The 57,671-nt window shown below is 38.8% G+C and carries 54 protein-coding genes, 2 tRNA genes and 1 other RNA gene (2 of these 57 cut by a window edge); 51 read left to right on the plus strand and 6 right to left on the minus strand.

Translation table 11 applies throughout. The features are described 5' to 3' along the window. The 15 genes from HMPREF2963_RS07425 to HMPREF2963_RS07495 form a co-directional block, all read left to right on the plus strand. Positions 1 to 350 carry the final stretch of a peptide ABC transporter substrate-binding protein gene (locus HMPREF2963_RS07425; RefSeq protein WP_070669307.1) on the plus strand. 1,609 nt of this gene lie to the left of the window's left edge, so 350 of the gene's 1,959 nt are visible here — the last part of the coding sequence; its start codon lies beyond the left edge, outside the window; the stop codon is at positions 348 to 350. 186 nt (positions 351 to 536) lie between these two features. Then, positions 537 to 622, plus strand: a tRNA-Leu gene (locus tag HMPREF2963_RS07430). Between the two features lie 183 nt (positions 623 to 805). Beyond that, a complete protein-coding gene (locus HMPREF2963_RS07435) occupies positions 806 to 1,687 on the plus strand; it encodes a class II fructose-bisphosphate aldolase (RefSeq protein WP_003070319.1) in 882 nt (293 codons plus the stop codon). 150 nt (positions 1,688 to 1,837) lie between these two features. Beyond that, positions 1,838 to 1,910, plus strand: a tRNA-Thr gene (locus tag HMPREF2963_RS07440). A 208-nt stretch (positions 1,911 to 2,118) separates the two neighbouring features. After that, a complete protein-coding gene (locus HMPREF2963_RS07445; protein WP_070669308.1) occupies positions 2,119 to 2,565 on the plus strand; it encodes a LytTR family DNA-binding domain-containing protein in 447 nt (148 codons plus the stop codon). Between the two features lie 5 nt (positions 2,566 to 2,570). Next, on the plus strand, positions 2,571 to 3,233 hold the full coding sequence (locus tag HMPREF2963_RS07450; RefSeq protein ID WP_003070318.1) for a LiaF transmembrane domain-containing protein: 663 nt from the start codon (positions 2,571 to 2,573) through the stop codon (positions 3,231 to 3,233). Positions 3,234 to 3,367: 134 nt separating this feature from the next. Beyond that, positions 3,368 to 3,556 carry a 50S ribosomal protein L28 gene (gene rpmB / locus HMPREF2963_RS07455; RefSeq protein ID WP_003025909.1) on the plus strand — a complete coding sequence of 63 codons (189 nt, stop codon included), beginning with the start codon at positions 3,368 to 3,370 and terminating at the stop codon, positions 3,554 to 3,556. A 193-nt stretch (positions 3,557 to 3,749) separates the two neighbouring features. Beyond that, complete coding sequence (locus HMPREF2963_RS07460; protein ID WP_003025907.1) at positions 3,750 to 4,115, plus strand: Asp23/Gls24 family envelope stress response protein; 366 nt, start codon at positions 3,750 to 3,752, stop codon at positions 4,113 to 4,115. 2 nt (positions 4,116 to 4,117) lie between these two features. Then, the gene (locus HMPREF2963_RS07465; protein WP_006270062.1) at positions 4,118 to 5,785 is read left to right on the plus strand and encodes a DAK2 domain-containing protein; all 1,668 of its coding nucleotides are present in this window, start codon (positions 4,118 to 4,120) and stop codon (positions 5,783 to 5,785) included. Positions 5,786 to 6,175: 390 nt separating this feature from the next. After that, complete coding sequence (locus HMPREF2963_RS07470) at positions 6,176 to 7,051, plus strand: ABC transporter ATP-binding protein (RefSeq protein ID WP_049493555.1); 876 nt, start codon at positions 6,176 to 6,178, stop codon at positions 7,049 to 7,051. Positions 7,052 to 7,064: 13 nt separating this feature from the next. Beyond that, complete coding sequence (locus HMPREF2963_RS07475) at positions 7,065 to 7,796, plus strand: ABC transporter permease (RefSeq protein ID WP_070669309.1); 732 nt, start codon at positions 7,065 to 7,067, stop codon at positions 7,794 to 7,796. A gap of 4 nt (positions 7,797 to 7,800) precedes the next feature. Then, complete coding sequence (locus HMPREF2963_RS07480; protein ID WP_070669310.1) at positions 7,801 to 8,898, plus strand: sensor histidine kinase; 1,098 nt, start codon at positions 7,801 to 7,803, stop codon at positions 8,896 to 8,898. Further along, on the plus strand, positions 8,895 to 9,494 hold the full coding sequence (locus tag HMPREF2963_RS07485) for a response regulator transcription factor (RefSeq protein WP_006270048.1): 600 nt from the start codon (positions 8,895 to 8,897) through the stop codon (positions 9,492 to 9,494). Before HMPREF2963_RS07480 ends, HMPREF2963_RS07485 begins: the two co-directional genes overlap by 4 nt. 128 nt (positions 9,495 to 9,622) lie before the next feature. Next, positions 9,623 to 10,510 carry an SPFH domain-containing protein gene (locus HMPREF2963_RS07490; protein WP_006267612.1) on the plus strand — a complete coding sequence of 296 codons (888 nt, stop codon included), beginning with the start codon at positions 9,623 to 9,625 and terminating at the stop codon, positions 10,508 to 10,510. 108 nt (positions 10,511 to 10,618) lie between these two features. Next, positions 10,619 to 10,834 carry a capsule biosynthesis transcriptional regulator gene (locus tag HMPREF2963_RS07495; RefSeq protein WP_003025899.1) on the plus strand — a complete coding sequence of 72 codons (216 nt, stop codon included), beginning with the start codon at positions 10,619 to 10,621 and terminating at the stop codon, positions 10,832 to 10,834. 358 nt (positions 10,835 to 11,192) lie between these two features. Here the strand turns inward: HMPREF2963_RS07495 and HMPREF2963_RS07500 are convergent, their stop codons facing one another. Next, complete coding sequence (locus HMPREF2963_RS07500) at positions 11,193 to 11,933, minus strand: amino acid ABC transporter ATP-binding protein (RefSeq protein WP_003070309.1); 741 nt, start codon at positions 11,931 to 11,933, stop codon at positions 11,193 to 11,195. Beyond that, a complete protein-coding gene (locus HMPREF2963_RS07505; protein ID WP_070669311.1) occupies positions 11,930 to 13,495 on the minus strand; it encodes an ABC transporter substrate-binding protein/permease in 1,566 nt (521 codons plus the stop codon). Before HMPREF2963_RS07505 ends, HMPREF2963_RS07500 begins: the two co-directional genes overlap by 4 nt. Positions 13,496 to 13,622: 127 nt before the next feature. On the opposite strand from HMPREF2963_RS07505, the gene HMPREF2963_RS07510 reads away from it, so the two are divergent. From HMPREF2963_RS07510 to sufU, 8 genes are all read left to right on the plus strand, one after another. Continuing rightward, entirely contained in the window at positions 13,623 to 15,512 is a 1,890-nt protein-coding gene (locus tag HMPREF2963_RS07510) for a DUF2207 domain-containing protein (protein ID WP_070669312.1), read from the plus strand. A gap of 66 nt (positions 15,513 to 15,578) precedes the next feature. Beyond that, complete coding sequence (locus HMPREF2963_RS07515; RefSeq protein WP_037597777.1) at positions 15,579 to 16,421, plus strand: undecaprenyl-diphosphate phosphatase; 843 nt, start codon at positions 15,579 to 15,581, stop codon at positions 16,419 to 16,421. Between the two features lie 123 nt (positions 16,422 to 16,544). After that, the gene (gene mecA / locus HMPREF2963_RS07520; protein WP_003070299.1) at positions 16,545 to 17,300 is read left to right on the plus strand and encodes an adaptor protein MecA; all 756 of its coding nucleotides are present in this window, start codon (positions 16,545 to 16,547) and stop codon (positions 17,298 to 17,300) included. Next, positions 17,291 to 18,457 carry a glycosyltransferase family 4 protein gene (locus HMPREF2963_RS07525; RefSeq protein WP_070669313.1) on the plus strand — a complete coding sequence of 389 codons (1,167 nt, stop codon included), beginning with the start codon at positions 17,291 to 17,293 and terminating at the stop codon, positions 18,455 to 18,457. Before mecA ends, HMPREF2963_RS07525 begins: the two co-directional genes overlap by 10 nt. A 90-nt stretch (positions 18,458 to 18,547) precedes the next feature. After that, positions 18,548 to 19,318, plus strand: coding sequence for a Fe-S cluster assembly ATPase SufC (gene sufC, locus HMPREF2963_RS07530; RefSeq protein WP_070669314.1), 771 nt, complete (start codon positions 18,548 to 18,550; stop codon positions 19,316 to 19,318). 39 nt (positions 19,319 to 19,357) lie between these two features. After that, positions 19,358 to 20,626, plus strand: a complete 1,269-nt coding sequence (gene sufD / locus HMPREF2963_RS07535; RefSeq protein ID WP_070669315.1) for a Fe-S cluster assembly protein SufD — start codon at positions 19,358 to 19,360, stop codon at positions 20,624 to 20,626. 8 nt (positions 20,627 to 20,634) lie between these two features. Continuing rightward, complete coding sequence (locus tag HMPREF2963_RS07540) at positions 20,635 to 21,867, plus strand: cysteine desulfurase (protein ID WP_037597770.1); 1,233 nt, start codon at positions 20,635 to 20,637, stop codon at positions 21,865 to 21,867. Further along, positions 21,854 to 22,303 (plus strand): Fe-S cluster assembly sulfur transfer protein SufU, encoded by a 450-nt coding sequence (gene sufU / locus HMPREF2963_RS07545; RefSeq protein ID WP_048800819.1) that lies wholly within the window; start codon positions 21,854 to 21,856, stop codon positions 22,301 to 22,303. Before HMPREF2963_RS07540 ends, sufU begins: the two co-directional genes overlap by 14 nt. 89 nt (positions 22,304 to 22,392) lie before the next feature. Here the strand turns inward: sufU and pbp3 are convergent, their stop codons facing one another. Beyond that, complete coding sequence (gene pbp3 / locus HMPREF2963_RS07550) at positions 22,393 to 23,634, minus strand: D-alanyl-D-alanine carboxypeptidase PBP3 (RefSeq protein ID WP_070669316.1); 1,242 nt, start codon at positions 23,632 to 23,634, stop codon at positions 22,393 to 22,395. 152 nt (positions 23,635 to 23,786) lie between these two features. Between pbp3 and HMPREF2963_RS07555 the strand changes: the two genes are divergently transcribed. The 9 genes from HMPREF2963_RS07555 to pepC all read left to right on the plus strand — a co-directional run bounded on the left by HMPREF2963_RS07555 (position 23,787) and on the right by pepC (position 33,716). Next, complete coding sequence (locus HMPREF2963_RS07555; protein ID WP_070669317.1) at positions 23,787 to 25,130, plus strand: DEAD/DEAH box helicase; 1,344 nt, start codon at positions 23,787 to 23,789, stop codon at positions 25,128 to 25,130. A 162-nt stretch (positions 25,131 to 25,292) separates the two neighbouring features. After that, positions 25,293 to 26,099 (plus strand): amino acid ABC transporter permease, encoded by an 807-nt coding sequence (locus tag HMPREF2963_RS07560; protein WP_148132072.1) that lies wholly within the window; start codon positions 25,293 to 25,295, stop codon positions 26,097 to 26,099. Beyond that, complete coding sequence (locus HMPREF2963_RS07565; protein WP_070669319.1) at positions 26,099 to 26,842, plus strand: amino acid ABC transporter ATP-binding protein; 744 nt, start codon at positions 26,099 to 26,101, stop codon at positions 26,840 to 26,842. The genes HMPREF2963_RS07560 and HMPREF2963_RS07565 overlap by 1 nt, the downstream gene beginning before the upstream one ends. 89 nt (positions 26,843 to 26,931) lie before the next feature. After that, positions 26,932 to 27,156, plus strand: coding sequence for a DUF4059 family protein (locus HMPREF2963_RS07570; protein WP_003070280.1), 225 nt, complete (start codon positions 26,932 to 26,934; stop codon positions 27,154 to 27,156). Positions 27,157 to 27,218: 62 nt separating this feature from the next. Further along, positions 27,219 to 28,130, plus strand: a complete 912-nt coding sequence (trxB, locus tag HMPREF2963_RS07575) for a thioredoxin-disulfide reductase (RefSeq protein WP_070669320.1) — start codon at positions 27,219 to 27,221, stop codon at positions 28,128 to 28,130. A gap of 172 nt (positions 28,131 to 28,302) precedes the next feature. Next, positions 28,303 to 29,679 carry an amino acid permease gene (locus HMPREF2963_RS07580; protein WP_006270063.1) on the plus strand — a complete coding sequence of 459 codons (1,377 nt, stop codon included), beginning with the start codon at positions 28,303 to 28,305 and terminating at the stop codon, positions 29,677 to 29,679. 270 nt (positions 29,680 to 29,949) lie between these two features. Further along, entirely contained in the window at positions 29,950 to 31,410 is a 1,461-nt protein-coding gene (locus tag HMPREF2963_RS07585) for a nicotinate phosphoribosyltransferase (RefSeq protein ID WP_070669321.1), read from the plus strand. Beyond that, a complete protein-coding gene (gene nadE / locus HMPREF2963_RS07590) occupies positions 31,407 to 32,231 on the plus strand; it encodes an ammonia-dependent NAD(+) synthetase (protein WP_070669322.1) in 825 nt (274 codons plus the stop codon). Before HMPREF2963_RS07585 ends, nadE begins: the two co-directional genes overlap by 4 nt. Positions 32,232 to 32,378: 147 nt before the next feature. Beyond that, positions 32,379 to 33,716, plus strand: coding sequence for an aminopeptidase C (pepC, locus tag HMPREF2963_RS07595; RefSeq protein WP_070669323.1), 1,338 nt, complete (start codon positions 32,379 to 32,381; stop codon positions 33,714 to 33,716). Between the two features lie 189 nt (positions 33,717 to 33,905). Here the strand turns inward: pepC and pbp1a are convergent, their stop codons facing one another. Further along, positions 33,906 to 36,086 carry a penicillin-binding protein PBP1A gene (pbp1a, locus tag HMPREF2963_RS07600; RefSeq protein ID WP_003070267.1) on the minus strand — a complete coding sequence of 727 codons (2,181 nt, stop codon included), beginning with the start codon at positions 36,084 to 36,086 and terminating at the stop codon, positions 33,906 to 33,908. Then, positions 36,079 to 36,681, minus strand: coding sequence for a Holliday junction resolvase RecU (gene recU, locus HMPREF2963_RS07605; protein ID WP_003070265.1), 603 nt, complete (start codon positions 36,679 to 36,681; stop codon positions 36,079 to 36,081). Before recU ends, pbp1a begins: the two co-directional genes overlap by 8 nt. Before the next feature lie 69 nt (positions 36,682 to 36,750). Between recU and HMPREF2963_RS07610 the strand changes: the two genes are divergently transcribed. From HMPREF2963_RS07610 to ahpF, 7 genes are all read left to right on the plus strand, one after another. Then, positions 36,751 to 37,278 carry an SLOG family protein gene (locus HMPREF2963_RS07610; RefSeq protein ID WP_003070263.1) on the plus strand — a complete coding sequence of 176 codons (528 nt, stop codon included), beginning with the start codon at positions 36,751 to 36,753 and terminating at the stop codon, positions 37,276 to 37,278. Between the two features lie 69 nt (positions 37,279 to 37,347). Continuing rightward, positions 37,348 to 37,689: a cell division regulator GpsB gene (gene gpsB / locus HMPREF2963_RS07615; RefSeq protein ID WP_003070262.1), complete on the plus strand. Its 342-nt coding sequence runs from the start codon at positions 37,348 to 37,350 to the stop codon at positions 37,687 to 37,689. 13 nt (positions 37,690 to 37,702) lie between these two features. Continuing rightward, positions 37,703 to 38,067, plus strand: an RNA gene (gene rnpB / locus HMPREF2963_RS07620) — RNase P RNA component class B. 55 nt (positions 38,068 to 38,122) lie between these two features. Then, positions 38,123 to 39,277: a THUMP domain-containing class I SAM-dependent RNA methyltransferase gene (locus HMPREF2963_RS07625; protein WP_070669324.1), complete on the plus strand. Its 1,155-nt coding sequence runs from the start codon at positions 38,123 to 38,125 to the stop codon at positions 39,275 to 39,277. Positions 39,278 to 39,289: 12 nt separating this feature from the next. Then, positions 39,290 to 40,774, plus strand: a complete 1,485-nt coding sequence (locus tag HMPREF2963_RS07630) for a cell division site-positioning protein MapZ family protein (RefSeq protein ID WP_070669325.1) — start codon at positions 39,290 to 39,292, stop codon at positions 40,772 to 40,774. A 104-nt stretch (positions 40,775 to 40,878) separates the two neighbouring features. After that, the gene (gene ahpC / locus HMPREF2963_RS07635) at positions 40,879 to 41,445 is read left to right on the plus strand and encodes an alkyl hydroperoxide reductase subunit C (RefSeq protein ID WP_003070257.1); all 567 of its coding nucleotides are present in this window, start codon (positions 40,879 to 40,881) and stop codon (positions 41,443 to 41,445) included. Positions 41,446 to 41,456: 11 nt separating this feature from the next. Continuing rightward, positions 41,457 to 42,989 (plus strand): alkyl hydroperoxide reductase subunit F, encoded by a 1,533-nt coding sequence (gene ahpF, locus HMPREF2963_RS07640; protein ID WP_006270071.1) that lies wholly within the window; start codon positions 41,457 to 41,459, stop codon positions 42,987 to 42,989. Between the two features lie 48 nt (positions 42,990 to 43,037). Here ahpF and HMPREF2963_RS07645 read toward each other — a convergent pair whose 3' ends face one another. Further along, entirely contained in the window at positions 43,038 to 43,520 is a 483-nt protein-coding gene (locus HMPREF2963_RS07645; protein ID WP_003070253.1) for an S-ribosylhomocysteine lyase, read from the minus strand. Positions 43,521 to 43,736: 216 nt separating this feature from the next. Between HMPREF2963_RS07645 and HMPREF2963_RS07650 the strand changes: the two genes are divergently transcribed. From HMPREF2963_RS07650 to HMPREF2963_RS07705, 12 genes are all read left to right on the plus strand, one after another. Then, a complete protein-coding gene (locus HMPREF2963_RS07650) occupies positions 43,737 to 45,344 on the plus strand; it encodes a ribonuclease Y (RefSeq protein WP_070669326.1) in 1,608 nt (535 codons plus the stop codon). A gap of 161 nt (positions 45,345 to 45,505) precedes the next feature. Beyond that, a complete protein-coding gene (gene gmk / locus HMPREF2963_RS07655) occupies positions 45,506 to 46,132 on the plus strand; it encodes a guanylate kinase (protein WP_003043430.1) in 627 nt (208 codons plus the stop codon). A 25-nt stretch (positions 46,133 to 46,157) separates the two neighbouring features. Next, positions 46,158 to 46,472, plus strand: a complete 315-nt coding sequence (gene rpoZ, locus HMPREF2963_RS07660; protein ID WP_003031464.1) for a DNA-directed RNA polymerase subunit omega — start codon at positions 46,158 to 46,160, stop codon at positions 46,470 to 46,472. A 58-nt stretch (positions 46,473 to 46,530) separates the two neighbouring features. Then, on the plus strand, positions 46,531 to 48,912 hold the full coding sequence (locus tag HMPREF2963_RS07665) for a primosomal protein N' (protein ID WP_070669327.1): 2,382 nt from the start codon (positions 46,531 to 46,533) through the stop codon (positions 48,910 to 48,912). 73 nt (positions 48,913 to 48,985) lie between these two features. Next, positions 48,986 to 49,921: a methionyl-tRNA formyltransferase gene (gene fmt / locus HMPREF2963_RS07670; protein WP_070669328.1), complete on the plus strand. Its 936-nt coding sequence runs from the start codon at positions 48,986 to 48,988 to the stop codon at positions 49,919 to 49,921. Continuing rightward, positions 49,911 to 51,224, plus strand: a complete 1,314-nt coding sequence (gene rsmB, locus HMPREF2963_RS07675; protein ID WP_003070239.1) for a 16S rRNA (cytosine(967)-C(5))-methyltransferase RsmB — start codon at positions 49,911 to 49,913, stop codon at positions 51,222 to 51,224. Before fmt ends, rsmB begins: the two co-directional genes overlap by 11 nt. Before the next feature lie 18 nt (positions 51,225 to 51,242). After that, on the plus strand, positions 51,243 to 51,983 hold the full coding sequence (locus HMPREF2963_RS07680; RefSeq protein WP_003028411.1) for a Stp1/IreP family PP2C-type Ser/Thr phosphatase: 741 nt from the start codon (positions 51,243 to 51,245) through the stop codon (positions 51,981 to 51,983). Continuing rightward, positions 51,980 to 53,863 (plus strand): Stk1 family PASTA domain-containing Ser/Thr kinase, encoded by a 1,884-nt coding sequence (gene pknB / locus HMPREF2963_RS07685; protein WP_003070235.1) that lies wholly within the window; start codon positions 51,980 to 51,982, stop codon positions 53,861 to 53,863. Before HMPREF2963_RS07680 ends, pknB begins: the two co-directional genes overlap by 4 nt. Before the next feature lie 255 nt (positions 53,864 to 54,118). Then, positions 54,119 to 54,817 carry a cell wall-active antibiotics response protein LiaF gene (liaF, locus tag HMPREF2963_RS07690; protein WP_003070232.1) on the plus strand — a complete coding sequence of 233 codons (699 nt, stop codon included), beginning with the start codon at positions 54,119 to 54,121 and terminating at the stop codon, positions 54,815 to 54,817. Beyond that, positions 54,814 to 55,809, plus strand: a complete 996-nt coding sequence (locus HMPREF2963_RS07695; protein ID WP_048800478.1) for an envelope stress sensor histidine kinase LiaS — start codon at positions 54,814 to 54,816, stop codon at positions 55,807 to 55,809. Before liaF ends, HMPREF2963_RS07695 begins: the two co-directional genes overlap by 4 nt. Position 55,810: 1 nt before the next feature. Further along, complete coding sequence (locus HMPREF2963_RS07700) at positions 55,811 to 56,443, plus strand: response regulator transcription factor (RefSeq protein WP_003070225.1); 633 nt, start codon at positions 55,811 to 55,813, stop codon at positions 56,441 to 56,443. Positions 56,444 to 56,489: 46 nt separating this feature from the next. Continuing rightward, positions 56,490 to 57,671, plus strand: partial view of a bifunctional Cof-type HAD-IIB family hydrolase/peptidylprolyl isomerase gene (locus HMPREF2963_RS07705; protein ID WP_070669329.1) — the 5' portion only. 219 nt of this gene lie beyond the right edge of the window; 1,182 of the gene's 1,401 nt are visible here — the first part of the coding sequence; its start codon is at positions 56,490 to 56,492; its stop codon lies off the right edge, out of view.

The raw sequence follows: 57,671 nt of genomic DNA on the forward strand, positions 1-57,671 counted from the left end.
TTGGTTTGGATACCTATACTACAATGCTTGAGGAAGCAAATGCTGAAACCAATGAGACGAAACGTTATGAAAAATATGCTGAAGCACAAGCGTGGTTGATTGATAGTGCTTTGACAATGCCTAATCTCTCTCTTGGAGGGACTCCGTCTGTGACAAAGACTGTTCCGTTTAGTCGTTCTTACTCTCTGGTAGGGATTAAAGGTGGTTCAAGTAACTACTTTAAATATGTTAAATTACAAGATAAAATTGTGACGACTAAAGAATACGAAAGTGCTAAAAAGAAATGGCTGAAAGAAAAAGAAGCGTCTAATCAAAAAGCACAAGATGATTATGAAAATCATGTAAAATAAAACGGGTACAAGAAATTTCTATGAACGATAAGTTTCATAGAAGTTTCTTTTTTGTACGAAAAGAGCTGTTTTAAAACGATACTGCTTAAAATGCATGTTTCGGATTGTTTACTGACAGTTCCATTTTTTCAAAAAAATTTCTTGACAAGGTGGTTCTATCTTGTTATACTAATAAAGTACTCAATCGCGGGGATGGCGGAATTGGCAGACGCGCAGGACTAAGGATCCTGTGACCGCTTTAGGTCGTGAGGGTTCAAGTCCCTCTCTCCGCATCAGATAGGCTGGCTTCGGTCAGTTTTTTTGTTTTGCCATTTTGAAATATGAGAATGAGAAAATTGTTTTATATGAGAAAACGCTTAAAAGATTAGGAAATGCTGGTATTTTTTCCTGAAAAGTGATAAAATAAACAATGTAAGTGGGGAAACCCATAAAAATAAATAGGAGGCCTAATACTAATGGCAATCGTTTCAGCAGAAAAATTTGTCCAAGCAGCTCGTGACAATGGTTATGCAGTTGGTGGATTTAATACAAACAACCTTGAGTGGACTCAAGCTATCTTGCGTGCAGCAGAAGCTAAAAAAGCTCCAGTTCTTATCCAAACTTCTATGGGTGCTGCTAAATATATGGGTGGTTATAAAGTATGTAAACTCCTCATTGAAAGCCTTGTAGAATCAATGGGAATTACTGTACCAGTTGCTATTCACCTTGACCATGGTCATTATGAAGATGCACTTGAATGTATCAAAGTTGGTTATACTTCAGTTATGTTTGATGGTTCTCATCTTCCAGTTGAAGAAAACCTTGAAAAAGCTCGTAAAGTGGTTGAATTTGCGCATGCAAATGGAGTATCAGTGGAAGCTGAAGTTGGCACAATCGGTGGCGAAGAAGACGGTATCATCGGTGACGGTGAATTGGCTCCAATCGAAGATGCAAAAGCAATGGTTGAAACTGGAATTGACTTCCTTGCAGCAGGTATTGGGAACATTCACGGACCATATCCAGCTAACTGGAAAGGTCTTCACCTTGATCACTTGCAAAAATTGACAGAAGCTGTTCCTGGCTTCCCAATCGTATTGCATGGTGGTTCAGGTATTCCTGATGACCAAATCCAAGCAGCTATCAAATTGGGTGTGGCAAAAGTTAACGTAAATACTGAATGTCAAATTGCTTTTGCTAAAGCTACTCGTAAATTTGCTGCTGAATACGAAGCAAACGAAGCAGAATACGATAAGAAGAAACTCTTTGACCCACGTAAATTCTTGAAACCAGGTTTCGAAGCAATTACAGAAGCTGTTGAAGAACGTATCGACGTATTCGGTTCAGAAGGTAAAGCTTAATTAAGCTTACCAAATAAAAAAGAAAATCTCGCTTTGGCGGGATTTTCTTTTGACTTGAGTTGTTTGTGATGTAGTATAGGATTCATTATTTTTTCGTTTCCTCTTGACAAATCAAATTTGCATGCTAGAATAGATTTATACGTTTATTTCGCCGATTTAGCTCAGTTGGTAGAGCAACGCACTCGTAACGCGTAGGTCGTAGGTTCAAGCCCTATAATCGGCATCATTGAAGGTCTTCATTGAATTGAAGGCTTTTTTGTTGTTTATACAGTACGTAAAAAGGGGCTATAATCTGGTCAGCTCATGAAAAACAAGTAAGTTATTCAGATTTCACGACCACTTACCTATCCAAATGAACCACTTATTGAAAATCGCTTGAATTTCATGTGACAATTGTTATAATAAAATAAAGAAAAGCGAGGGGAGCGTTTATGAAAATTCGAGTAGAGTTAGATTCGAATCTGGAAGAAGCAGAAATTGTCATTAAGGCACCTTGCTTTGATGAACAGATAGAGCGCATTCAACGTTCTCTGGAAGAAGTTGCCAAGCCATCTATACTTTTTTACAAAGATACGAGTGAATATTATGTTGATTTAGCAGATATCCTCTTCTTTGAAACGGATGGAAATAAAATTTTTGCGCATGCTCGAAATAATGCTTATGAAGTCAAACTGAAATTGTATGAGCTAGAAGAATGTTTGCCGCGGTATTTCTGTCGTATTTCTAAATCAACGATTACGAATATTAAAGCAATTTATTCATTAGAAAAGTCTTTTTCAGGAACGAGCAGTATTCGCTTTTATGATACCCATAAGCAAGTGCATGTGTCTAGGCATTATTTTCAATTCCTAAAAGAAAAATTAAGTGAAATGAGGTAAATATTATGAGAAAAACATTGTTTGGAGTGGGGCTTTTGGTATTAGCCGGCTGGGTGCTGCTACAAGGAAATTTTGGTATTCCGCTTATTGATTTCAATTTTTGGCCAATGCTTGTTGTGCTTGGATTTGCTTACTTTGCAATTGAAAATTTTTGGAGAGGAAATTTATCTGGCGGGATTATTTTAGCCATTATTTCCTTAATCGTTGCAAATAGCAGCTATCACTTTTTGCCCATCTCATCTGGAACGATTTTCCTAGCAGGGATTTTGGCTTCTATTGGTATTGGATTGATTTTCAAACCAAAACGAATTTGGGGTATTTATCATGGTCAAAATGCTCGTCGTGTCATAAATGGAGACATCAATTTTGGAAGTGGTACACGCTATATCCATTCGGATGATTTTACTTATGAAACACTAGATTGTGCTTTTGGGAATGCTACGGTTTATTTTGACAATGCTATCATTAAAGGAGACTCTGCAACTTTTGATATTGATGTATCTTTTGGGAATGCTACATTATATGTACCAAGTAATTGGCGTGTAGAGTTAGATGTGGATAATGCTTTTGGTACAGTGACGAATCCCCGTAATATCAATGAGAAAGATAAGACTCTTTATGTAAAAGGAGATGTATCTTTTGGTCGCTTAGGAATTATTTATGTTTAAAATTTAAGAAAGTCATTGATCTACTTGAATTTTGAAATATAAGAAAAATAGTCTTGCAAAATCTTAAAAATTGTGATAAAATTTTACGGTATGTGGTATAAAGCCCGTAAAACTAATCAGGAGGACAAGTATAAATGGCAAAAGTATGTTACTTTACAGGTCGTAAAACTGTATCAGGAAACAACCGCTCTCACGCAATGAACCAAACAAAACGTACTGTGAAACCAAATCTTCAAAAGGTGACAATCTTAGTTGATGGTAAACCTAAGAAAGTTTGGGCTTCAGCACGCGCCCTTAAATCTGGCAAAGTTGAACGCGTTTAATTAACGAAAGGATGGACCTTTGAGAGGTTCATTTTCTTTTGCATAAGAAAGCGGATTACGGATATGTTTGTTTTAAGATAAGTAAAAGAAACATTCCATATTGATTGAATCCTTTTTAATGATGTACTCTCTCTTGTACAGTCCGCGTAAAATATGGTAAAATAAACTATAAAATACTTTTGAGGTAGAAATTATGACTGTAAAAATCAATACAAAAGATGGTCAAATCGAGCTGACAGATGATGTTATTGCGACAATCGTTGGCGGAGCGGCAACTGAAATTTTTGGTGTAGTCGGAATGGCCAGTAAAAATGCCATTAAGGATAATTTCCAAGCTTTGTTGGGCAAAGAAAATTATGCAAAAGGTGTTGTAGTAAAAACAACGGAAGAAGGAAGCATTGCTGTTGATGTGTATACAGTTTTGAGCTATGGTACTAAGATAAGTGAAGTGTCTAAAAATATTCAAGAGCGTGTGAAATTCAGTCTTGAGAATCAGCTTGGAATTACTGCTGAAACAGTAAATGTCTATATCCAAAATATTAAAGTTGTAGGAGAATAATCGTGTCAAATATTACTACTAGTTTATTTCAAGAAATGGTGCAGTCTGCATCTACTCGTTTGAATAAACAGGCTGAATATGTCAATTCTTTAAATGTTTTTCCTGTGCCGGATGGTGACACAGGTACCAATATGGGAATGACCATTGAAAATGGAGCAAAGGAAGTTGCAGATAAATCTGCTTCTACTGTTGGTGAAGTGGCTGGAATTTTTGCTAAAGGTCTCTTGATGGGGGCGCGTGGGAATTCTGGTGTTATTACTTCACAGCTTTTCCGTGGTTTCTCTCAGAGTGTGAAAGAAAAGGAAGAATTAACAGGACAAGATTTAGCTCTTGCCTTTCAGTCTGGAGTTGAAGTGGCCTACAAAGCTGTGATGAAGCCTGTTGAAGGAACGATTTTAACTGTTTCTCGCGGGGCTGCAATCGGTGCTAGAAAAAAAGCAGAAGAAACAGACGATGCTGTTGAGGTGATGAAGGCTGCTCTTGAGAGTGCTAAGATAGCTCTTGCGAAGACACCAGATATGCTTCCGGTCTTAAAGGAAGTGGGAGTTGTGGACTCTGGTGGTCAAGGTTTGGTGTTCATCTATGAAGGCTTTTTGGCAGCGTTGACAGGTGAATACATTGCATCCGAAGAGTTTCAGGCAACGCCTGCAACAATGACGGAAATGATTAATGCAGAGCATCATAAGTCAGTAGCGAGTCATGTGGCAACAGAAGACATCAAATTCGGTTATTGTACTGAAATCATGGTGGCTTTGAAAAAAGGTCCAACGTATGTAAAAGAATTTGATTATGATGAATTTCGCAATTATTTGAATGAATTGGGGGACTCACTCCTTGTCGTCAATGATGACGAAATTGTAAAGGTTCATGTCCACACGGAAGATCCAGGTTTAGTCATGCAGGAAGGCTTGAAATATGGAAGCCTTGTCAAAGTCAAAGTAGATAATATGCGCAATCAACATGATGCACAAGTTGAAAAGGAAGAGCGTGAGAACAAGCAAACTGCTGAAGAAAAGGAGTATGCTGTTATTGCAGTTGTGGCTGGTGAAGGTTTGGCAGAAATCTTTAAGGCACAAGGAGTAGACTACATCATCTCCGGTGGTCAAACGATGAATCCTTCAACAGAAGATTTTATTAAGGCAGTTGAACAGGTCAATGCTCGCCATATCATTATCTTGCCAAACAATAAGAATATTTTCATGGCGGCACAATCGGCAGCTGAGGTAATTGAACAACCTGCTGCAGTAATAGAAACAAGAACGATTCCGCAAGGTTTAACAAGCCTATTGGCTTTTGATTCAAGTAAATCTATTGAGGAAAATCATGACCGAATGACGGCTGCTCTTACGGATGTGATAAGTGGTAGTGTGACAACAGCTGTTCGCGATACAACGATTGATGGATTGGAAATTCATGAAAACGATAATCTTGGTATGGTAGATGGAAAAATTGTTGTGTCTAATCCGGATATGTTGACAACATTGAATGAAACATTCAGTAAAATGTTAGATATAGACAGCGAAATTGTGACGATTTACATCGGTGAAGATGGAAGTGAAGATTTGGCCAATGAATTGGCTCAAGATATTACTGAAAAATTTGAAGATGTAGAAGTGGAAATCCATAAAGGTGGACAACCAGTTTATCCATATCTTTTTAGTGTTGAATAAAATCAAAGAATCATTGAAAGGCGACTCAACCGAGTCGCCTTTTTTGTGACATTTGTCATGTGAAACGATGACAAAATCATCTAGTTGGAATTTTTGACAAAATATATAATAGAATTATCAAAAGGAAAGGCAACTGGTTTATGAAAAAGATGTTTGATTCTTTTGTTGCTTATGATAATGATGTTCAGCTCTCTATATTTTAGTGATTCAGCAATCAATGAGAATTGGTCATTATAATGTAATATCTTGATGAAGATTGATAACGAGTATTCTGTACGCTTGTTCTTTGGAAGTAGGATTAAGACCACTGGTATTTTACACTATTTTTGGAGTGTCTTTGCAATCTTGGTTGCTCAGTCTTTATGTATGTACTTATCAAGGAGGAAAAAGATGAATTTGATTGAAGTAAAGGATTTGTCCAAAGAGATTCGTGGGAAAGAAATTTTGAAAAATATTTCTTTTACAATTAACGATGGAGAATGTGTGGCGTTGATTGGTCCAAATGGGGCTGGGAAAACGACACTAATGGATTGCTTGTTGGGTGATAAGTTTCTTACAGGTGGACAGGTCAGGATTCAGAGTTTGCAGCCGACAAATAATCAATTGAAACAGGTAGTTGCTATTTTGCCACAAGAAAACACAGTCGTGGCAGATTTGAAGGTAAATGAACTATTAAACTTTTTCCAAAGTGTTTACCCAAATAGTCTGAGCAATCAGGAAATTGATGTTCTGTTGAAATTTACGGATAAGCAAAAAGAACAGTTGGCCAGTAAATTGTCTGGTGGACAAAAACGGTTACTTTCTTTTGTTTTAGCTCTTATCGGGCGTCCGAAGATACTCTTTTTAGATGAACCAACTTCTGCTATGGATACTTCTACAAGACAGCATTTTTGGGAAGTTGTGGATGAACTAAAGAAAAATGGTGTGACTATTGTTTATTCTTCTCACTATATCGAAGAAGTGGAGCATACAGCGGATCGTATTTTGGTGCTACATAAGGGAGAACTAATCCGAGATACGACGCCGTATGCCATGCGTAGTGAAGAACAGGAAAAACACTTCACTATTCCGCTTTCTTACCAAGCTATTGTAGAAAACTTACCTGAAGCAACCGAAATCGAAATCAAGCAAAGTGCTCTGTCCTTTGCAACTAAAGAGGCCAGTAAAGTATGGCAAGTCTTGATCCATAATGGCTGTACGATTGAGGAAATTGAAGTACGCAACCGAACGTTGTTGGATAGTATTTTTGAGACAACGCAAGAGTAAAAGGAGATCTATCATGAAATATATGACTAGTTTAATGAAGATTGAGTTAATTTTGATGAAGCGACAAGCAGCTTATTATTTACTGTCTATCGGCTTACCCAGTGTTTTTTACTTAATATTTTCTGGTATGATGTCGGGGAATGCACCAGCTAGTGTACTTCAGGCATATCTCTTTTCAATGACTGTTTTTAGTATCATGTCTAGCGCCTTCTTTAGTATTCCAAGCACTTTGCAGTCTGATAAAAATAATAACTGGCAAAAAATGATTCAGCACTCGCCGATTTCTATGGTAAAATACTATATATCAAAACTCTGTAGTACGCTGTTGACTTTCATGCTTTCCATTATCGTGGTCTTTTCAGTCGGGCATTTTGTACGCGGGGTCAATCTACCAATGGTGGACTGGCTCATTATTGCCTTGATACTTCTGGTGGGAAGTATGGTCTTTATTGCCATGGGTGTATTGGTTAGCCTCTTGCCAAGCGCTCAGCTCATGTCTGTAGTGGGAAATATCGTCTATATGGCACTGGCTGTTCTAGGCGGGCTATGGTTCCCTCTGACCATGTTCCCAAAATGGCTCCAATCCATCGGTAAGCTGACGCCAAGTTATCAACTGATGCAGGTTGTGTCTTCTTATCTAGAACACCATCAGTTCAATGGCAAGGCCGCTTTGATTGTTCTGATTTATACGGTTTTGGTTAGCATTCTTGTGCTGCAACTCAAAAAGCGAATTGAGGTAAAATAAAACCATGTGGGAAAAATTTAAACAAGTCCACTATATGTTTCATATTGCGCTGGTCTTTATCATCTTTCCAGTGGCGGGGGGGATTAGCGGGGAATACCCGCTTTTCGTCTTGCTCTGGACAGCTACTTTTGTTGTGTCTTACTATGCAGTCTTGTTAAGTAACCATCGCCTTATCCAGTTTCTTTCTTGGTGGTTCTTGGTAGCTTACATATATTATGGTTCTGTCTGGTTAAATGGAGGGTTTACTTGGTACATTTTTTATCTATCTAATCTGCTTATTTACGAACTAGATGATATTTCTTTTAAATCCTGGCGTTTTTTAACCTTTATCGCCTTGCAGCCCATTATTGTGATGACTAATTACTTGGTGGGTAATGTTGGTCCAGCAGAGCTACTCTTCTTTGTTGTAACCTTTCTCTTTTCGGATGGCTTGACCTTTGGTCTCCATCGGATTCAAATGACAGAGCGGATCAAGGAAGAAAAGGTCAAACAAAATGTCCAGCTGAATCTTTTTCTAGCAGAAAATGAGCGTAATCGGATTGGTCGAGACTTACATGATAGTCTAGGGCATACCTTTGCTATGCTCAGTATCAAGACAGAATTGGCGCAACAGTTTCTTCAAATGAAAGCTTATGAGAAAGCTGGCAAAGAATTGCAAGAAGTGCATGAAATTAGCAAGCAATCTATGGCGGATGTACGACGAATTATTGATAATCTCAAAACACGAACGTTAGATGATGAATTGGTGACGATTCAAGTGATGTTAGAAATGAGTGGGATTCAAGTACAAGTACTGAATCAACTCAATATAGCTAGTATTGCACCAACTATGCAATCAAGCTTAAGTATGGTTTTACTAGAATTGGCGACGAATATCATCAAACATGCTCAAGCAAGTCATTGTAAAATTCGTTTATATTCTGAAGATAAACGCTTAATTGCTGATGTTGAGGATAATGGGAAAGGTTTCAAAACTGTCACAGGAAAAGAATTACATTCGGTTCAGGAGCGTGTAGAAGCTTTGTCTGGACAAGTAGAGATTTTAAATTATAAACAGCCAACTAAGATTCGAGTACACTTGCCAATGGAGGGATACAGATGAAATTATTAGTAGCCGAAGATCAAAGTATGTTACGGGATGCTTTGTGCCAATTACTAGAAATGCAGCCAGATGTCGAAATGGTTCATCAGGCTTCTAATGGTCAGGAAGCACTGGATCTTCTCCAATCCCAAAATATTGATGTTGCTATTTTAGATGTGGAAATGCCAGAAAAAACAGGTTTAGATGTTTTAGAATGGGTTAAGGAGCAGCAATCAGTTGTTAAAGTTATCATTGTCACCACGTTTAAACGTCCGGGCTATTTTGAACGTGCTGTAAAGTCTAATGTAGATGCTTATGTTTTAAAAGAACGCAGCATAGCTGACCTTATGAAAACGATTCAAACAGTATTAGCCGGAAAAAAAGAATATTCTCCTGAGTTGATGGAAGTCATGATGACAAGTAAGAATCCCTTGTCCAATCAAGAAATTTTAGTTTTGCAAGCAACAGCAAGAGGCTTATCTAGTAAAGAAATTGCGCAAAAGCTTTATCTATCAAATGGTACCATTCGCAATTATATGTCGAGTATTCTAACGAAATTAACAGCAGAAAATCGTTTGGAAGCAGTTCGAATTGCTCAAGAAAATGGTTGGATATAAATAAGTTTTTGTGAGATATGGATGCAGAGAAATTTAATATAATAACTTAACTAGCTTTTATCGCTTTTGTTTGATAAACACGTTTAAGTATGCTATAATCTTGAAAAAGAAGATAGGAGTTTCATATCATGTTATTTTTAGTATTGCCAATTATTGTTATCGTACTGATTGTTATTCTTTTTAGTTCCTTATATGTTGTTCGTCAACAGTCTGTAGCAATTATAGAGCGCTTTGGTAGATATCAAAAACTTAGTAATAGCGGAATTCATTTACGCTTGCCATTTGGCATTGATCATATCGCAGCGCGTGTGCAATTACGTCTGTTGCAAAGTGAGATTGTTGTCGAAACGAAGACACAAGATAATGTATTTGTCATGATGAATGTTGCAACGCAATATCGTGTGAATGAAAATAACGTAACAGATGCTTACTATAAATTGATTCGTCCAGAAGCTCAAATTAAGTCTTATATTGAAGATGCCTTGCGGTCATCTGTTCCTAAATTGACATTGGACGAATTGTTTGAAAAGAAAGATGAAATCGCACTTGAAGTACAAAAGCAAGTAGCAGAAGAAATGTCTACTTATGGTTATATTATCGTAAAAACCTTGATTACAAAAGTTGAGCCAGATGCAGAGGTTAAGCAATCAATGAACGAAATCAATGCTGCTCAACGGAAACGTGTCGCTGCTCAAGAATTAGCTGAAGCCGATAAAATTAAAATTGTCACTGCTGCAGAAGCAGAAGCAGAAAAAGATCGTCTTCATGGTGTTGGGATTGCAGAACAGCGTAAAGCGATTGTGGATGGCTTGGCAGACTCTATCAAAGAGTTAAAAGGTGCAAATGTTGAATTGAAAGAAGAACAAATCATGTCAATTCTTTTAACCAACCAATATCTTGATACATTGAATAATTTTGCAGATAATAAGGGAAATAATACAATTTTCTTACCAGCCAATCCTGACGGAGTAGAAAGTATCCGAACGCAAATTTTATCAGCTCTTAAAGCAAAATAAAGAATATTCTGAATTATTTTATTCGTCAAAATAAGTTGTCTTTTCCATTGACAAAACAAATAAAAACATTTAAAATGTTTAGTTAGAAATAATAAATAGGAGAAGGAAATGGCTAAATCTAACTTTGAAAAAGTAGAATCAGTTGTTAGCTGGGTTCGTGATAAAAAAATCACGGGTTATCGCATCAGTAAAGAAACGAACGCTCGTGAAATGTCTATCATTGCTCTTGCTCAAGGACGTGCTAAAGTGAAGAATATTTCATTTGAAACCGCTCTCGGATTGATTGATTTTTACGACAAAAATCACGAAAAATTTGAAAACTAATCATCGAATTTTTAGCAGGCTGGCAGCCTGCTTTTTTTATTTACTATCGTACAATAATGTGGTTTGAGATTAAAGTAATGAATAATTATATATAAAAAAACTTATTTATTCAAAAAATACCATACGCTTTAAACGAATATTTTTACAAAAAAATCATAAAACGCTTTCTTTTATAGATTATATTATAAAAAATATTCCAAAAAATTAGAAATTTACTTTTTTATAGTATATTTTCTAAGAAATATATGTTCAAACGTTTTGTTTTGTTTGAATAAAAATTAGTTTTCAAAAGAGATAGTAACTATTTTGGATAGAAAAAAAGACGAGGCTAGATGTTTTAGTCTCGTCTTTCCTATTTTTATCGTAAATAGCGTTGTAAGAATTCTTTCGTACGTTCTTTTTTAGGATGAGTGAAAATATCATCTGGTTTACCTTCCTCAGCAATGATGCCTTTGTCCATGAAAATGACACGGTTTGAAACATCACGCGCAAATTCCATTTCATGGGTGACGACAATCATGGTTAAACCTTCTTGAGCAAGGTCTTTCATAATTTTTAGTACTTCACCGACCATTTCAGGGTCGAGGGCTGATGTTGGTTCGTCAAATAAAATGGCATCTGGATTCATAGATAAGGCGCGTGCAATAGCGACACGTTGCTTTTGTCCGCCAGAGAGTTGTTTTGGCTTTGCTTGCCAATAAAGCTCGCCCATACCGACTTTTTCAAGATTATCTTTGGCAATTTTTTCAGCCTCTGCGCGTTCTCTCTTGAGAACGGTTGTCTGTCCAACAATAGTATTTTCAAGAACATTGAGATTTTCAAAAAGATTGAAACTTTGGAAAACCATCCCCAATTTTTCACGGTAGTGGGTGAGATTATAATTTTCTTCTAGCACATTTTCTCCACGGTAAAGGATTTCACCGCCACTTGGTTCTTCGAGGAGATTGATAGAGCGCAAGAAAGTTGATTTTCCGCTACCAGAGCTTCCAATGATAGAGATAACTTCGCCAGAGTGGACAGTGAGAGAAATATCTTTTAAAACTTCATTTTGGCCATAAGATTTTTTGAGATGCTTAATTTCTAAAATGATATCACTCATGCTTTTATTCCTTTCGTTTGCATTTGATTAGCGCCTGTTGTGTACTCGTCTGTGTCAAAACGGCGTTCTACATAGCGAAGAATGCGAGTGACAGTAAATGTTAGGACAAAGTAGATAACAGCAATAATGGTGAAAGTTTGGAAATATTGGTAAGTTTGAGTGGCAATCGTATTTCCTGAGAAATAAAGTTCAACAACGGAGATAACATTCAGTACAGAAGTATCTTTAATGTTTATGACAAATTCATTCCCTGTAGCAGGTAGAATATTGCGTACGACTTGTGGAAGAACAACTTTGCGCATGGTTTGATTATGTGTCATTCCTAGAGCGGTTGCGGCTTCAAATTGTCCTTTGTCAACGGCGAAAATTCCTCCGCGGACAATTTCACTCATATAAGCGCCGGTGTTGATTGAAACAATAAAGATAGCAGCGATTGTCCGATCAATAGAAACTCCAAAAGCTTGTGCTGTACCGTAGTAAATAACCATCGATTGAACAATCATAGGTGTTCCACGGAAAATTTCAATATAGATATTCAAGAACCAGCTGAATAAGGTTTGTAACATCGCTAGAACTTTATTTTTGGCAGTAGGAGCTGTGCGATAGACACCGATTAAGAGTCCAATGATGAGTCCTGCGATTGTGCCAGTAATGGAAATGAGAAGAGTTAAACCAGCTCCACGCAGAAATTGGGGCCAGTTATCTTTTAGAATCTTTGTCACTTGTCCAAAGAAACTTGTCTTATCTTGGCTAGAGTCTGTCTCAACAGGCTGATTTCGAATCATCTTATCCATTAAAGCAGTTTGGTCTTTGACACTGATTTTAGCGATAGCAGCATTAACTTGCTCTATACGATTGTCGTTTTTGCGCATTCCAATTGCAATGGTAGCGTCTTCTTGATTCACTTCAAAACCTTTTTTGAACTGAATCATTTTAAATTTTGAGTTCGCAGCTTCTGCAGTGAGGGCTTCAGGGCGCTCAGAAATGTAGCCGTCTATCACTCCTGACTCAAGTGCTTGGCGCATTTGAGCAAAGTCTCCCATTGCAGTTTCTTGCTTAGCACCAGTCAATTGTGAAATTAGATTATAAAGATAGACACCTTGCTGGGACGTGATTTTTGCCCCTTTGAAGTCATTTAAGGTTTTGGCATTGGCGTAGGCACTATCTTTTTTGACAAGTAGCACTGGCTCACTAGTATAGTAGCTATTTGAAAAAGCAATTTCTTTTTTCCGCTCGGCAGTCGGGCTCATACCTGCTATAATCATGTCCAATTTTCCTGATGTTAAAGCAGGAATCAAACCATTCCAAGACGTTTTGACTACTAACGGTTTTTTGCCTAATTCTTTTGCGACTTGTTTTGCAATTTGGACATCATAACCGTTGGCATATTGATTGGTACCTTCGATTTTGACTGCGCCGTTTTTGTCATCGTCCTGCGTCCAGTTGAACGGAGCGTAAGCTGCCTCCATTCCGATACGTAAATATTCATCGGCATGAACGGTATTTACAAATCCTAAACTGAACAGAAAAAGTGTAAATAGAGATAAGCAAATTTTCTTCATATTATTCTCCTAATTTTAAAATAGGTTCCTTGTATTATATCGAAAAAAGCGATGCTTTTCAATATTGGGTAAACCCTTACTTGAAAAAATGGTATAATAAATCTAACCAGTAAAAGGAGGTTGTCAGATGAAAAAGTTCTTTTGGAGTATGGTGATTTTTTTCTCGTGTTTGTTCATTAGCCAGCGAGTTTTGGCAGTGAGTTACGATATTGAATCCTATAAAGGCAATTTACAGATTCATTCTGATAATACAGCGACATTTGTTGAAACAGTCAATTACCATTTTTCAAGCGGCTACAGAGGACAAATCATTACTTTGGGGACATCTGGTAAAGTTCCTCTGGGCTTTGATGTGGAAGGAAAGCCGACGATTCTAGCTTTAAGAAATGGACAACCAAAAACGGATATTACTGCTGTTCAGGAATACATTGCGGGTGGTTATAAATATAAAATTTATAATGCCGGTAATAAAGGAGACCGTGTAACCATTACGGTTACTTGGAAGTTGAAGAATATGTTGTTTGTCTACAATGATATTGTAGAATTACACTGGATTCCAATCAGTGATTGGGATAAAAAATTAAATAATGTAGAATTTCGGATTACTCCTCCAGCTACTTCACAACAGACTGAATTGTATGCTCACACGGGTTATTTTATGAAGCCAGCTCAAGTGACACGAGAGGGAGATAGCTATCTGATCCGTGTCGCTAGTATTGCTAAAAATAGAAATTTAGAATTTCATGCATATTGGGATCGATCGCTAGTAACTGTTCCTGAAAATAGTTTAGCTGTTACAAAACGCAATCGGTTGCAAGAGTTTCGTCAAGTTGAAAAGGAAGTTGCCACCAGTACAAAAAAATACCAGAGATTAGTAGACTGGGACTTACCACTTGCTTTGGTATTGGTTGGCCTAATTAGTTTGGCTTTTTACATTATTTTTCATCTTAGAACAAAATCCCGTGTAACGTTTCCTAAGCATGCTCGTTTGTATGAAATACCGCAAGATTTACCACCAATGGTCATTGCTTCAAATGTTTATTCAGTAGATTTGACAGAATTGGATCCGACTGAGCGACAAGCTACATCTCTGAAATTTGAAAATCTTGTCCAAGCTACTTTATTAGATTTGATTGATCGAGGTAATCTTGTTTTTACAGATGATACGAAACAGCCAAAATTACAAAGAGTGACAGATAAGGGTTTAGCTGATTTTGAAAAAGAATTTTTAAAAATGGCTATGGGAAACAACAAGCAGTTGCTTGTGAAAAATTTGTTTTCAGATTTTAAAATTGACGATAAGATATATAATAGTGGCGAGAAAGCTGTTCGTAGCGCAGGCAACAGAGTGAGAAAACTATTAAAATGCTATTTAAAACTTATTACAGAAAATATACATGAAATTATTGAGCGTGAGCAATTACCAAATAATTATCGCCCTGTTGCTAAAAAGGAGCTCTTGTGTTTATATCTTTCAATGCTCCTTATGAATCTTATTGTGTTTGCTTCTCTTGGCATCTTAGCTTGGATTTTCTTGGAGTATGGACTCGTATTTTATCAATTTGTAGTTAGCTTCTTCATTGCTGGCGGAATGCTGTATTACCTTTTGAGAAAATGCAAAATGGTGAAGCGTGATGGCGTCTTAAATGAAGAAGGGGCAGAAAACTATTATTACTGGAAGAGTTTTGCTAATATGCTGCATGAGATTGCTCATTTAAAGGATACAGAAGTGGAAGGAGTGATTTTGTGGAACAGATTATTGGTTTATGCTGCTATGTTTAATTGTGCAGATAAGGTGACCAAGACGATGAAACTACGAAAAATCACAATTGATAATCCATCGATGAATGCTTTTGTTTATCAGGATATGGTGTATGATTTTCATGCGAGCTCACATGCTTTTGTTGGCTATGGGGCAGCAGCTAATTCGGCTAGCAGTTTCTCTGTTTCATCAGGTGGAAGTAGCGGTGGCGGCTTCTCTGGTGGTGGCGGAGGCGGAGGCGGAGGCGCTTTTTAAAAAAGTGCCCTATTCTCTTGCTTGAAATTATGCTATAATAAAACAAATCAATCTTAGGAGAAGAAAATGTTTATCGTTGAAATATTGAAGTCCATTATCTTTGGGATTGTAGAAGGAATTACCGAGTGGTTGCCGATTTCGAGTACAGGTCACTTAATTTTAGTGCAAGAATTTCTCAAATATAAAGATCAGAATGCTGCTTTTATGGAGATGTTCAATGTTGTAATCCAATTAGGAGCGATTTTAGCGGTTGTCGTGATTTATTTTGATAAATTAAATCCGTTTAAACCTGGAAAGACAGCGCGTGAAGTGCAGAAAACATGGCAATTATGGGCGAAAGTGGTGATTGCAGCTGCGCCGGCTGCCATTATCGGGCTGCCTTTGGATGATTGGTTTGATGCTCATTTTTATAACTTCATTTCTGTTGCATGTATGTTGATTATCTATGGTGTTGCCTTTATTTTGTTAGAAAAACGCAATAAAACTGTGGAACCTGCGATTACCAATTTGGATCGCTTGCCTTATAAAACAGCGCTTTACATTGGGCTATTTCAAGTATTGTCGCTTTTCCCAGGAACAAGTCGTTCAGGAGCAACCATTGTAGGTGGGCTTTTGAATGGGACCAGTCGTTCTGTGGTGACAGAGTTTACTTTCTTTTTGGGAATTCCTGTCATGTTTGGTGCCAGTGGTTGGAAGATTTTGAAATTTATTATCAAAGGAAACACACTTGGATTTGGGCAATTCTTCTTGCTGCTTGTAGCAATGGGCGTTGCGTTCGGGGTCAGTCTCTATGTGATTCGTTTCTTGACGGATTATGTGAAAAAGCACGACTTTACGATCTTTGGGAAATATCGTATCGGGCTCGGTGTTTTGCTTATCGTGTACGGAATCTTTAAAGCTATTTTTTAAGTATTCAAAACTCAACAGTTTTTGTTGAGTTTTTTATTGGTAAAAGAAAATGAGGTTGTCTATTTTTTGTAAAAAGCCCGAAATTTTAGTATAATGAAAAGACTAGAAGTATGAGGTAATGCGATGGAAATGAAGCAAATTAGTGATACAACGATTAAGATCACAATAAAATTAGAAGATTTAGAAGAACGTGGAATGGAGATGGCAGATTTTCTCGTTCCGCAAGAAAAGACAGAAGAGTTTTTCTATGCAATTTTAGATGAGTTGGAAATGCCCGAGAGTTTTTTGGATAGCGGTATGCTCAGTTTTCGTGTAACTCCTAAACCAGACCGACTGGATGTTTTTGTCACCAAGTCTAAGATTGATAAGAATCTGAACTTTGATGATTTGGCAGATTTACCAGATGTAGAAGAGCTGTCTCAAATGTCTCCAGATGAATTTTTAAAGACATTAGAAAAAAATATTTTTGAGAAAAGCAAAGACGATATTGAAGCTGTTCGGTCTTTGGAAACGGCAGAAGCAGAAAATAATATGAGCACTTCTGACATAGAAGATCAAGAAGAAAACAGTGACGACCTTACTCAAAAATATATCTATTATATCTTGAAATTTTCCAGCTTGAAAGAAGCGATTGTCTTTTCTAAAACAGTAGACTATGCTGTTAACACTTCGGAGTTGTACAAAATGGATGGTTACTATTATTTAACAATCTTGGTTGATATTGAAGGACATCCTAAGCGTTATCCAGCTTGGCTTTTGGCTTCTATGCGTGAACATGCAGAAGACACAGATGTGACAAGAGCTGTTTTGCAAGAGCATGGTTATTTATTACTTGTCAACGAGGCGGTTGCTAGTCTTCAAAAGGTTAAATGCTCATGATTCCTTTCCCTTTAAAATTCATTTTGGTGTTGCTTGGGACCTTTTTTATTGGTGTAGTTCTCACACCTTTAGTGCGTCTATTGGCATTTAAGATAGGCGCGGTTGATTATCCCAATGCTCGAAGAATCAACAAAAAACCAATGCCAAGCAGCGGAGGTTTAGCGATTGTTATTTCTTTCTCGGTTGCTACACTTGTTTTTATGCCGATGATTGTGCAAGCGACCTTTCATGGAAAGGGTTATTTTGATTATATTTGGCCGGTTGTCTCAGGCGGCGGCATCATTGCTTTAACAGGGCTTATTGATGATGTGAAAGAGTTGAAGCCTTTAGCAAAGATGTCAGGAATTGTGTTGGCTGCCAGTTTGATTTGGTTATTGACGGATTTCCGTTTGAATCATTTTAAAATTCCTTTTGGTGGGCCGCTGCTGCACTTTGCTCCTTGGTTGTCTTTCATTTTAACCGTTATCTGGATTATTTCGATTACTAATGCCGTTAATTTGATTGACGGGTTGGACGGATTAGTGAGTGGTGTATCCATTATTTCGCTGGTGACAATGGGGATTGTTTCCTACTTTTTCTTGCCAGATCACAATGTCTTTCTAACCTTAACTATTTTTGTCTTGGTCATGTCTATCGCAGGATTTTTCCCTTACAATTACCACCCCGCTATTATTTATCTGGGAGATACAGGAGCGCTGTTTATCGGTTTTATGATTGCGGTTTTGTCATTGCAAGGCTTGAAAAATGCGACAGCTGTCGCTGTGATTACTCCGATGATTATTCTGGGAGTGCCGATTACAGACACATTTTTAGCGATTGTGCGTAGAACTTTATCTGGACAAAAATTTTATACCCCCGATAAACGTCATCTTCATCACCGCCTGCTCTCTTTAGGCTTGACCCACCGTGGGACAGTCTTGGTTATTTATGGCATTTCTATGATTTTTGCCATGATTTCTCTTTTGCTAAATGTTTCAAGTCGAATTGGTGGGACACTGTTAATTATTGGACTACTTTTTGGAGTGGAACTTTTGGTAGAACTAATTGGTGTTCTGGATCCAAATCGAACACCGCTACTCAATATTCTTCGTTTTATCGGAAATTCTGCTTATCGGGAAGAAATCAGAACAAAGTTCAGAAATAGAAAAAAGAAGTAGACTCGCACTTAAACAAAATCAAAGCCTTTTTGGCTTTTTTTTGCTATACTGGTAAGGTAGATTATGGATATGAAGAAAGGAAAGTTTGCCATGTCTGTGTTAGAAATCAAAGACCTCCATGTAGAAATTGAAGGAAAGAAAATCTTAAAAGGAGTCAATCTGACTCTTAAAACAGGAGAAGTAGCCGCCATTATGGGGCCAAACGGTACGGGAAAATCCACCCTATCAGCAGCGATTATGGGAAATCCAAATTACGAGGTAACCGAAGGGGAAGTTCTCTTTGACGGTGTCAATATTTTAGAATTGGATGTGGACGAACGAGCTCGTATGGGGCTTTTTCTTGCTATGCAGTATCCAAGTGAAATTCCAGGCATTACCAATGCAGAATTTTTGCGTGCAGCTATGAATGCAGGTAAAGAAGACGACGAAAAAATTTCTGTTCGTGATTTCATCATGAAATTGGACGAAAAAATGGAACTACTCAATATGAAAGAAGAAATGGCAGAACGTTATCTAAACGAAGGTTTTTCTGGCGGTGAAAAGAAACGTAATGAAATCTTGCAGTTGTTGATGCTAGAGCCAACTTTTGCGCTACTGGATGAAATTGACTCTGGACTAGATATTGATGCGCTGAAAGTGGTGTCTAAGGGCGTCAATGCTATGCGTGGTGAACATTTTGGTGCTATGATTATTACGCACTATCAACGCTTGTTGAATTACATTACGCCTGATGTGGTGCATGTTATGATGGATGGGCGAATAGTGGCCTCAGGTGGCCCAGACTTAGCTGTTCGTTTAGAGCAGGAAGGCTATGCCAAATTAGCTGAAGAACTTGGTTTTGATTACCAAGAAGAAATTTAGTTACCCCTTCTTTTTGCTTGAAAAAGATAGGAGAATGAAATGACAAAAGAAACCATTAAACATTTTTCACAAATGCATACGGAGCCTGAGTGGTTGGCAAATCTCCGTCAAGCTGCTTTTGATAAAATAGAAGAGTTGAAGTTACCGATTATTGAGCGCGTGAAATTTCACCGCTGGAACTTGGGAGAGGGCACGCTTTCAGAAAGTGAATCTCTTGCAAATGTACCTGATTTTACAGAACTGGATAATCATTTGAAATTAGTTCAGATTGGAACGCAGACTGTTTTAGAGCAATTGCCGGCTGACTTGGCGGAGCAGGGTGTCATCTTCACAGACTTTTATTCTGCTCTTGAGGAAATTCCAGAAATCATTGAGAAACATTTTATGTCTGCTGTTAAATATGACGAAGATAAGCTAGCAGCTTACCATACAGCTTATTTCAATAGTGGAGCGGTGCTATATATTCCGGATAATGTTGAAATCAATCAGCCCATTGAAGGCATTTTTTACCAAGATAGTGAAAGTGATGTGCCATTTAATAAGCATATTCTGATTATCGCAGGAAAACATTCTAAAGTGACTTATTTAGAACGGTTGGAAACTTATGGTTCTGGCAGTGTTTCTGCGACAGCAAATATCACGGTGGAAGTCATTGCCCAAACAGGAGCGCAGATTAAGTTTTCAGCTATTGATCGACTAGGAGAAAATGTGACCGCCTATATTAGTCGTCGGGGCAAGTTGGACGATGATTCTATGATTGATTGGGCGATTGGAGTCATGAATGAAGGGAATGTGATTGCTGATTTTGACAGTGATTTGTTTGGGCGCGGAAGTCATGCAGATATGAAAGTGGTGGCTCTCTCTCGTGGTAAGCAGATTCAGGGGATTGACAGTCGCGTCACCAATTACGGCTGCAATTCGATCGGCAATATCCTCCAACATGGAGTGATTTTGGAAAAGGGAACGTTGACTTTTAACGGAATTGGTCACATTATCAAGGGAGCTAAGGGGGCAGATGCGCAACAGGAAAGTCGAGTGCTCATGTTGTCTGACAAAGCACGTTCAGATGCTAATCCTATTCTTTTGATTGATGAAAATGATGTGACAGCAGGGCATGCGGCGTCTATCGGTCAGGTAGATCCAGAAGATATGTACTATCTTATGAGTCGAGGGCTAGATCAGGCAACGGCAGAACGGTTAGTCGTGCGTGGTTTCTTAGGCTCTGTTATCGTTGAAATTCCAGTCAAAGAAGTCCGTATTGAGATGATTGAAACTATTGATGAAATTTTAGCTAAAAATAAAAGATAGGAAAAGAAATGTCTAAACTTGATGTAGAAGTCCTTTGGAAAGATTTTCCGATTTTAGATCAAATCGTCAATGATGAGCCACTGGTTTATTTGGATAATGCAGCAACGACTCAAAAGCCAAGGCAGGTTTTAGGAGCAATTACGGATTATTACGAAAAAGATAATGCCAACGTTCATCGTGGTGTTCATACGTTGGCTGAGCAGGCAACGGCAGCTTATGAAGCTGCGCGGGAACGAGTGCGCTCTTTTATCCATGCTGCTTCAACGAAAGAAGTTCTCTTTACGAGAGGTGCGACGACTGGGCTCAATTGGGTGGCGCACTATGCTGAAAGTGTGTTGCAGCCAGGAGATGAAGTGCTGATTTCTGTTATGGAACACCATTCCAACATCATTCCTTGGCAAGAAGCCTGTCAGAAAACAGGTGCCAGATTGGTTTATGCTTATTTGAAAGACGGTATGTTAGACCTTGCTGACTTTCAGTCAAAATTGACTGAAAAGACGCGGTTTGTTGCCTTGGCTCACGTTTCTAATGTATTAGGTGTGGTGAATCCTATAAAAGAAATAGCAGGGCTAGTGCATCAGATAGATGCTCTTTTGGTAGTGGACGGAGCCCAATCTGTACCTCACATGGAGATTGATGTTCAAGACTTGGATGTTGATTTTTTTGCTTTTTCAGGTCACAAGATGCTAGGTCCGACGGGTATCGGTGTGCTTTATGGAAAAGAGAAACTCTTGAATCAAATGCCTCCGGTAGAATTTGGCGGGGAAATGATTGATTTTGTTTATGAGCAGAAAGCAACATGGAAAGAGCTCCCTTGGAAGTTTGAGGCAGGCACACCCAATATAGCTGGAGCTATTGGTTTAGCTGCCGCTATTGATTATCTGGATAAGATCGGAATGGAAACTGTTCATCAATATGAGCAAGAATTACTGGCTTATGTCTTTCCCAAATTACAAGCTGTTGAGGGTCTCACCATTTATGGTTCGGAGGATTTGGCTCAGCGGTCAGGTGTTATTTCTTTTAATCTAGCTGGTCTTCACCCCCATGATGTAGCAACAGCTCTGGATTATGAAGGCGTGGCTGTACGAGCCGGACATCACTGCGCTCAACCCTTGTTGAGCTACCTAGGAGTGGCAGCGACTGTTCGAGCTAGCTTTTATATGTATAATACCAAAGCAGACTGTGATAAGCTCGTTGAAGCATTGCAGAAAACAAAGGAGTTTTTCGATGGCACTTTCTAAACTAAATAGCCTTTATAAGGCAGTTGTGACGGATCATTCAGCTCACCCTCATCATCAAGGTCGTTTGGATGGAGTGGAGCAAGTGAATCTCAATAATCCTACCTGCGGAGATGTCATCAGTCTGTCGGTTCAGTTTGATGAGCAGGGAGTGATTGAGGATATTGCATTTGTGAATTCTGGTTGCAGTATTTCTACAGCATCAGCTAGTATGATGACTGATGTAGTCCTAGGGAAGACGAAGTATGAAGCACTAAAGTTGGCAGAGATTTTCTCTCAAATGGTTCAAGGGAAAGAAGATAAGCAGCAAGCGGAATTGGGAGATGCAGCTTTTTTGGCTGGTGTTGCTAAATTTCCTCAGCGTATTAAATGCTCAACCTTAGGCTGGAATGCTCTTAAAAAGGCAATTGAAGAAGCTGAAAAGTCTGAAAAAGATTAATAATTGAGGTTAAATAAAAAATGCACCGCACCCCAAAAGTTAGATTTTTTCTGTCTAACTTTTGGGGTGCGGTGCATTATCGCGATTTTTTATAATTTTTCATTGACATATTGGACAAATTCATTCCACCAAGATTTGAGGAAGAAGGGGCGTTCTATTCTTTCTGCTGAAAGCATGGAAATAGTCGGTGGTTTCTTGTCAAGATAGCCTTTTCCAATCAAATCATTGTCTGTATAGGTCAATTTTCCAACAACGACACCCTTTTTTAAAGGCGTAGGATACCCTTTTTTATCGGTTGTAAAGTGGACAGTAGGTTTTTTATGATTGTATCTCCGCACAATAGTAAGTTTCTTACTTGCAACGGCAGTGACTTCATCTTTTTGACCGTTGATAATGCGAGCAGAACTTTTATCATAGGCTTCACCTTTTTTTACAAGAGTTTGGACAGTAAATTGCTGATAAATATAAGACATAAACCTAGAAGTAGCTGTGAAACGGGCGTTTTCATCTTTATCTGCATGATCGACATTGAGAAGGACTGTAATCAAACGCATGCCTCTCTGCTGGATTGTTCCGACAAAGGAAGTTCCTCCTTTATCAGAAGAACCAGTTTTTAGACCATCCACTCCAGCTCGAAAAGCCGGCATATCTTTAAGCATATGATTGGATGATGTAAGCGTCATACCTGCAAAGTTAGATGTAGTTTTTTTGGTAATTTCTAAAACTTCTGGGTAATCAAGAATTAAACGACGAGCAACAATTGCAATATCATAAGCACTCAATTTATTTTCATCATCTTTGTTTGAACCAGGATAAATATGTTCTTCTCCTAAAACAGAATTTTTAAGTCCAGAAGCATTGACAATAGTGGCATTTTTGATTCCCCATTGTTGTAATTTAGCTTTCATCAAATCCACAAATTTTTTCTCACTACCTGCGACCTTCTCAGCCAAAGCAATCGCTGGGCTATTGGCACTGGCTATTAAGGAAGTTTCTAATAGTTCTTCGATAGTGTACCGTCTTGCTTCCAACGGAACGTTACTGGCATCTGGATTAACGGTTAGTTGATAAGGATAGTCAGAAATATCCACTGGGGTTTGTAGAGTGAACTTTCCTTGATGAATGGCTTCATAGACCAAATAAGCTGTTAGCAATTTAGTAATAGAAGCAACTTCAACTGGCTGATCAGCATCTTTTTCATACAAGATTTTTCCAGTTGTGGCATCAACCGCAATAGCGTGCTTGGCGCCTACGTCAAAATTATCGGCCCAGACAGTAGGAGTTAAGATAAGTAAGAGAGTTGTTACAAGAGTAATAATAAATTTTTTCATGGTAATCCCTTTTTGTGAACTTAACATTATTGTATCATAAAAAGAGAGAGCTTCATAGAAAAGGGCGGGAAATGACAAAAGAAATGATTCGTTTTTATTTTTAAAGTAAGTTCTGGTATAATAGGTAGGACAAGTAACGAATAGAGGAAAACATGAAATTTACAGAATTTAAGTTTAAAGATTATATTCAAGAGGCATTAATAGATTTGAACTTTGTCGAGGCGACAGAAGTACAGGAAAAATTGATTCCAATCGTACTTGCGGGTCGAGATCTAGTTGGAGAGTCCAAAACAGGTTCAGGGAAAACCCACACTTTTTTATTACCGATTTTTCAAAAGATGAATGAGGATGCAGATAATGTTCAGGCTGTCATTACAGCTCCCAGTCGTGAATTAGCCACGCAGATTTATCAAGCTGCACGCCAAATTGCTACTTTCTCTGATAAGGAAATTCGAGTGGCTCATTATGTTGGTGGGACTGATAAAAATCGTCAGATTGGGAAATTGGCTTTCAGTCAGCCGCATATCGTTATTGGAACACCGGGACGTATCTATGATTTGGTGAAATCAGGTGATTTGGCTATTCATAAGGCGAATACCTTTGTAGTAGATGAAGCAGATATGACCTTGGATATGGGCTTTTTAGAAACAGTGGATAAGATTGCGTCCAGTTTGCCAAAAGAATTGCAATTTTTAGTCTTTTCAGCAACGATTCCACAAAAATTACAGCCATTTTTAAAAAAATATCTATCAAACCCTGTCATAGAGCAGATCAAGACCAAAACAGTCATCTCTGATACGATTGAAAACTGGCTGATTTCGACTAAAGGTCAGGATAAAAATGCGCAAATTTACCAAATCACTCAGCTTTTGCAGCCTTATCTAGCCATGATTTTTGTTAATACTAAAACACGAGCTGATGAGCTGCACAGTTATTTGACAGCGCAAGGACTTAAGGTCGCTAAAATTCACGGAGACGTTCCTCCGCGAGAGCGCAAACGGATTATGAATCAAGTGAAAAATCTGGAATTTGAATATATTGTGGCGACCGATCTAGCAGCAAGAGGGATTGATATTGAAGGGGTCAGTCATGTTATCAATGATGCAATTCCGCAAGATTTGTCTTTCTTTATCCACCGAGTTGGTCGGACAGGACGAAATAGGCTGCCAGGCACTGCCATTACCCTATATCAGCCAAGTGATGATTCATATATTCGCGAGTTAGAGAAATTGGGAATTCAGTTCATTCCTAAGATGATAAAAGCTGATGAGTTTCAGGATACTTATGACCGAGATCGTCGTTCTAATCGTGAAAAACGCCAAGAAAAATTGGATACAGAGATGATTGGTTTGGTTAAAAAGAAGAAGAAAAAAATCAAACCGGGCTATAAAAAGAAAATTCAATGGGCTGTCAATGAAAAACGCCGAAAAACCAGGCGTGCTGAAAATCGAGCACGCGGTCGTGCAGAAAGAAAAGCGAAACGTCAGAGCTTTTAGTCTTAAAATTTCTTTATCACTCTCATAAATAAAAACAATTATTTTTTATAAAACGAATGTGATAGACTAGTCTTGCTAGTCTATTTTTATCGTAGTAAATAATTGGTGAATTTATAAAATTGTGATAGAATTAGACATTATTGAGAAAGAGAAGTTACAATGATGGTTACAACAGTGATTTTAGCGTCTAATTGGTATCAAGAATTGATTCAGAAAATTCCAGACGGGCAGCTTTTTAGCTGGCGATCTGTGTTTGACGGACTGCCAAGAATTATCGAAAAATTACCGACAACTTTGCTATTGACTTTTGGAGGAGCTTTTTTTGGCTTGATTTTGGCTCTCATTTTTGCGATTGTCAAAATCAATCGTGTGAAGATTTTGTATCCTCTTCAAGCCTTTTTCGTTAGCTTTCTGCGCGGGACGCCTGTGCTTGTTCAGCTCATGCTAACGTATTATGGGATTCCTTTGCTTCTGAAAGCAATCAACTTGCGATTCGGTACGGGTCTAAATATAAATGCTATTCCAGCTTATCTATTTGCAATTGTAGCTTTTGCCTTTAATGAAGCAGCTTATGCCAGCGAAACTATTCGAGCAGCGATTTTATCAGTAGATTCGGGTGAGGTTGAAGCGGCTCGTAGTTTGGGCATGACAAATAGGCAAGTTTATCGTCGTATCATTATCCCAAATGCAGCAGTCGTTGCTACACCGACTCTAATTAATTCTCTGATTGGTCTGACCAAAGGTACTTCTCTGGCTTTCAGTGCTGGAGTTGTGGAAATTTTTGCTCAAGCGCAGATTTTGGGCGGTGCGGATTATCGCTACTTTGAGCGATTTATCTCGGTGGCTCTTGTCTATTGGGGTGTGAATATAGTGATTGAACTATTTGGGCGGTTTATCGAAAAGAAAATGGTGATTGAAGTGCCTGATAATCTCAATCCACAAATACGAACGAAAGGAGATGTTCGTTAATGATTCGTATTTCAAATCTCAGCAAATCCTTTTCTGGACAAATAGTTTTAAACAATCTTAGCTTAGAGATTCAAAAAGGTGAAGTAGTTGCTTTGATTGGCTCATCTGGTGCAGGGAAATCTACTTTCTTACGCAGTTTGAATTATTTAGAGCAACCAGATAGCGGAACGATTACAATTGATGATTTTACAGTTGATTTTTCCAAGATTAGCAAAGAAGAAATTCTAACTTTGCGGCGAAAGTTGGCGATGGTATTTCAACAGTTTAACCTTTTTAATCGTCGGACAGCTTTGGATAATGTCAAAGAAGGTTTGTTGGTTGTAAAAAAATTCTCAGACCGAGAAGCAACGAATCTTGCCAAAGAAGAACTGGCAAAAGTTAGTCTGTCGGATCGTGAAAATTACTATCCACGTCATCTGTCAGGTGGACAAAAACAACGGGTCGCTTTGGCACGAGCTTTAGCGATGAAACCAGATGTGTTACTATTGGATGAGCCAACATCTGCCCTGGATCCTGAACTAGTAGGAGAAGTTGAAAAATCTATTGCAGATGCAGCCAAGGCTGGTCAGACCATGATTCTAGTTAGTCATGATATGTCCTTTGTCTCTCAAGTGGCAGACAAGGTACTCTTTTTGGATAAAGGACACATCATTGAAATGGGAATTCCCGAAGAAATAATGAGCCACCCTAAAGAAGAACGCACAAAAGAATTTTTTGCCAGTTACAAACGGACATATATTTGATATAATAAAAAAGAAGCCCAGTTCTTGCTAGCTGGGTTTATTTCAAGCATTTTATGTTAAGTAAAAGTTAATTTGATGGGGAGAATGATATGTTATTTCGAGTTTTTATACTTTATTTAGAGAGTTTACTGATTACAGCGCTACTGGTAGGGAGTTTTTTAGGATTATGGATTGGTCTTCGCGCTGTCCGACGTGTTGATAAAACGGTCAGAGATCGACAAGCTCATCTGTATGACATGTTGCTAATCGCAGTGATGACAATTCCGATTTTATCTTTTGCTATGATGGGGATTTTACTTGTCTTAAAAGCATAATTCTTGAAAAAAAGCTCTACTAACGTTAGAATAACAGTGATTACAATAAAGGAAGTGATGATATGTACGATACAATTATTATTGGATCAGGACCAGCGGGAATGACAGCAGCTTTATATGCTGCTAGAAGTAACCTCAAAGTTGCTCTTTTGGAGAGAGGCATTCCAGGCGGGCAAATGAATAATACCTCAGATATTGAAAATTATCCTGGATATGCTAATATTAGTGGTCCAGAACTAGCAGAAAAAATGTTTGAACCGCTCGAAAAATTGGGAGTAGAGCATTTGTTTGGCTATGTTAAAAAGATTGAAGATCATGGAAATGTGAAAAAAGTATTCACAGAAGATGAAGTTTTTGAAACAAAGACTGTTATCATTGCTTCGGGAGCTTTCCACCGCCATCTTGGCGTATTAGGGGAAGAAGAGCTCAACAGTCGTGGTGTTTCCTACTGTGCAGTTTGTGATGGTGCCTTTTTCCGTGATGAAGATTTGTTAGTAGTCGGTGGAGGCGACTCTGCAGTGGAAGAAGCTGTATTTTTGACTCGTTTTGCAAAAACGGTGACGATTATTCATCGGCGCGATGAACTCCGTGCACAAAAACTGCTTCAAGATCGTGCATTTGCCAATGAAAAAATCCGCTTTATTTGGGGTTCAGTTGTGAAGGAAATCAAAGGAGACAAGCGTGTTAGCAGCGTTATAGTAGAAAATGTCAAAACAGGTGAAATATCTGAACATGAATTTGGCGGTGTCTTCATCTATGTTGGATTAGAGCCAGTCAGTGAGTTTGTCAAAGATTTGGGCATTACCAATGAAGCTGGCTGGATTGTGACTGACAATCATATGAAAACGGCTATTTCTGGCATCTATGCCATTGGTGATGTTCGAGAAAAGAACCTTCGTCAAGTAACGACAGCTGTTGGTGACGGAGCAATCGCAGGACAAGAAGTTTATAAATATATTACAGAGAATTTTTAAGACTGGGTTCATATCCAGTCTTTTCTGATTAGCAAAAACACATCAATGCACTGATGGAGTGATAATAAGAGTGCTTCTTTGGACTTGTTCAATTCTCCTGCCTTCATAAATGACTAGTGAAATTGTCAGAATTGTGGTACAATAGAAAAGTTCACGTAAAAAGGAGACTTGTATGAGTGATAAACATTCTGAAAAAAATCAAAACAAGATGGAACGTGGTTTGCAAAATCGCCATGTGCAAATTATAGCTATCGCTGGGACTATTGGGACGGGTCTCTTTTTGGGAGCTGGACGTTCGATTAGTCTGACAGGACCGTCTGTTATCCTCATTTATATGTTGACAGGTGTCTTTATGTATTTGATGATGAGGGCGATTGGAGAAATGCTGTACTATGATCCAGACCAGCATACATTTATCAATTTCATCACAAAATATCTTGGTAATGGTTGGGGTTATTTTTCTGGCTGGTCGTATTGGATCTCCCTCATTTTTATTGGTATGGCAGAAATCACGGCAGTTGCGCAATATGTCCAATTTTGGTTCCCAACTTGGCCTGCTTGGTTGATTCAAATTGTCTTCCTTGCTATTTTGAGCATGGTCAATCTGATTGCGGTACGAGTCTTTGGCGAGGTTGAATTTTGGTTTGCCATGGTTAAGATTGTAGCGATTATTGCTTTGATTGTGACAGCTATTTTTATGGTGTTGACAGGCTTTAAAACCCCAAATGGTGTAGCCAGTTTAAGTAATATCAGTCAAAATTTCCAACTTTTCCCCAATGGCTTTATGAGTTTTGTCATGGGCTTTCAAATGGTTTTCTTTGCTTATCAGGCGATTGAATTTATTGGAATTACGACTTCAGAAACAGCCAATCCTCGTCAAGTATTGCCTAAAGCAATAAAGGAAATTCCTTTACGAATTGTCTTGTTCTATGGTGGCTCACTTTTGGCAATTATGGCGATCATCCCGTGGAGAGATTTAGCAACAACAGACTCTCCTTTTGTTATCGTATTTAAGTTAGCAGGGCTTAAATGGGCGGCAGCTTTGATTAATTTTGTGGTACTGACCTCAGCCGCTTCGGCCTTGAACTCTACTTTGTATTCAACAGGACGCCATTTGTATCAAATTGCTCATGACTCGCCAAACCGCTTTCTGAATGGAATTGGTGCTGGCAAATTATCCAGACAGAACGTTCCGAAAAATGCTATTTTGACATCAGCGGTAGTGATTGCATTGGCTGCTTTTATTAAGGTTTTACCGGGAGTGTCCGATTCCTTTGTTTTGATTACAGCCTCTTCATCAGGTGTTTACATTGCTATCTACGCCCTCACTATGATTGCTCACTTGAAATACAGAAAATCAAAAGAATTTATGGCAGATGGTTATCTAATGCCAGCTTACAAATTTCTCAACCCACTCACCTTACTCTTCTTTGCTTTTGTATTTGTCACGCTCTTTTTACAAAAGTCAACTGTTGTGGGTGCTATCGGATCAGCCATCTGGATAGTTGGATTTGGAATGTACAGCCAATGGAAGTTTAAATCAAAATAAATATGTCATAAAGCTAAGAAAAATGATACGATGTTTTCAAGTTGTTTCAAGACTTTCTTAGCTTTTTATATTGGTAATGAGATTGTCAACAGGGAGAAGTTTCTGATGAAAAAAGTAATGGATAAACATTCTAATATATAATCAAACGCAATCTTATAATCACTAAAAGTTAAAAATAATTGTTTTTGCCATTCAAAGATTGACAAGATTTCCGCTTGCTCTTTTTATTTGTGGTATAATAAGTGAAAATATATCTTACAAGGAGTCATTATGTACCCAGATGATAGTTTAACTTTGCATACAGATTTGTACCAAATCAACATGATGCAAGTTTATTTTAGAAAAAATATTCACAATAAACGAGCAGTTTTTGAAGTATACTTCCGCAAAGAGCCTTTTCACAGTGGTTATTCTGTTTTTGCAGGCTTGGAACGGATGATCCATTATTTAAATCATTTGACATTTTCAGGAAGTGATATTGCCTATCTTCGTTCTCTTGGCTATGATGAAGAATTTCTAGCTTATCTAGCCAATTTAAAATTGGAATTAACAGTACGCTCTGCACAAGAGGGCGACTTGGTCTTTGCCAATGAGCCAATTGTTCAAGTAGAAGGCCCACTTGCCCAATGCCAATTAGTGGAGACAGCGTTATTAAATATTGTCAACTATCAAACTTTGGTAGCGACAAAAGCGGCCCGGATTCGCTCAGTCATTGAAGATGAGCCTTTAATGGAGTTTGGTACCCGCCGAGCACAAGAAATGGATGCAGCTATTTGGGGGACTCGTGCGGCAGTTATTGGTGGAGCAAATGGAACCAGTAATGTGCGTGCTGGAAAACTTTTTGATATTCCAGTCTTGGGAACGCATGCTCATGCGCTCGTTCAAGTCTATGGTAATGATTATGAAGCTTTCAAAGCATATGCTGAAACGCACCATGACTGTGTTTTCTTAGTGGATACCTATGATACGTTTCGTCTGGGGGTGCCAGCAGCTATTCGTGTGGCACGTGAAATGGGAGACAAAATCAATTTCCTCGGTGTACGGATTGACTCAGGTGACTTGGCTTATATTTCTAAAAAAGTCCGGCAGCAACTGGATGAAGCTGGATTCCCAAATGCGAAAATCTATGCATCAAACGACTTGGATGAAAATACAATCCTCAACTTGAAAATGCAGAAAGCCAAAATTGATGTTTGGGGCGTCGGAACGAAGCTCATCACTGCTTACGATCAGCCAGCACTGGGAGCAGTTTACAAGATTGTGGCTATTGAAGATGAACATGGCAATTTGCGCAATACGATCAAGCTCTCTAATAATGTGGAAAAAGTATCAACACCAGGTAAAAAACAAGTTTGGCGCATTACTAGCCGTGCAAAAGGGAAATCAGAAGGAGATTACATCACTTATGACGGTGTAGATGTCAATGCGATAACAGCATTAGAAATGTTCCATCCGACTTACACTTACATTAATAAAACTGTGACAAATTTTGATGCAGTACCTCTGTTGGTAGACATTTTTAAACAAGGTCAACTTGTGTACCAATTGCCAAGCTTAACAGAAATCCAAACATATGCTCGCAAAGAGTTTGATAAGTTGTGGGATGAATACAAACGGGTTCTCAATCCACAAGATTATCCTGTGGATTTGGCACGTGATGTATGGCAAGATAAGGTGGATTTGATTGATCAAATGCGCAAAAAGGCAAGCCAAATGGGAGAAACAAAATGACCTTACAGGCAATAATTATCCAGCAATTAGGTGTGAAACCTGTCATTGATCCACAAGAAGAAATCCGTAAATCTATTGATTTTTTAAAGGCTTATCTAAAAAAACATTCCTTTTTGAAGTCCTATGTGTTAGGAATTTCAGGTGGACAGGATTCAACATTGGCAGGACGTTTAGCACAATTGGCCATAGAAGAAATGCGAGCTGAGACTGGCGATAATAACTATCAATTTATCGCAGTGCGTTTACCATATGGAGTGCAGGCTGACGAAGCTGATGCCCAAAGAGCGCTCGCTTTTATCCAACCAGATGTCAGCCTTGTAGTAAATATCAAGGAATCCGCAGATGCGATGACAGCTACTGTGGGAGCAACTGGTGCTAAGGTTTCAGACTTCAATAAAGGCAATATCAAAGCGAGGAGCCGTATGATTGCGCAGTATGCTTTAGCTGGTTCCTATAATGGGGCAGTTATTGGAACAGATCATGCTGCAGAAAATGTGACAGCTTTCTTTACGAAATTTGGTGATGGTGGTGCAGACATTCTACCACTTTATCGTCTCAATAAACGTCAAGGGAAACAGCTATTGGCTGCCTTGGGTGCGGACCCCATTCTCTATGAGAAAGTGCCGACAGCAGACCTGGAAGAAGAAAAACCAGGGATTGCAGACGAGGTTGCTCTCGGTGTTACTTACAATGAAATTGATGATTATCTGGAAGGCAAAACTGTATCAGAAGAAGCACAGGCGACCATTGAATCTTGGTGGAAAAAAGGTGAGCACAAACGTCATTTGCCAATTACCATCTTCGATGATTTTTGGAAATAAGCAGAAGAATTGTTCTAACTTACATTTTTTAAATCCGTGGGTTATTAAAATCAGATGTAGAGCGAAAAAGTTAGGTGCGCCTAACTTTTTATTTGAAGAATTTTAAAAATAAGCTATAATAGTGTGTAGAATTAGAAGGAGGTATCTATGAATTCATTAGATCAACAATTTACAGATAAATTATATGCTAATTATGAAGCAAATGTGAAATATGCTGCAGTTGAAAATGCAGTCAGTCATAATGGCTTATTAACTTCACTGGAAAAACGCAACAGCGCTGCTGAAAACAATCCTGTATTTTCAATTGATTTGACCAAAGATAAGGTCAGCAATCAAAAAGCTTCTGGTCGCTGCTGGATGTTTGCAGCGCTCAATACATTTCGCCACAAAATGATTGCGGGCTTTCAATTAGAAGAATTTGAATTGTCACAAGCCCATACATTCTTTTGGGATAAATATGAAAAATCGAACTGGTTCTTGGAGCAAGTATTAGCAACTGCAGACCAAGAATTAACCAGTCGCAAGGTCAAATTCTTACTTGATACACCTCAACAAGACGGTGGTCAATGGGATATGGTTGTGGCACTTTTTGAAAAATATGGTGTGGTGCCAAAATCTGTTTATCCAGAATCTATTTCATCAAGTAACAGTCGTGAGCTTAATCAATATCTCAACAAATTACTCCGCCAGGATGCACAAATTTTACGTGACTTGGTTACTAGCGGAGCTGATGCAGCAGCTGCTCAAGAAAAGAAAGAAGAACTTTTGCAAGAAATTTTTAATTTCTTGGCAATGACCCTTGGACTCCCTCCTCGTACTTTTGATTTTGCTTATCGTGATAAAGACAATAACTTCCATGGCGAAAGTGGATTGACACCACAAGCATTTTACAAGAAATATGTGGATATTAAGCTAGATGACTATGTATCCATCATCAATGCCCCAACAGCTGACAAACCTTATGGTAAATCTTACACTGTCGAGATGTTAGGAAATGTCGTAGGAGCACGTGATGTCCGCTATTTGAATGTCGATATGAATCGTTTGAAAGAACTGGCCATTGCTCAAATGCAAGCAGGAGAAACGGTTTGGTTTGGTTCTGATGTGGGTCAATCTAGCAATCGCAAGGCTGGTGTGATGGTGAATGATATGTATGATTTTACTTCCAGCATGGATATTGAATTGATACAAGACAAAGCAGGGCGCTTGGATTACAGTGAAAGTCTCATGACTCATGCTATGGTCTTGACAGGTGTTGACTTGGACGAAAATGGCAAATCGACAAAATGGAAAGTGGAAAATTCTTGGGGTGATAAAGTTGGGAACAAAGGTTATTTTGTTACTAGCGATGACTGGATGGACGAATACACTTATCAAATCGTTGTCCGCAAAGAATTTTTAACAACTGAAGAACTAGCAGCCTATGAAGCAGAGCCAAAAGTGCTTGCTCCGTGGGATCCAATGGGAGCTCTGGCTAGCAAATAAGAATAAAAAGAAGTAGGATAAATTTTTAAGTTTGCTTTAAAAGACTCTGTAAGAGAATGAAATAGAAAAACACGAGCAATCAAGACCAGTAAGCAACTGGATTTGAATTGTTCGTGTTTTTTAATTTTTACAAAACTCTGATTTAAAGATGTTATCTTCTAAACTGCTTGGCTTTCAGAAACTTCTTCGTTATTGATTTCGTGAAGGAGGAGTTTCCGAATTTCTACTGTTATTAGGAGAATTTGTAGACGTGGAAGCACTGGGTTCCGTACTTGATGAGGAACTGCTTGATGAAGAACTACTTGATGACTCTTGAGTAGAGCTTTCTTGACTATTTGAAGATGTAGACGATTCTTCTAAGCTAGAACTTGAAGTAGAATTATAATAATTTTGTTGATATCTATTAGTTGCATTGGCTAAAAAGACATAACTTCCGCTACGATAGAGACCGCTAGGCATCTCCCAGTCTTCTGTCCCACTTTCAGACAAGTAAGACATCATAGCACGGTAAACATCTGTTGCAACTTTCACACCGTCATCCAGAACAGGAGTGAGACGATTGGTGTAACCTGTCCACACTGCCATTGAATATTTCTGTGTATAACCAACAAATAGTTCATCTGGAGTCACAACACTTGAACCACCATAAGGTTTTGTTAGTTTCGCCAATTCATCATCAGAATAATTGGAAGTCCCTGTCTTACCGGCTTGGTAGACACCTGATATAGCTGCGTTGGTTCCTGTACCTGAAGTGAGAACTGTTTTCAGCATATTTGTCATCATGTACGCAGTTGTTTCTTTCATTGCGGTTGTGCCTTGATTAGCGAAGTTTTTTGAAGTTCCGTCACTAAAGACAACACGGCTGACGTATTGAGGTTTATAATAAGTTCCTCCATTTGCAAAAGCAGCATAGGCAGCAGCCATTTTTTCACTGCTGGCACCATATTTCTTATCTGATTTTGTGGTATTACTTGAAATGGCATTTGCATAGACCATATCTGGATAATCAATGCCAAGTCCATTAAGGAATTTCTTTGATTTGCTGAGACCAACAGCTTCTAATGTTTTGACAGCTGGGACGTTCCGAGATTCCTGAAGTGCATACTGAATGGTGATGTTTCCGAAATACCGCATATCCCAGTTGTAAACCGGAGTAGTTGTTCCAGGATAATGATAAGGGGTATCGCTAATATAAGCAGCTGTCGAAGTGTAAATTCCGTTTTCAATGGCTGGAGCATAATCGGTGATTGGTTTCATGGTTGAACCCCAGTCACGATTGGTTTCAACGGCTTGATTGGTACCAAAAGAAACATTTGAAGTTTGATTTCGAGCTCCTAGTTGAGCAATCACCTTGCCATTTGTAACATCCATAATCGTAGAAGCTACTTGCAGTTCATTATCTGGATAGGCAACATATTCATTGCTATTATAAATGTTCCAAAGGCGTTCTTGAACAGCTCTATTGACGTTAGTATAGACTTCCATTCCTGTCGTCAGCAAGTTATAGCCAGTTTCTTGCTGAACTTGCTCAATTACTTGTTTTAAGTAATTGTCCATGTAAGCCGGATAAGAAGCAGAATTTTTTAAGCTTTGCAGACCATCGGTAATAGGGGTGTTGACTGCCTTTTCGTATTGCTCAGCAGAGATGTATTTGAGTTTATACATTTCTGATAAGACAAGATTCCGACGATTTTTAGCAGCCTCTGGTTGTGTATAGGGATCGTATTGATTTGGTGCTTGAGGCATCCCTGCCAATAAAGCAGTTTGAGCCAAGCTCAAATCTTTCAAATCTTTGCCGTAATAACTTTTAGCAGCTGTTTGCATACCGTAGTTACCATTTGACATATAGACCTTGTTTACATAATAAGTAATGATTTCTTGCTTAGTGGCTTTGCGCTCCAGCTGGACTGCTAACCAGGCTTCTTGGATTTTACGTGATAGCGTTTGATCGGCAGTTGAGGTAGAGAAATAAGTCAATTTAATCAACTGTTGTGTCAGAGTAGAGCCGCCTTGCCGATTTCCTTTGCGCAAGTTATTTAAAAAAGCGCCTAAAATACGAACAGAATCCACACCACGATGGTTGAAGAAACGGTGATCTTCAATTGCAACGATAGCTTGAACTAGACCAGTTGGAATATTACTTGTTGCTGCGTTTACTCTTTTTTCAGAGCCTAAGTCCGCAATAAGATTGTTTTCACTATCATAGATTTTACTGGAAGTTGTAGCAACTAGTTTCTTTTCTGACAAGGCGGGCGCCTTGTGAACTTGATAGAGAAAGATTCCTCCGCCAGCAACAACTCCTAGAAGAAATAACGAGATGAGACCGATAGCAGCATATTTAGCAGCTGTCAGTAAAGATTGCTTATTCATTTATTTTACCACCTAGTAAGTTTTGTTGAATGATTTCAAGATACGGAATGCTAGGAAGTCCATTCTGTGAAATAGAATATCCATGTTGTTGAATGTAATCAAGTGGCATGGATTTTGTCCCTTTGTCAATCTTGAAGAAGTTAATCAGATAAGGAGCGGGAAGCAAATACGTCAGTTTTAAGGCTGAAAAGTGCAATAAAACGAAACAAATTCCTCCTTGTTTGACGACTTGTTCCATGTGTTCGATTTGATGCGCATGAAAATTTTTCATAGGCATAGAAGCCTTTTGACGAGTTTCTTTTGCTTCAAAATCTATGTAACGCCCCTGGTAGACACCAGAATAGTCTGTTGTAGAGGCTTGTCGAAAGTAGGCTTCTACAATTTTTGCCCGACTACGCCTAGGATAATCCACTTTTACGATTTGAATAGGTGTCGGTTTTTTGTGAATGACCGCCAACCCATGACTAAGATAATAATCATTTGTTTCATTGATCATTTTTTCAAAAGACATTCCTCGATTGGCAAAATCAACTGATTTCTTTTTAGGAAATTTCAATGAGTTGCGCGAGGAAACTTTATGTGGATAGTTGACCATATATCTCCTTATTGGTACAATAACATCACTCTATTATAACATAAAAAAGGAAATAAAGGGATAATTTAAGTGGTTAGTATATTAGTAGTAGGCTATCGAAATTTTGATCTGGGAATTTTTGATGAAAAAGAGCCTCGAATCAAGATTATTAAAAAAGTGATTCAACGTGATTTGACTCGATTATTGGAACAAGGAGTGGAATGGCTGATTTTCACTGGAAATTTAGGCTTTGAAGTTTGGGTACTAGAAGTTGCAAAAGAATTACAGCAAAACTACGATTTTCAAATGGCAACAATTTTCACTTTTGAGAATCAGGGGGAAAATTGGAATGAAGTCAATCAAGAAAAATTAAACCATTTCAAACAGGTCGACTTTGTAAAATATGCTTATCCGCATTATGAAAACCCGAGTCAATTTCGTGACTACAACCATTTTCTACTCAACAATACAGATGGTGCCTATATTTTTTACGATGAAGAAAATGAGACGAATTTGAAATATCTTTATCAAATGATGAAAAGTCAAGAACAATATTTTATCAAAAAATTAACATTTGATGACTTGAACGAAGTCGCAGAAAATTTTTCCGAAAATTAGATGTTTAATCTTGATTTTTGCGGTTCATTTTTTATATAATTAAAGTAATGAACGAGAATGGAGAGAGAAATGGCAAGTATTATTTACACACCGAAAGATATTTTTGATCAAGATTTTAAAGTTGGCGTCCGAGGTTATAGTAAAGTAGAAGTAGATGAATTTTTAGACGATGTCATTAAAGATTACGAAACGTATGCTGCTTTGGTAAAGGAACTTCGTGAAGAAAATACTCGTTTAAAGGCTGAACTCGCTAAAAAGTCAGCTGAGTCGGCAACTTCACCTTTAACACAGTCTATCATGGAAACTCCTCAAACAGCTTCTGCTACGTTGACAAATTTTGATATTTTAAAGCGTTTAAATCGTTTGGAAAAAGAAGTATTTGGCAAGCAAATCTTAAATAACGAAATTTAATAAGTAATGTGCAATTTTTGGATAATCGCGTGAAGAGTCGTCTTTTCATGAGGAAAGTCCATGCTAGCACGGGCTGTGATGCCCGTAGTGTTTGTGCTAGGTGAAACAATAAGCCTAGGGACGAGAAATCGTTACGGCGGACGAAACAGCTACGTCTCTGGATATGCTGGAATAGTCCTGAAAGTGCCACAGTGACGTAGTTTTTGCGGAAACGCAAAAAGTGGAACGCGGTAAACCCCTCAAGCTAGCAACCCAAACTTTGGTCGGGGCACGGAATGCGTGGAAACGAACACAGCATTCTGACTGGAAACAGTAGACAGATGATTATCGAAGGAAATGATACCTAGTTATTTCTGGAACAAAACATGGCTTATAGAAAGTTGCATATAGGTTTAGCTAGCGTATTATGCTAGCTTTTATTTTGAGAGGGTAAATGAAAACAAAATTTAAGTTGATTGCGACTGCTGCGGCTGGTTTAGAGGCTGTAGTTGGTCGTGAAATCAGAAATCTTGGCTTAGAATGTCAAGTGGAAAATGGACGTGTTCGATTTGAAGGAACTGTCGAGACCATTATTGAAACCAATCTCTGGTTGCGTGCAGCAGACCGTATTAAAATTGTTGTTGGCAACTTTCCAGCTAAGACTTTTGAGGAATTATTTCAGGGGATTTTTGCTTTAGATTGGGAAAACTACCTGCCACTTGGGGCAAAATTTCCAATTGCTAAGGCAAAATGTGTCAAATCAAAACTCCACAATGAACCAAGTGTGCAAGCTATTTCTAAAAAAGCAGTAGTCAAAAAGTTGCAAAAGCACTATGCTCGACCAGAGGGTGTCCCCCTAATGGAAAATGGAGCTGAGTTTAAAATTGAAGTTTCTATCTTGAAAGATGTAGCGACTGTTTTGATTGACACGACAGGCTCTAGCCTTTTTAAACGTGGCTATCGGACTGAAAAAGGTGGCGCGCCCATTAAAGAAAATATGGCGGCTGCAATTTTACTCTTATCCAATTGGTATCCAGATAAACCTCTGATTGATCCGACTTGTGGTTCAGGAACTTTTTGTATTGAAGCAGCTATGATTGGCATGAATATGGCGCCGGGGCTTCATCGCCATTTTGCATTTGAAGAATGGAATTGGGTTGACTCAGACTTGGTTGGGTGTGTTCGCGCTAGAGCTTTAGGGCAGATTAAGCAAGATATTCAGTTGGATATTTTAGGAACTGATATTGATGCGCGGATGGTAGAGATTGCCAAGCGAAATGCTGAAGAAGCAGGTGTTTCTGAGCAGATTGTTTTTAAGCAAATGCGTTTGCAAGATTTGCACACCAACAAGATAAATGGTGTCATTATTTCCAATCCACCCTATGGAGAGCGATTATTGAATGATGATGCTGTGACCAAACTTTATCAAGAAATGGGACAGACTTTTGCACCACTAAAGACGTGGAGCAAATTTATCTTAACTAGTGATGAAACATTTGAAACAAAATTTGGTAGTCAAGCCGATAAAAAACGTAAACTCTATAACGGGACTTTAAAAGTAGATTTATATCAATATTTTGGCCAGAGAGTCAAGCGCCGGATAGATTAGAAAGGATTTGCCGTGAGTAAAGACGAAAAATATTTGTCAGAACAAGAAGAATCAATTCTTGATTTTGAAACAGCTAAAGAAATGACAATTGGTCAGGCTGCTCGAAAAAGCGAAGAGCTTGAAGCAGGGGTGACGGAAGAGGATAATGTGCTGGATAAATACATTAAACAACACCGTCAAGAAATTGAAGCTGGAAAATTTTCGGCTCAATCTGCAGAGAAAGCGTCTGAAGTAGAGGGACAGGAACAACTGAGTCAGTTAGATTTGGCAGAATTTATCCGAGAGATGCACGAGGGTGTTCAAGAGGAAGAAGTCTTAGAAGCTGCGGATGTAGCGTCTGAAGAGTCTGCCTTTGATGAAACGGTCGCTGCACTTGCAGCCAGCGAAGCAGAGCCGCAAGAAACTTTGGAAAAAAACAGCACACAGATTTCGGAGGAATCAGAGGCTGAGACGAAAGTAATGGAAGCAATTCAGCCTGAAATGGATAACATTCCTGTGAGCTCAACTGAGACAATGGAAAGTTATTCAACTTTTACAGTATCTGATGAAGAAATGGAAACAGGGAACGTTCCATTTTATAAAAATAAGAAAGTCCTGTATTCTGCAGCAAGTGTAGCTTTACTGGCTTTAATCGGTGGGACTGTTTATCTGTCTTTGAATAGAAAGCAAGCAAAACCAGTTACAAATTCAACAAGCCAAACAAGTAAATCTTCTACTACTTCTAGCTCTGAAAATAAGGATTTGAAGGCTTTCAACAGTCTTTATGATTCATTCTTTACGGATGCAAATAAATTAGCTTTGAAAAATAGTAGTTTTGGCAATGTAGATAAATTGAAAGCAGCATTAGAAAAGTTAAAGAATACAAAGGAATACAATGTTGCTAAGGAAAAATACGACAGCTTGCTCAAACAAGTTGAAGCTGTAAAAACTGTGAATGCACAGTTTACTTCAGTAGCCATTACAGATGGTATTTTAGATACTAAAGCAAAAATTAAAAATGATGCTAAATTTACAGATATTACAACAGGAAATACAGATTTGGATAAAGTCTTGAAAGCTGCTATCAGTCTAGGAAAGAGCCAGCAATCAGCGATTTCTGCTCCTAAATCTGAGACCGCCACTACACCGTCTCAAAGTCCGGCACAAACTCAAACGCCGAAAACTGAGGCACCAGCAGCTACTCCAGCCACACCAGCTTCTGGTCCAACTTTACAGCGACATTTAAGTCGAGTCCCGTACGACCAAGCAAAAATCAATGATGCTAGTAATCCTTCTTGGAATTTCAATCCTGGTGTGTTAGAGAAAATCTTAGCAACCTCACGGGAACGTGGATATTTCACGGGAGATGATTATATTCTTGAACGTGTGAATATTATCAATGGAAATGGTTATTACAATCTATTTAGAACAGACGGAACGTATCTCTTTAGTATCAACTGTAAAACTGGCTATTTTGTAGGAAATGGCGCGGGTTATGCAGATGCTTTAGATTATTAGGAAACGTTTTCAAGCAAATTATTAGACTCTAAAAACCTTATACGCTATAATAAAACGTATAAGGTTTTTATTTTATAATTAAACTATTTTTGGAGGTAATCCTTATGTCACTTATTGGTAAAGAAATTGTCGAGTTTACAGCAGATGCTTATCATGCTGGAAATGGGAAGTTTATCACAGTTTCTAGCGAAGATTTAAAAGGTCATTGGAGCGTTGTTTGCTTCTATCCTGCTGATTTTTCATTTGTTTGCCCGACTGAGTTGGAAGATTTGCAAGAGCAGTATGCAGCTCTTAAAAAGTTAGGTGTAGAAGTATATTCTGTTTCAACAGATACCCATTTTACACACAAAGCTTGGCATGATCATTCAGATGCCATCGGAAAACTTGAATACATCATGATTGGCGATCCATCTCATACCATTTCACTTGGTTTTGATGTGTTAGATGAAAGTGGATTGTCTCAACGTGGTACTTTTATCATTGACCCAGATGGAGTTGTACAAGCACTTGAAATCAATGCAGACGGTATTGGGCGTGATGCTTCTGTCTTGATTGACAAAATCCATGCTGCACAATATGTTCGGAGTCATCCAGGTGAAGTTTGCCCGGCTAAATGGAAAGAAGGAATTGAAACACTTACACCAAGTCTTGATTTAGTTGGTAAAATTTAAGGAGGCTTCTTATGGCTTTAGATGAAACAATTAAAGCTCAACTTAAGCAGTATTTGGAGCTTCTAGAATCTGATGTTGTGTTTCAGGCTTCTTTAGGTCAAGATGAGCGTTCTGAGCAGGTACGAGCTTTTTTAGAGGAAATCGTAGCGATGTCTCCACGTTTATCACTGGAAAATACAGAAACTAATCGCCAACCAAGTTTTACTGTTACACAAATTGGTCAAGCAGGGCGTGTGCAGTTTGCAGGACTTCCCTTGGGACATGAATTTACATCTTTTGTGCTTGCTTTGCTACAAGTCTCTGGTCGCGCACCCAAAGTAGAAGATGCTGTTATAAACCGAATTCAGGCTATCCAATCCCCGCTTCATTTTGAAACTTATGTCAGCTTAACCTGTCATAATTGTCCAGACGTTGTGCAAGCTCTCAATGTGATGGCTATTTTGAATCCTAATATCAGCCACACAATGGTTGAAGGAGGCATGTTTAGACAAGAAGTTGAAGATAAAAAGATCATGGCTGTTCCAACGGTTTTCCTGAATGGTGAAGAATTTGCGAATGGTCGTATGACAATTGAGCAACTGCTTGATAAGATTTCTGGACCTGCTTCAAGTGAGGAATTTGACAATAAAGAACCATTTGATGTGTTGGTTGTTGGAGGCGGACCTGCAGGGAGCAGTGCAGCGATTTATGCCGCTCGTAAAGGCATTCGTACTGGTATGGTCGTTGAAACTTTTGGTGGACAGGTGATGGAGACTGTTGGTATTGAAAATATGATTGGTACTCCTTATACAGAAGGACCTAAGCTGATGGCGCAAGTGGAAGAACATGCCAAAAAATATCCAATTGATATCATGAAGAACCAACGTGTTAAAAACATCGAGAAAAAGGATTTGATTGAAGTGGAACTTGAAAATGGAGCTGTTCTGAAAGCGAAAACGGCAGTTCTTTCTGTTGGTGCTCGCTGGCGAAATGTCAATGTTCCTGGTGAAGAAGAATTCAGAACCAAAGGTGTAACTAATTGTCCACATTGTGACGGTCCTATTTTCACAGGTAAAAAAGTGGCTGTTATCGGTGGAGGTAATTCTGGAATTGAAGCAGCAATTGACTTAGCTGGTCTGGCAGAGCATGTTTATGTATTAGAATTTCTACCAACTTTGAAAGCTGATCAAGTGTTGCAAGACCGCGTGCATCAACTTGAAAACGTGACGGTTCTAACCAATGTAGCAACAAAAGAAATTCATGGTTCCGATCAAGTTGAAGCTATTACTTATCTCGATCGTGCGAATAATGAAGAACATAAAATTGAGCTCAGTGGTGTCTTTGTTCAAATCGGTCTTTTGCCAAATACAGACTGGCTTAAGAATAGCTCAGTGGCTTTAAATGAGCGTGGTGAAATCATTGTTGACAAACATGGTGCTACAAATGTGCTAGGGATTTTTGCAGCAGGTGATTGTACAGATAGCGCTTATAAACAAATCATTATTTCAATGGGCTCAGGAGCGACGGCAGCTTTGGGAGCATTTGATTATTTGATTCGTCAATAAAAAAGAAAACGAGCAGGAGAATTTGCATTTCCTGTCCGTTTTTTTATTTTATACAAGATGCCGCTCAAAAGGATCGTCAGAGATCCCTTGAGCTAAAATTAACTTGCACCATTCTTTGGCAGAAAAGAGACTGTGGTCTTTGTAATTTCCACAGGATTCAATGCTTGTTCCGGGAACATCAGTCCAGGTGGTTTCTCCAGCAATTTCCTCTAAAGAGGCTTTTATGACTTTGGCAATTTCGGTTGTACTATGTCGTCCCCACATAATCATGTGAAAGCCAGTACGACAGCCAAAAGGTGAGCAGTCAATCATACCGTCAATCCGAGTGCGGATGAGCTTTGCTAGGAGATGCTCAATTGTGTGTAGTCCAGCGGTTGGGATAGAATCCTCGTTAGGTTGAACCAGACGAATATCAAAATTCGAGATAACGTCACCTTTTGGACCGATTTCTTCGCCAATCAAACGTACATAAGGGGCTTTGACAATCGTGTGGTCTAACTCAAAACTTTCAACAATGACTTCTTTGACCATAAAATAGAACTCCTTTTGCTTTTACTAAATTATAGCATATTTTACCTTAATAAAGAAAAATTTATTTTTTTAAGAAACCTTGGCTGAGAGAAGGGCGAATAAAATAATATGTGAAAATGTTCACTTTCGATAATAATTTAGTTTGTGAAAAATGGATTTTTATGATAAAATAATTAAGAATTTTACAATTCAATATCAATAATTTGAGGTAAAAACATGGAAATGATTTTTGCAGGTGTTTTTGCCGTCATCATTGGTTTAGTCATTGGGTATGTAAGTATCTCAGCTCGCATGAAATCAGCGAAAGAAGCTGCGGAACTTACTCTTTTAAATGCTGAACAAGAAGCAACTAATTTACGTGGACAAGCTGAGCGTGAAGCGGATTTGTTATTAAAAGAAGTCAAGCGCGAAAGTAAATCCCTTAAAAAAGAAGCACTGTTAGAGGCAAAAGAAGAAGCCAGAAAATATCGAGAAGAAGTTGAGGCAGAATTTAAATCTGATCGTCAAGAATTGAAGCAACTTGAAAGTCGTTTGACAGAACGTGCGACAAGTCTTGATCGTAAAGATGACAATTTGACCAACAAAGAAAGAACGCTCGATCAGAAAGAACAAAGTATTTCTGACAGAACAAAAAACCTTGAGGCGCGTGAAAACAAACTGACAGAGTTGGAGCAACACAAAGAAGCAGAATTAGAACGTGTTGCCGCACTCTCACAAACAGAAGCCCGAGATATTATTCTCACTCAGACTGAAGATAAGTTATCGAAGGAAATTGCGACACGGATTCGTGAAGCAGAGCAAGATGTCAAAGAACGTTCTGATAAAATAGCGAAGGATATTTTAGTCCAAGCCATGCAACGAATTGCAGGTGACTACGTTGCTGAGCAAACCAATTCAACTGTTCATCTGCCAGATGATACGATGAAGGGGCGGATTATTGGACGTGAAGGTCGGAATATTCGGACCTTTGAAAGTTTGACGGGTATTGATGTCATTATTGATGACACACCAGAAGTGGTGACTTTATCTGGTTTTGATCCTATTCGACGTGAAATTGCACGCATGACAATGGAAGCCCTGTTGAAAGACGGTCGTATCCACCCAGCTCGCATTGAAGAATTAGTAGAGAAGAATCGTCTGGAAATTGACCATAAGATTCGTGAATATGGTGAAGCAGCGGCTTATGAAATCGGTGCACCAAACTTACATCCGGATTTGATGAAGATTATGGGACGCTTGCAATTCCGTACGTCATATGGGCAAAATGTATTGCGTCATTCTGTTGAAGTTGCTAAGTTGTCTGGTGTCATTGCAAGTGAACTCGGTGAAAATGCTAACTTAGCTCGCCGTGCAGGCTTCCTTCACGATATTGGAAAGGCTATTGACCGTGAAGTGGAAGGTAGCCATGTGGAAATTGGAACAGAATTGGCTCGTAAGTATAAGGAACATCCAATTGTGGTCAATACAATTGCTAGTCACCACGGTGATGTAGAACCTGAAAGTGTGATTGCAGTTATTGTTGCAGCAGCTGATGCACTTAGTGCGGCTCGTCCAGGTGCTCGTAGCGAATCCCTTGAAAGCTATATCAAGCGCCTGCAAGATTTGGAAGAAATTGCCAATAGTTTTGAAGGTGTGAAAAATAGTTTTGCCTTACAAGCAGGTCGTGAGATTCGGATTATGGTCAATCCTGGTCAAATCAAAGACGATAAGATTACTATCTTGGCTCATGATGTGCGTGAAAAGATTGAAAACAACCTCGAATATCCAGGAAATATCAAAGTAACGGTCATTCGGGAAATGCGTGCTGTAGATTATGCCAAATAGACCTTGCTTAACATGAGCTACTCATCTATGATGTGCAGCTCCCTGTAAGCAAATGATGCCTATATTGATTTTCAAAAACAAGCACATATCTATGCGAAAAAGCAGTTGAAAAAATACTGCTTTTTTGTTACACTAGATAGAAAGACAATGAAGGAGATATGATGGCGGATCGTGGCTTGTTAATCGTTTTTTCTGGTCCCTCAGGTGTGGGGAAGGGAACGGTTCGACGTGAGATTTTTGAAAGCTCGGATAATCAGTTTCAATACTCTGTGTCCATGACAACTCGTGCTCAACGTCCTGGTGAAGTGGACGGGGTTGACTATTTTTTCCGTACGCGCGAAGAGTTTGAGGAGTTGATTCGGCAAGGTCAGATGTTAGAGTATGCAGAGTATGTTGGCAACTACTATGGAACTCCTTTGACCTATGTGAATGAAACTTTGGATAAAGGGATTGATGTTTTCCTTGAGATTGAAGTTCAAGGGGCGCTTCAGGTGAAGAAAAAAGTGCCGGATGCTGTCTTTATCTTTTTGACGCCACCTGATTTGGCAGAATTACAAGATCGCTTAGTGGGACGTGGAACAGATAGTGCCGAAGTAATCGCCAAACGCATTGCCAAAGCAAGAGAAGAAATTGCTCTCATGCGCGAATATGATTATGCCATTGTCAATGATGAAGTTCCGTTAGCAGCGGAACGTGTCAAGCGCGTTATTGAAGCAGAGCATTTTCGCGTGGAACGTGTCATCGGTCACTATCAAGATATGCTGTCAGAACAACTTTCAGTAAGATAAGAATTTAGAAATTAGGTAAAGAATTATGATGTTAAAACCTTCAATTGACACCTTGCTTGATAAGGTGCCTTCAAAATACTCCTTGGTGATTCTTGAAGCAAAACGTGCTCATGAATTGGAAGAAGGAGCAGCTCCGACTCAAGAGTTTAAGTCTGTCAAATCAACACTTCGTGCTTTAGAAGAAATCGAATCTGGCAATGTCGGGATTCACCCAGATCCTGAAGGCAAGCGAGAAGCAGTTCGTCGACGTGCTGAGGAAGAACGCTTGCGCAGAGAAGAAGAAGAGCGTAAAATCAAAGAACAAATTGCGAAGGAAAAAGAAGAGGGTGAAAAAATTTAAGGTTGGGTCAGCTCAATCTTATTTTTTCTTTTACTGATAAATGAGAGGTGGTGAGAAAGTGCAGATTGCAAAAGTCATTGTGGATGTTCCTCTAATGCAGACAGATAAACCTTATAGTTATGCGGTGCCGAAAGAATTTTCGACTATGTTAGAAATTGGCATGCGTGTGCATGTGCCTTTTGGGAAAGCCAATCGCTTGATTCAAGGGATTGTCGTAGAGCTAGCAGAAGAAACGACAACAGAATTGAAGGAAATCGTGGAAGTGTTAGACTTTACACCAGTTTTAAATGAGGAGCAGCTGTGGCTGGCAGAAGAATTGAGAAAATCTGTCTTTTCTTACAAAATTTCAATTTTAAAAGCTATGTTACCGAGGTTTCTAAACTCCAGTTATGATAAAATTCTCCATGCTCAACCCTCTTTGAATGAAGAAGATCGACTGCTCATTTTTGGCAATGTAGATCAGCAGCATTTCTCATCACTTGATAAAGAACTGCAAGCTAAGGTCATGCGTTTAACGCGGCAAGGAGCGATTCAGTTGGAATATCAGGCAACCGATCAAAAACATATCAAAACAGAAAAATGGTATCGGGTTGATCACGAGGTTTTAGGTCAATTGGTCATTCCCAATCGGGCGAAAAAAAAGCAAGTCTTACGGGAAGTTTTACAGGATCAGACTGGAATACACCTTTTAGCAGATTTGAAAGAGAACTTTTCACGGGAAGTTATTCATTATTTTATAGAGCAAGCAGCCTTACAAATCGTTGAAAAAGAGGTGAGTCGTTCTAAGGCTTATTTTGAGAATGTTTCAGCGACGTCTGCATTGGTGTTAAATGAAGAGCAAAAAGTGGCTGTTCAAGCTATTACTCAGCAAATCGGGCACACGGGGAAGCAATTTCTACTAGAAGGAGTAACAGGGAGTGGCAAAACGGAAGTGTATTTGCAGGTTATTCAAGAAGCACTCAGCCGTGGTAAAACAGCTATTATGTTAGTTCCTGAAATCTCTTTGACACCGCAAGTTACTAATCGCTTTATTTCTCGGTTTGGTAAAAAAGTTGCTATTCTTCATTCGGGACTTTCTAATGGTGAGAAATATGATGAATGGCGTAAGGTTGAGCGAGGAGAAGCACAAGTTGTTGTTGGTGCGCGTTCTGCTATTTTTGCTCCATTAAAAAACATTGGCGCTATTATCATTGATGAGGAACATGAGGCGAGCTACAAACAAGACTCTAATCCGCGCTATCATGCACGAGATGTTGCCTTACTACGTGCAAAGTACAATCAAGCCGTTCTGGTACTAGGGTCGGCGACGCCGAGTTTAGAAAGCAGAGCGCGGGCTAGCAAAGGTGTTTATCATTTTTTGCAACTGACCAAGCGAGCAAATCCGCATGCTCAGATTCCTAAAGTAGAAATTGTGGATTTTCGTGATTATATTGGGCAAAACGAAGCTAGTGATTTTACTCCGGTTCTTTTAGAAGCAATTAAAGACCGGTTAGAAAAAAAAGAGCAAGTTGTTTTGATGCTGAACCGACGGGGCTATTCTAGTTTTGTCATGTGTAGAGAATGTGGGACGGTTGACACTTGTCCAAATTGTGACATTTCACTGACCTTGCACATGGATACCAAAAGTATGAATTGTCACTATTGTGGATTTTCAAAAGGTATTCCTCATAGTTGCCCGAATTGTTCCAGTCGGAGTATTCGTTACTATGGGACAGGAACCCAAAAAGCCTATGATGAATTAGTAGAAGCCTTTCCGCAAGCTCGAATTTTGAGAATGGATGTTGATACTACTCGGAAAAAGGGCAGTCACGAACAAATTCTCAAAGAGTTTGGGGGAGGAGAAGCAAATATTTTACTGGGAACCCAAATGATTGCAAAAGGACTAGATTTTCCAAATGTCACTCTCGTAGGAGTGCTCAATGCAGACACGGCTCTGAATTTACCTGATTTCCGCTCATCTGAGCGAACTTTTCAACTTTTGACTCAGGTTTCCGGGCGTGCAGGACGAGCTGAAAAAGCAGGTCAGGTGATTATTCAAAGTTACAATCCGAATCATTATGCGATTGCATTTGCGAAAAATCAGGATTATGAAGGCTTTTATGCTTATGAAATGCGTGTTAGAAGGCAGTTGGCTTATCCACCTTATTATTTTACGGTGGGCATTACCTTGTCTCATAAAATAGAAGAAGCGGTGATTAAAAAGTCATACGAAGTGCTGAATATACTACGTTCTGGTTTGTCAGATAAAGTTCAGATATTAGGTCCAACTCCCAAGCCGATTGCTCGCACGCATAATCTCTACCATTATCAGTTGATGATTAAATACCGTTTTGAAGATCATTTGCCAGATGTTTTAAATCAGATTTTGGATTGGACGCAACAAAAGGACAATAAAGATTTACGTTTGAGCATAGATCATGAGCCACAAAGCTTTATGTAGGGATATTTTTAGCTTTTTTTGAGGAAAAGCGTGACTTCTTCTGATATAATAGTAAAAAGAATATGAGGAAACCATGACAAAAATTATTTTTATGGGAACGCCGGATTTTTCTGCAACAGTGCTCAAAGGATTATTGGAAAGCAAGCAGTACGAAATTTTGGCAGTTGTAACCCAGCCAGATCGTGCAGTAGGACGCAAAAAAGAAATCCGTATGACACCAGTCAAGCAGGTGGCTGTAGACCATCATTTAGCCATTTATCAGCCAGAAAAGTTGTCTCGAAGTGAGGAACTGGAGAAAATAATGGCGCTTAGTGCAGACGGGATTGTCACAGCAGCTTTCGGTCAATTTTTGCCGAGTCGACTACTGGATTCGGTCAGTTTTGCTGTCAATGTGCATGCATCGTTGTTGCCTAAATATCGTGGAGGGGCACCCATTCACTACGCCATTATCAATGGTGATAAAGAAGCTGGTGTGACCATCATGGAAATGGTCAAAGAGATGGATGCGGGTGATATGATTGCGCGTCGAGCGATTCCTATCAAGGAAACAGATAATGTTGGTACGATGTTTGACAAGCTAGCACTTGTAGGGCGTGATTTACTGCTTGAGAGCTTGCCTAGTTATATAGCTGGGGATTTAAAACCAGTTCCGCAAGACAAAGATCAAGTTACTTTTTCGCCAAATATCTCACCAGAAGAAGAGCGCATTGACTGGACTAAGACAAATCACCAAATTTTTAACCAAATTCGAGGAATGAATCCTTGGCCAGTGGCACATACGCTTTTAAATGGAGAACGTTTTAAAATTTACGAAGCTACTCCAGTAGAGGGCTCAGGACAAGCTGGAGAAATTCTTGTTATTGGAAAAAAAGAATTGATTATAGCAGCTGGTGAGGGTGCAATCTTTCTTAAAGTTGTACAGCCAGCAGGAAAGCCTAAAATGGCTGTCGTTGATTTTCTGAACGGTTTGGGGCGACAATTATCGGTAGGTGATTTCTTTGGTCGATAAGAAAAAGACAGCGCGTCAAACAGCTTTTGCTGTTTTAGAAAAGGTCTTTTCAGAAGGAGCTTATTCAAATATTGCCTTGAATCAAGCCTTGCTAGAGGCGTCGTTAAGTTCTGTTGATAAAAGGCTTGTAACAGAAATTGTATACGGAACAGTTGCGCGCAAAATGACCTTAGAATGGTATTTGTCTCATGTTGTTGAAGACCGTGAAAAGCTGGATTCTTGGCTTTATATTCTCTTGTTGATGAGCTTGTATCAATTACAGTATCTTGATAAAATTCCGACGCATGCAGTTGTTAATGAAGCGGTAGAACTGTCAAAGGCACGAAAAAAGGGAAGCGAAAAGTTCGTCAATGCAGTGTTGCGAAGACTATTGCGGGATGGTGTGGCAGATATAGCCAGTATTAAGCGTAAAAATAAACGGTACTCTATTCAGTATTCTCTGCCGGTTTGGTTAGTGAAAGTCATTATCGAAGAGTATGGTGAAAAACGAGCTTTAGCCATTTTTGAGAGCTTATTTCTTCGGAATAAAGCTAGCGTTCGAGTGGCGGACTTAAGTCGCAAAGAAGAATTAAAACAATTGTTGCAGGCAGAAGATTCACTATTAGCTCCGAGTGCGTTGGTGAAAAATCATGGTCATTTTGCAGGGCATGCCTTGTTTGAAGAAGGAGTAATAACCATTCAAGACGAGTCTAGCCAATTGGTTGCGCCAACACTTGATTTACAAGGTGACGAGAAAGTGTTAGATGCATGCAGTGCACCGGGGGGCAAAACCATGCACATTGCTTCTTACTTAACGACAGGGCAGGTTACGGCATTAGATCTCTATGATCATAAGCTGACTTTAATAGAAGAAAATGCACAACGTTTAGGTTTAGCAGATAGGGTCATTACCAAAAAATTGGATGCCAGAAGGGTTTTTGAGACTTTTGGAGTGGATGCCTTTGATAAAATTTTAGTCGATGCACCATGTTCAGGAATTGGTCTGATCCGGAGGAAGCCAGATATTAAATACAATAAAAAAAATGCAGATTTTATCTCGTTGCAAAAAATTCAGCTAGAGATATTGGATAGTGTTTGTCAAAGCTTGCGAAAAGGTGGTATAATAACTTACAGTACCTGTACGATTGTTTCGCAAGAAAATTTTCAAGTGGTTGAGCAGTTTTTGGCAGCTCATCCAAATTTTGAACAGGTAAAACTAGAACATAATAGACAGGATATTCTAAAAGACGGTTGTATCTTAATTACACCGGAATTATATGGAAGTGACGGATTTTTCATCAGTCAATTTAAACGAATATCTTAACAGGAGGAAACTGACAGTATGGAAATTTCATTATTAACAGATGTTGGTCAGAAACGTACAAACAATCAAGATTATGCCAATCAATTTGTTAATCGTGCTGGTATGACAATGATTCTTTTGGCAGATGGCATGGGCGGACATCGGGCAGGCAATATTGCTAGCGAGATGGCTGTCACAGACCTTGGTGCTGCTTGGGTGGACACTCAAATTGATTCTATTAATGGTGTCCGTGAATGGTTTGCAGAGTACCTTGAAACAGAAAATCAAAAGGTTCACCAATTTGGTCAAGATGAAGAGTATAAGGGAATGGGGACGACGCTTGAAGCGTTAGCTGTTATTGGCAATCAAGCCATTTATGCTCATGTGGGGGATTCTCGTATCGGTCTAATTCGTGGTGAAAGTTATAAACAGTTGACGAGCGACCATTCCTTGGTAAATGAATTGCTTAAAGCAGGACAAATTACGCCTGAAGAGGCAGAACGTCACCCGCAACGAAACATTATCACACAATCCATCGGTCAAAGAAGTGAAGTGCAACCGGATGTCGGCATGATTAGTCTAGAGGACGATGATTACATTGTTTTAAATAGTGATGGTTTGTCTAATATGATTTCAGAAAGTGAAATTTATGATATTGTGACAAGCGACATCACTCTTTCAGAGAAAGCAGAAACCTTGATTCGTTTTGCGAATAACGCAGGTGGTTTGGACAATATTACAGTTGCCCTGATTCATTATCATAAGGAGGATGCAGAATGATTCAAGTCGGCAAGATATTTGCCGGGCGATATAGAATCATCAAACAAATTGGGCGAGGTGGCATGGCAGATGTTTACTTGGCCAAAGATTTGATTTTAGACGGGGAAGAAGTCGCGGTGAAAGTTCTAAGAACGAATTACCAGACGGATCCGATTGCTGTGGCGCGCTTTCAAAGAGAGGCGCGAGCGATGGCAGACTTGGATCATCCTCATATTGTCCGGATTACCGATATTGGAGAAGAAGAAGGTCAGCAATATCTAGCAATGGAATATGTGGCTGGGCTTGACTTAAAACGCTATATTAAAGAGCATGCTCCTTTATCTAATGAAGAAGCGGTTCGGATTATGGGACAAATTCTTTTGGCGATGCGTTTGGCGCATACGCATGGAATTGTTCATCGTGATTTGAAGCCACAAAATGTTCTTTTAACTCCAGATGGCGATGCAAAAGTAACGGACTTTGGAATTGCAGTAGCTTTTGCAGAAACGAGTTTAACCCAGACAAATTCAATGCTGGGATCTGTGCATTATCTATCACCAGAACAAGCGCGTGGTTCAAAAGCGACCGTTCAAAGCGATATTTACGCTATGGGGATCATTTTCTATGAAATGTTGACAGGACATATCCCTTATGATGGGGATAGTGCTGTCACAATTGCTTTGCAACATTTCCAAAAGCCTCTTCCTTCTGTGATTGCTGAAAATCCAAATGTGCCACAGCCTCTAGAAAATGTAGTCATCAAGGCAACGGCTAAAAAATTAACAGATCGTTATCAATCTGTTGCAGAAATGTATGTGGATTTATCAAGCTGCTTATCCGCAGATCGCCGAAATGAGAAAAAGTTGGTTTTTGATGATACTGCCAAAGCAGACACCAAAACGCTTCCTAAAGTGTCACAAAATACCTTAATTTCTGCAAGCAAACCAACTACTCCTACGCCTATAAAAGAAACAGTCAGTAGTAATTCTAAACCCACAACCAAGCCAAAAACAAAGAAAAAGCGTCGTTTAAGAACGCGTTATAAGGTTCTGTTGTCGGCAGTAGTTTTAGTGATTGCTGCTCTGGTGGCATTAGTCTATTTGAGTCCGTCAAATGTAAAAATTCCAGACGTTACTGGAAAAACTGTTGCACAAGCTCGTTCTGCAATTGAAACAGCAGGTTTGAAAGTTGGTAAGGAAAAAGATGAATATAGCGACTCTGTCAAAAAGGATTCTGTTATTCGCACCAATCCAGAAGCGGGAACACAGCGTCGCGACGGAAGCACGGTGGATCTGATTGTTTCCAAAGGTACAAAAACCTTTATTATGGAAGATTATAAAGGTCAGAAAAGAGCGGATGCTATCAACAATCTAGTCCAAAAATACAAGGTTTCAAAAGGTTTAATTAAAACAGAAGAAGTTGAAAGTAGTGAGCATGCGGCTGGAACAGTCGTTGGTCAAACGCCAGCAGCAGGTAGTACATATGATTTGACTTCAAAAGCTCGTATTACTTTGAAAGTAGCCAAGTCCGTTTCAAGTGTTGTCATGCCAAGTTATATCGGTTCAACCTATGAATTTGCCTATAACAATTTAACGCAAGTGCTTGGCATTCAAGGTGCTAATATTGAAAAACGAACGGTTCCAACAGCTCCGGCGGGAACACAAGCAAATACGATTATTAAACAAACGCCAGAAGCAAATCAGTCCTTGGATTTGAAGAGCGACCGCATTGTCCTATATGTATATGAGCCGAAAACCGAAAGTTCGTCTACATCTGAAAGTAGTTTGCAATCTGAAAGTAGTTCAGAAAAAAATAGTCCATCGTCTAGTAACTCATCAACTAGTGGTAATGATGGTTCAAGTTCAAAAACGCCAGACACAAGTGCTAGTGCAAGCAATTAAACAAGTGAGAGGATAAAGTCGTAGTTTTTAACCGATTTTCCCTCACTTTTTTTGCGCTCGTTTTACAGCATTGATAAGCGTTGTTTCTGATTAATCAAGTTTATCCAGTATATTGTAAATAAACATGTTAATTTCTAGGACTACATACTAGAACCTGAAAATATTTAGTTCCATTTCATTGCTTTATTTTCATACCTTAGTCGGAGGAATTTTTAAAAGTTTTTGATACAATAGAAGCAGAAAGGTATCGAGATTATGCGAAAGATCCAATTTTTCATTTTTGTTGAATCTATTCTATTAACATTTGCATTAGTGACGATTTTGTCTGGTCACTTTTCACGTGTTATTCTTTTTTTGGTGCTTTTCTTGTTGCTGCTCTATTATTATTTTGGTAAACAAAGAGGAAATTTTCTGCTAGTAACTTCTACCATATTGCTTTTTTTCATTATTATGCTCAATCCTTATGTCATTGCTGCCTTGCTCTTTGCGGTCATTTATGGCATGATTGTAGCTTATCCCTATATTTATAAAGAAAATGAAGCGACAACTCTCATCTTTGATGATGCAATGGAGCAAAAACGAGAGAATAATCAATGGTTAGGAAATCTTCATCATTTTGCTTCGTCTGATACCTGTCAATTTGACGATATCAACCTTTTCCGTCTCATGGGCAAGGACACGATTCATTTGGAGCAAGTGATTGTTACAAACCATGATAATGTGATTGTTTTGCGAAAATTTTTCGGAAATACAAAAATTATTGTGCCAGTTGATGTGGCAGTCAGCTTGAAAGTGAATAATCTATACGGTGAATTGCAGTTTTTAGACCAACCTATCTATGAATTGCGAAATGAAAGTTTCAGTCTAACGACGCCAGACTTTAAACGAGCACATAAAAGTGTCAAAATTATCCTATCAACATTTGTAGGGAATATTGAGGTGGTTCGTAAATGAAAAAAGTCTACTATCTCTTGATTAGTTTTTATTCCTTACTCATTTTAGGGATTATTATTCATTATATTTTTGCTCTATTTGATTTTGACTGGCAATTGGTTTTTAGTAATGTAGAGCGACTGGAAAAATTCAGTTTCTTTGTGATTGTGCTCACTGTATCTCTAACGATGCTGATGATTTTAGGAATCAAAGTGGTTCAAACGGTAACATTGTCGACCATTCAGTCGAATTTGAAAAATATTTTGGAAGGTCGAAAATTACAAGAAGTACAGCAACCGGAAATTGACGCTTCCTTTCGGCAGGTATCAGAGAAAGTAAATCATTTAACAGAAAATCTACAAAAGTCAGAGAACCGTGCCTTACAAAATGAAGAGACGATTATTGAGAAAGAGCGCAAGCGAATTGCGCGTGACCTACATGATACGGTCAGTCAAGAACTTTTTGCTGCCAATATGATTTTATCAGGTGTGACAGGGCAAGTGGAGAACTTAGATACGGACACCTTATCGAAACAATTGACGGGCGTATCAGGAATTTTAAATACTGCTCAGAGGGATTTGCGTATCTTGCTTCTACATTTGAGACCGACAGAGTTGGAAGGGAAAAGTTTGGTTGAAGGGTTAAACCTTATTTTAAAGGAGTTATCAGACAAGAGTGATATTGAAGTGAGTTTTCATCATGATGTTCAACAATTACCGAAACAGATTGAGGAGCATATTTTTCGAATTGCTCAGGAAATTATCAGTAATACGCTCCGTCACGCCAATGCGAATCATTTAGATGTATATCTGTATCAAACTCAGAATGAATTGCAGTTGAAGATGACAGATGATGGGATTGGTTTTGAGCACACTTCGTCTGATGAGTTGAGTTATGGTCTGAAAAATATGGAAGAAAGAGTAAATGATATGGCGGGAACGATGCAGATTTTAACAGCTCCGAAGCAGGGAGTAGCGATTGATATTCGTGTACCATTATTGAAAGGAGCTTGAGATGCAGATTTTATTAGTAGATGACCATGAGATGGTACGACTTGGATTGAAAAGTTATTTGGATTTACAAGATGATGTTGATGTAGTGGCAGAAGCTTCAAACGGTCGTGAAGGAGTTGAAAAAGCTTTAGCATTACGACCAGATGTTATTATGATGGATATTGTTATGCCTGAAATGAGTGGAATTGAAGCAACTCTAGCTATTTTAAAAGAATGGCCTGAAGCTAAGATTCTCATTCTGACTTCTTATTTGGATAATGAAAAAATTTACCCAGTTTTAGATGCAGGAGCTAAAGGATACATGCTTAAAACATCTAGTGCTGACGATATCTTACGAGCAGTTCGAAAGGTAGCCAAGGGTGAACTTGCTATTGAAACAGAGGTCAGTCAGAAAGTGGAATACCATCGAAATCATATTGAATTACATGAAGAGCTAACAGCGCGTGAGCGCGATATTTTAGGACTACTGGCGAAGGGGTATGAAAATCAACGCATAGCAGATGAGTTGTTTATTTCTTTAAAGACAGTGAAAACGCATGTGTCGAATATTTTGTCCAAATTGGCAGTAAGTGATCGTACACAAGCTGTTGTCTATGCCTTCCAGCATCACCTCGTCCCACAGGATGATATTTAGTGGTATAATAGAAAAATAAATAAATTGCTATTGTTAGAGGGAGATTATGGACGCAAAATTAAAATACAAATCCAAGAAGATCAAAATCGTCTTTTTTGATATTGATGATACCTTGCGAGTAAAAGCAACTGGTTACATTCCAGAATCGATCAAAACGGTTTTTAAACAATTAAAAGAAAAAGGAATTTTGACGGGAATTGCTTCAGGGAGAGGAATTTTTGGTGTGGTGCCGGAGTTGAAAGCGTTGCAGCCTGATTTTTTTGTCACCTTGAATGGGTCCTATATTGAAGATAAAGCAGGAAAGGTTATTGCGCAAACCCCGATTGATCGAAATTTAGTAGAAACTTATATCGCTTGGACAAAGGAAGTTGGGATTGACTTTGGCCTCGTTGGTAGTCATGAGGCAGCGCTTTCGACGCGAACACCGCTTATTGATGAAGCCATTGATATTGTTTATCCTAATTTACCTATTCAGCCGGATTTGTATCAAGATCACAACGTTTATCAAATGTGGACATTTGAAGATATTGGAGATAGCTTACAATTGCCCAAAGAGTTAGAAGAACATCTACGATTGGTTCGCTGGCATCCGCATTCATCAGATGTAGTTCTAACAAATGGTTCAAAAGCATCTGGAGTTGCGACAGTTGTGGAGCATCTAGGGTTGAAGCCTGAGAATGTGATGGTTTTTGGAGACGAGCTCAATGATTTAGAGTTGTTTGATTATGCAGGTATCAGTATTGCTATGGGCATTTCACATGAAAAAATAAAAGCCAAGGCTGACTTTGTGACAAAAAAAGTAGAAGAAGATGGCATTTTTTATGCTTTGGAGGAATTAGGAATGATAGAAAAAGAATTACATTTTCCACAAGTAACGATGGAAACAGCAGAAGGACCGAAAGCGACTATTAAAACCAACCACGGTGATTTGAAATTTCAATTATTTCCAGAACAGGCACCGAAGACAGTGGCTAATTTTATTGCTTTATCAAAAGATGGCTACTATGATGGAATCATTTTTCACCGGATTATCAAGGACTTCATGATTCAAGGTGGTGATCCAACTGGTACGGGTATGGGTGGCGAATCTATTTATGGAGAAAAGTTTGAAGATGAATTTTCTCCGGAACTGTACAATATCCGTGGTGCACTTTCGATGGCCAATGCTGGTCCGAACACAAATGGCAGCCAATTTTTTATTGTGCAAAACAGCAAGATTCCTTATGCA

The sequence above is a fragment of the Streptococcus sp. HMSC067A03 genome (assembly GCF_001814295.1).
Classification (GTDB): domain Bacteria; phylum Bacillota; class Bacilli; order Lactobacillales; family Streptococcaceae; genus Streptococcus; species Streptococcus constellatus.

Bases quoted from the DNA above. Each gene is read 5' to 3' on its own strand.
- HMPREF2963_RS07585 (WP_070669321.1), top strand. From the start codon at position 29,950: ATGTACCCAGATGATAGTTTAACTTTGCATACAGATTTGTACCAAATC.
- HMPREF2963_RS07450 (WP_003070318.1), top strand. From the start codon at position 2,571: ATGAGAAAAACATTGTTTGGAGTGGGGCTTTTGGTATTAGCCGGCTGG.
- gpsB (WP_003070262.1), top strand. From the start codon at position 37,348: ATGGCAAGTATTATTTACACACCGAAAGATATTTTTGATCAAGATTTT.
- sufU (WP_048800819.1), top strand. From the start codon at position 21,854: ATGGCACTTTCTAAACTAAATAGCCTTTATAAGGCAGTTGTGACGGAT.
- pknB (WP_003070235.1), top strand. From the start codon at position 51,980: ATGATTCAAGTCGGCAAGATATTTGCCGGGCGATATAGAATCATCAAA.
- HMPREF2963_RS07650 (WP_070669326.1), top strand. From the start codon at position 43,737: ATGGAAATGATTTTTGCAGGTGTTTTTGCCGTCATCATTGGTTTAGTC.
- HMPREF2963_RS07625 (WP_070669324.1), top strand. From the start codon at position 38,123: ATGAAAACAAAATTTAAGTTGATTGCGACTGCTGCGGCTGGTTTAGAG.
- HMPREF2963_RS07560 (WP_148132072.1), top strand. From the start codon at position 25,293: ATGGTTACAACAGTGATTTTAGCGTCTAATTGGTATCAAGAATTGATT.
- HMPREF2963_RS07580 (WP_006270063.1), top strand. From the start codon at position 28,303: ATGAGTGATAAACATTCTGAAAAAAATCAAAACAAGATGGAACGTGGT.
- HMPREF2963_RS07490 (WP_006267612.1), top strand. From the start codon at position 9,623: ATGTTATTTTTAGTATTGCCAATTATTGTTATCGTACTGATTGTTATT.
- HMPREF2963_RS07525 (WP_070669313.1), top strand. From the start codon at position 17,291: ATGCTCATGATTCCTTTCCCTTTAAAATTCATTTTGGTGTTGCTTGGG.
- ahpF (WP_006270071.1), top strand. From the start codon at position 41,457: ATGGCTTTAGATGAAACAATTAAAGCTCAACTTAAGCAGTATTTGGAG.
- HMPREF2963_RS07505 (WP_070669311.1), bottom strand. From the start codon at position 13,495: ATGAAGAAAATTTGCTTATCTCTATTTACACTTTTTCTGTTCAGTTTA.
- HMPREF2963_RS07480 (WP_070669310.1), top strand. From the start codon at position 7,801: ATGTGGGAAAAATTTAAACAAGTCCACTATATGTTTCATATTGCGCTG.
- gmk (WP_003043430.1), top strand. From the start codon at position 45,506: ATGGCGGATCGTGGCTTGTTAATCGTTTTTTCTGGTCCCTCAGGTGTG.
- pepC (WP_070669323.1), top strand. From the start codon at position 32,379: ATGAATTCATTAGATCAACAATTTACAGATAAATTATATGCTAATTAT.
- HMPREF2963_RS07445 (WP_070669308.1), top strand. From the start codon at position 2,119: ATGAAAATTCGAGTAGAGTTAGATTCGAATCTGGAAGAAGCAGAAATT.
- fmt (WP_070669328.1), top strand. From the start codon at position 48,986: ATGACAAAAATTATTTTTATGGGAACGCCGGATTTTTCTGCAACAGTG.
- nadE (WP_070669322.1), top strand. From the start codon at position 31,407: ATGACCTTACAGGCAATAATTATCCAGCAATTAGGTGTGAAACCTGTC.
- HMPREF2963_RS07700 (WP_003070225.1), top strand. From the start codon at position 55,811: ATGCAGATTTTATTAGTAGATGACCATGAGATGGTACGACTTGGATTG.
- HMPREF2963_RS07485 (WP_006270048.1), top strand. From the start codon at position 8,895: ATGAAATTATTAGTAGCCGAAGATCAAAGTATGTTACGGGATGCTTTG.
- HMPREF2963_RS07435 (WP_003070319.1), top strand. From the start codon at position 806: ATGGCAATCGTTTCAGCAGAAAAATTTGTCCAAGCAGCTCGTGACAAT.
- HMPREF2963_RS07540 (WP_037597770.1), top strand. From the start codon at position 20,635: ATGTCTAAACTTGATGTAGAAGTCCTTTGGAAAGATTTTCCGATTTTA.
- HMPREF2963_RS07460 (WP_003025907.1), top strand. From the start codon at position 3,750: ATGACTGTAAAAATCAATACAAAAGATGGTCAAATCGAGCTGACAGAT.
- HMPREF2963_RS07475 (WP_070669309.1), top strand. From the start codon at position 7,065: ATGAAATATATGACTAGTTTAATGAAGATTGAGTTAATTTTGATGAAG.
- recU (WP_003070265.1), bottom strand. From the start codon at position 36,681: ATGGTCAACTATCCACATAAAGTTTCCTCGCGCAACTCATTGAAATTT.
- HMPREF2963_RS07515 (WP_037597777.1), top strand. From the start codon at position 15,579: ATGTTTATCGTTGAAATATTGAAGTCCATTATCTTTGGGATTGTAGAA.
- HMPREF2963_RS07645 (WP_003070253.1), bottom strand. From the start codon at position 43,520: ATGGTCAAAGAAGTCATTGTTGAAAGTTTTGAGTTAGACCACACGATT.
- HMPREF2963_RS07510 (WP_070669312.1), top strand. From the start codon at position 13,623: ATGAAAAAGTTCTTTTGGAGTATGGTGATTTTTTTCTCGTGTTTGTTC.
- HMPREF2963_RS07565 (WP_070669319.1), top strand. From the start codon at position 26,099: ATGATTCGTATTTCAAATCTCAGCAAATCCTTTTCTGGACAAATAGTT.
- liaF (WP_003070232.1), top strand. From the start codon at position 54,119: ATGCGAAAGATCCAATTTTTCATTTTTGTTGAATCTATTCTATTAACA.
- sufC (WP_070669314.1), top strand. From the start codon at position 18,548: ATGTCTGTGTTAGAAATCAAAGACCTCCATGTAGAAATTGAAGGAAAG.
- HMPREF2963_RS07570 (WP_003070280.1), top strand. From the start codon at position 26,932: ATGTTATTTCGAGTTTTTATACTTTATTTAGAGAGTTTACTGATTACA.
- HMPREF2963_RS07695 (WP_048800478.1), top strand. From the start codon at position 54,814: ATGAAAAAAGTCTACTATCTCTTGATTAGTTTTTATTCCTTACTCATT.
- pbp1a (WP_003070267.1), bottom strand. From the start codon at position 36,086: ATGAATAAGCAATCTTTACTGACAGCTGCTAAATATGCTGCTATCGGT.
- pbp3 (WP_070669316.1), bottom strand. From the start codon at position 23,634: ATGAAAAAATTTATTATTACTCTTGTAACAACTCTCTTACTTATCTTA.
- HMPREF2963_RS07495 (WP_003025899.1), top strand. From the start codon at position 10,619: ATGGCTAAATCTAACTTTGAAAAAGTAGAATCAGTTGTTAGCTGGGTT.
- HMPREF2963_RS07470 (WP_049493555.1), top strand. From the start codon at position 6,176: ATGAATTTGATTGAAGTAAAGGATTTGTCCAAAGAGATTCGTGGGAAA.
- HMPREF2963_RS07555 (WP_070669317.1), top strand. From the start codon at position 23,787: ATGAAATTTACAGAATTTAAGTTTAAAGATTATATTCAAGAGGCATTA.
- rpmB (WP_003025909.1), top strand. From the start codon at position 3,368: ATGGCAAAAGTATGTTACTTTACAGGTCGTAAAACTGTATCAGGAAAC.
- HMPREF2963_RS07500 (WP_003070309.1), bottom strand. From the start codon at position 11,933: ATGAGTGATATCATTTTAGAAATTAAGCATCTCAAAAAATCTTATGGC.
- ahpC (WP_003070257.1), top strand. From the start codon at position 40,879: ATGTCACTTATTGGTAAAGAAATTGTCGAGTTTACAGCAGATGCTTAT.
- mecA (WP_003070299.1), top strand. From the start codon at position 16,545: ATGGAAATGAAGCAAATTAGTGATACAACGATTAAGATCACAATAAAA.
- trxB (WP_070669320.1), top strand. From the start codon at position 27,219: ATGTACGATACAATTATTATTGGATCAGGACCAGCGGGAATGACAGCA.
- HMPREF2963_RS07680 (WP_003028411.1), top strand. From the start codon at position 51,243: ATGGAAATTTCATTATTAACAGATGTTGGTCAGAAACGTACAAACAAT.
- rpoZ (WP_003031464.1), top strand. From the start codon at position 46,158: ATGATGTTAAAACCTTCAATTGACACCTTGCTTGATAAGGTGCCTTCA.
- sufD (WP_070669315.1), top strand. From the start codon at position 19,358: ATGACAAAAGAAACCATTAAACATTTTTCACAAATGCATACGGAGCCT.